We start from the raw sequence: 57671 nt of genomic DNA, 5'->3' as shown, positions 1-57671 counted from the left end.
ACAAGGTAGAGTTATAGCTACTGGACTACATTTTGCGAGGTTCTAACTTACTTGAGCTAAGCACCAAATGCAATCCAGTAATACAAGGAAGGAACAAAGATGCCCAACACCCAACTCCTGCAGGAGGAAACCCTTAATCAAGCCCAAACCGAAGCAAAAAAGCTACTCGGGGACTCAAACGAAACTGCCGTTACTCTGACCGTTTCAGGGAATGAAAGCCAGGAAATCGGTGATGCGCTTAGCCAAGTTATTCAACAGGTTTTGCATGCTTTAGCACAGGGCCAGCGCATCGAGATTCAGACCAGCCCACAGTACTTGACCACTACTATGGCAGCTCGTCGCATTGGCATCTCACGCCCGACCCTTATGAAGGCTATTCGTTCCGGCGAGCTCCCCGCGTTCAAAGTAGGAAGCCATTTCCGCATCCGCACCGGGGACGCAGAAGTTTTCCGCAAGACCCTTTTGGAGAAGACCATCGCGCAGAAGGAACAAGCTCTCAAAGATCTTTGGAAATTTGAGGAAGAGAACAATCTCAACGACATTATCGGAGGACCTGCGTGGTAAAAGAGAGCACATTATCAGATGCTGAATCTGTCCTACTGGATACGAACATTCTGATGTCTAAGACTCTTCGCGATTGGATTCTCCTTTTGACAAAGGAGAGTGACTACAGATTTTTCGCTCCATACGTATCCACCGGAATCATGGATGAGTTTGGATACCACACACGCCGAAAGGACCCAATGATTCATGATGCAAAAATTGAGAAATGGAAACAACAAATCCTGACATCCTGCAAGTCCCTAATCGCAGGTTTCCCTGTTGAACCAGTTGCTGGCTTTCCCGATATAAACGATCTTCATGTGCATGCTGCCGCCCAACACGGCGGCATGCACGCATTAGTCACCGATGACCGCAAACTGCTCGATTATGCTTCCACGGAAGAAGCTCAGAATATTCAAAATTATGAGACACTCAGCGCGGATGATTTTCTGATGCAATTCACCGAATACGCTCATCCCTCCTTATTTGCCGAGGTCTATCTTTCCCAGGAATCTTATGCTCACTCTAAGGGATTCACGGAGACTGATATTCCTCGCGCACTTGAACGAGCAGGAGCGGGTCAATTTGCCCGTTATCTTCGGACTGCAGTGATTAATAGCCCACAGTTTGACGATTATGAACGTGAGTTTAAAGCCCGGTCTTCTAGTAACTAGATAGACATTGCTACGTCCACTACCTTGTCACAGCATCGTTTAGGCTAGAAGCATGAGTAGTGTTGTGTTTTCCCAGGTGATGGATGCCCGCGAATGGCGTGCCGCCGCTGCCGCCCATGAGGCGCGTGCCGGCCGCTACGCCGACCCGTTTGCGCAGCGTCGCGCCCGCCACGAAGTGCACCCCGTGGAGGACTTCCTCTTCACCTACTACACGCTCAAGCCCGGCCAGTTTAAGCGCTGGCACCCCGGCGCCGGCATCATCCTGCTGGATGCGCCCGAGCGCGCCTCCTGGCGTTTTTACCGACCCGCCACCGAGCAGGAGCTCCTTGACGCTGGCTGCACCCTGCAGGTTGCGCGCGCCCAGGCGGATGCCGCCTCCGCCGTCACCGTGGACGTCACCGACTTCGTGGAGCGCCGCGCCACCGCCCTCGCCTTCACCCACGAGATCCTGCGTAACACGGCCGCAAAGAAGGGCCAGTTCGGTTGCTTCGGCATGCACGAGTGGGCGATGGCGTACAAGTCGGTGGAGAACAATATCCGCCACGACTACCTACAGCTGCGCCTGGGTGCGGAGGGCACGGACCGCGTGGTGGAGGAGCACCGCATCCGCTGCTCGCACTTTGATGCGTTCCGTTTCTTCATGCCGCAGGCGGCACCGTTGAACGAGCTGCAGCCGACCCGCGAGACGCAGCGCGTCCTGGAGCAGCCCGCGTGCCTGCACGCGAATATGGACGTGTACAAGTGGGCGTATAAGCTGCTGCCGCTGGTTGATTCGGCCCTGGTCATGGATTGTTTCGACCTGGCGTGGGATGCGCGCGAGCTGGATATGCGCGCGGCCCCCTACGATATTCGCAGCTGGGGGTACGAACCGATTCCGGTGGAGACGACCGAGGGTAAGGCTGAGTACGTGCGGATTCAGCGTGAACTGTCGGAACATTCCATTGAGTTGCGTGAGCGCCTGCTTGCGGTGTGCGAGCGCTATCTTCCGCCCCTCGAGGCGTAAAAGACGTGATTCGAGCCTCTTAGAGTATCCACCAACCGAACGCATACCCCCGTTACGGTCGTTAGTACGGTAAGATGAGATACGGCTCATACAGAACCCACGCACCCAAGGAGTGCCCACACATGGCCCGTATTGTTGTTGATGTTATGCTCAAGCCCGAAATTCTTGACCCGCAGGGTAAGGCTATTTCTCACGAGCTGCCCCGTATCGGCGTTGATTCCTTCGTGGATGTTCGCCAGGGTAAGCGCTTCGAGCTGACCGTCGAGGGTGAGGCTACTGAGGAGCACCTCGCAGCTGCCCGCAAGGCTGCTGAAGAGCTGCTGTCGAACCCTGTCATCGAAGACGTTGTGAACGTTTCGGTTCTGGAGGACTAATACCTATGGCAGAGTCCCTCGCACCTACTGAAGTCCCCCTGGTTGGCGACTTTTCTACTTACTCCCCGAACCCCGCTTTCGCTGATGCACGCGTTGGCGTGGTGACTTTCCCCGGCACCCTGGATGACCGTGACGCTGCGCGTGCTGTCCGTCTGGCTGGCGGTACCGTCGTTGAGCTGTGGCACGACGACGCTGATTTGAAGAACGTTGATGCCGTCATTATTCCTGGCGGTTTCTCCTACGGTGACTACCTGCGTGCTGGCGCTATTGCTGCGAAGGCTCCCGTGATGCGTTCGGTGATTGATGCCGCTAACGCTGCTGGTACCTCCGGTTCCGCTCCCCTGCCTGTTCTGGGTATTTGCAATGGTTTCCAGATTCTGACTGAGTCTCACCTGCTGCCCGGTTCGATGATTAAGAACGATCACCGCAAGTTCATTTGCCGTGACCAGATTCTGCGCATTGAGAATAACTCCACCTCCTGGACGAGCAACTATGCTGCTGACCAGGAGATTGTTGTCCCTCTGAAGAACCAGGACGGTCAGTATGTTGCTGACCAGAAGACTCTGGAGGCGCTGGAGGCTGAGGGTCGCGTGGTGTTCCGCTACGTTGGTTTCAACCCGAACGGTTCCCGTAACGACATTGCTGGTATCAGCAATGAGCACGGTAACGTGGTCGGTCTGATGCCGCACCCGGAGCACGCTGTGGAGCCTGGCTTCGGTCCTTCCTCTTCTGGTTTTGGTGAGGTTTCTCTGCGCGGTGGCGCCGATGGTCTCGGCGTGTTCACCTCCGTTCTTGCCAACCTGATTAACGCCCGCTAACGCACGACAAGGATTCTAAGAAGTTATGAGCGAAAAGCAGTTTAACCTCGACACCGTCGAGCACGCGGCGGCAACCCCGGACACCGAACTCCCCTGGGCTGAGCTGGGCCTGAAGGAGAACGAGTTCGAGGATATTAAGGAGATTCTTGGTCGCCGTCCTACCGCGGCTGAGCTGGCAATGTACTCGGTCATGTGGTCCGAGCACTGCTCCTACAAGTCTTCTAAGGTTCATCTGAAGCAGTTCGGTGCGAAGGTCACCGATGAGATGAAGAAGGACCTGATGGTCGGTATCGGTGAGAACGCCGGTGTGACCGATATTGGTGACGGCTGGGCTGTTACCTTCAAGATTGAGTCCCACAACCACCCCTCGTACGTGGAGCCCTACCAGGGTGCTGCGACCGGTGTGGGCGGTATTGTGCGTGACATTATTTCCATGGGTGCACGCCCGATTGCTGTGATGGATCCGCTGCGTTTCGGCGCGATTGATCACCCGGACACCGCCCGCGTTATTGGCGGCGTGGTTGCCGGTATTGGTGGTTACGGTAACTCCCTGGGCCTGCCGAACATCGGCGGCGAGGTTGAGTTCGACTCCTGCTACCAGGCAAACCCGCTGGTCAACGCACTGGCTGTGGGCATTATGCGCCACGAGGATATCCGCCTGGCGAACGCATCGGGCGTGGGCAACAAGGTTGTTCTGTTCGGTGCGCGCACCGGTGGCGACGGCATCGGCGGTGCGTCGGTGCTGGCGTCCGAGTCTTTCGATGACACCAAGCCTTCGAAGCGTCCTGCCGTTCAGGTGGGCGACCCCTTCGCTGAGAAGGTTCTGATTGAGTGCTGCCTGGAGCTGTTCAAGGGCTCCGTGGTGGAGGGTATTCAGGACCTGGGTGCTGCGGGTATTTCCTGCGCAACCAGCGAGCTGGCTTCTAACGGTGAGGGCGGCATGCACGTGGACCTGACCAAGGTTCTGCTGCGTGACCCCACCCTGACCCCGGGCGAGATTCTGATGTCTGAGTCTCAGGAACGCATGATGGCTGTGGTCTCCCCCGAGAACGTGGAGCGCTTCGAAGCGATCATGAACAAGTGGGGCGTGGAGTACTCCTTCCTCGGTGAGGTCACCAACTCTGGCCGCCTGGTCATCGAGTGGGACGGCGAGGTCATCGTGGATGTTGACCCCCGCACTGTTGCACACGACGGCCCGACTTACGAGCGTCCTTACGCACGCCCGGAGTGGCAGGATGACGTTCAGGCTAACCACTTCACCGGTTCGGCTGCTGACGATTCCCGCCCGCGCGGTAAGGAGCTGGGCGAGGCAATCAAGGCGTTCATGGCGTCCCCGAACATGTGCTCCAAGTCCTGGATCACTAACCAGTACGACCGCTACGTTCAGGGCAACACCGCCCTGTCCATGCCGGACGACGGCGGTGTGGTGCGCGTGGACGAGAACACCAACCTCGGTGTTGCTCTGGCGACCGACGCCTCCCCTCGTTTCACCTACCTGGATCCGTACGAGGGTGCTCGCGCGTCCTTGGCTGAGGCGTACCGTAACGTTGCGACCGTTGGTGCACGCCCCGTGGCTGTGTCTGACTGCCTGAACTTCGGTTCTCCCGAGGATCCGGACGTCATGTGGCAGTTCGCTGAGGCTGTTCGCGGCCTGGCTGATGGCTGCATGGAGCTGGGTGTTCCGGTGACCGGCGGTAACGTGTCCCTGTACAACCAGACCGGTGGCAAGGCTATTAACCCGACCCCCGTGGTAGCGATGATGGGCGTGATGGATGACGTCACCCGCCGCACCCCCTCGGGTTGGGCTCCTGAGCACGACGGTCAGGCGATTTACCTGCTGGGTACCACCCGCGATGAGCTGGACGGCTCCGAGTGGGCTCGCTTCAAGGGTCACCTGGGCGGTCAGCCGCCGAAGGTTGATCTGGCTCTGGAGCGTCAGCTGGGTGACATGCTGGTGAACATGTCTCGTGACGGCATGATTGATGCCGCTCACGACGTGTCTGCCGGTGGTCTGGCTGCTGCTCTGTCGGAGGCTTGCCTGCGTTTCAACACCGGTGCCCGCATCGGCCTGGGTGAGGTTGCTGAGCGTGACGGCGTGGACCTGTTCACCCTGCTGTTCTCGGAGTCCCTGGGCCGTGTTGTGGTTTCGGTTCCGCGTTCTGAGGAGGTGCGCTTCAAGGATATGTGCACCGCTCGCCAGTTCCCCTTCGCACGTATTGGTGTGGTGGATGCTGCATCGAACGCTCTGGACTTCCAGGATGAGGTTTCCATTGACCTGGATGAGCTGCGTGCAGCTCACGAGGGCACTCTGGCAGCTCACTTCGGTGAGGTTGCTAAGGGCTAGTTTTCGACTAGTTTGAGACTAACGCCGAAAGGGGCGGATGCTTGCGAAAGCATCCGCCCCTTTTGTTATGCCCGCTGGCTTGTGCGTTGAGCGGTGAGAGGTTGTGCGTTGAGGCGTTCTGTTTATGCGCGTTCTGGGTTTATGCCTCGGCGACCTTGCGGCCCAGCTGCGCGAACAGGGAGGCGTTAATGCGGAAGCCTTCGATGCATTCTTCGATGAGGGCTTCGCGCTGTTCGTCGGTCAGGGGTGCGTTGTCGAGCAGTTCTCGGTAGCCGTCCTTAAAGACCTTGGGCTTGGGCAGTTCGGTGAAGCGGTACATGCTCAGCGCTTCGGCGGGGATGCCGTAGTGGCGGTTGACGAGCGCTGCGACTGCCTGGCCGCCGGAGAGGTCACCGAGGTAGCGCAGGTAGTGGTGTGCGAGGTAGCGTTCGGGGGAGTTGATGGTGGCGCGGATACGCTCTACGTATTCTGCGGTTGCGGGCAGGGGCGCGTCGATGTCGCCTTCCTGGCCGAGTGCGCGGATGTCTGCACGGATGTATTCTGCGCGGTCGAGGCCGGGGTGGGTGAAGGGTTCGGTGATGGGGCTGGGTTCTGCGCGGTAGTGTTCGGAGACTGCTTCGAGTGCTTCGTAGATGTGCACGTACTGGTTGATGAGGCGCAGGTATGCCTCGGTGTTGAGGGAGCCGCCCATGAGGTCTTCCATGAAGGTGGAGTGTTCAGCGTTGTCGTGGACGTGCTTGGTGCTTTCCTTCAGGCGTGCGGAGAAGCGTTCCTGGGTGGTTTCGGGGGCGGTAATAGTCATGGTGAGTTCCTAAAGTGGCTTGTGGGTGAACAATAAATGTTTTAGTGACACGATGTCACCAAAACCTGTTAATGACATATTGTCACCAAAAACCGGTTTTGGCAATAGCTCTCGTAAAAAATTTGCTAAGGTAAACCTCATACACAAGTCACCCTAGGCATTAAGTTACACAAACATAGGCTAATAGGGCTAGACTTGATACGAACACCACAATCACAAAATTCAAGGAGACACCGAATGTCTACCCCCTCTCTCACCAAGCGCACTTGGGCGTTCTTGGCTTCAGCAACCATCGGCCTCAGCAGCGTCGCTGGCGTACCCGCAGCCTTCGCAGCTGAAACCAACTCCCACGTCAGCGCCGGTGAGGTAACCGCAGCCTCAGAGCAGAGCCTGCAGGACGTCACCGTCAACTGGGGCCTGAAGAAGTCCTTCCGTTCCTACATCAACGGTCCCTTCTCCCAGGGCTCCCAGGAACTGACCGGCGTCACCACCAACGAAGACGGCTCCTACCACTTCACCTCCGCCAAAGGCACCGTAGCCAACGGCGAATACTCGGTCACCTTCACCGGCTCCTCGATTCACTACACCGCACACCACGGTCTGCTGGAAGTCATCATCTCCGACCTCTCCGTCACCATTAAGGACGGCGTGGGCACCGTGCGCGCCAACGTTCAGTCGCGCCCCTACAACGGCAACACCACCCCGAACGACCTGGTCGAAACCAAGAACATGACCATCGGCACTTTCAACGCCTCCGGTCTGAAGGTTGAGGGTAACACCATCACCCTGCCCAGCGTTGACGAGGAAAACGGCACCCGCGTCAAGCTTTCCGAAGAGGCAACCGGCGCCTTCGCGGGCTTCTACAAGGCAGGTCAGGAGCTGGATGCGCTCGGCTTCTCCGCAACCATCGTGACCAAGGAAGCACCCGCGCCGAGCCCTGAGCCCAGCACTGAACCCAGCGCCGAGCCGAGTGCTGCGCCGACCGCAGAGCCGACTGCTGCGCCCAGCAGCGAGCCTTCCTCCGCACCGACCAGCGAGGCACCCAAGCCCACAGACCCCAAGCCCGCAGACCCCAAGCCTGCAGAGCCCACTTCTGCAGCGCCGAGCGTAGCCCCCACCTCCGCGGCACCCTCCTCCCCCGCCGCAACCACCGAGCCCAAGCGTGAAGAAAAGGTCACCGGCAACGTCGTCGAGTCCGGCACCCTCAGCTGGGATATCCGCGAGTCCTTCCTGAAGTACCTGACCAGCTTCGCGCACGGCTCCGTGAACGTTGAGGGCATGGAGAAGACCGCAGCTGGCGGCTTCAAGTACACTCAGGCATCCGGCGTGTACAACCCCGAGACCAAGACCGGTCAGATCAACTTCGCGGGCACCGCAGAGTTCACCGGCCACAACGGTCAGCTCAAGAGCACCATCAAGAACATGCGCCTGGTCGTCGTCAACGGCAAGGGCACCCTGGTCGCTGACGTGGACGCGCTGACCCGCGACGGTAAGTCCGTTTCTAAGACCGGCCTGGCTATCGCCGAGGTGGACCTCTCCGGCGCGAGCGTGAAGGACAGCATTTTCTCGGCACAGAACGCAGCAGTCGCGCTCACCGCTGAAGGTTCCGACGTGCTCTTCGCGGGCCAGTACCGCGGTGCCGACAACGCCATGGCACCGCTGAGCTTCTCCGTAAAGCTCAGCAAGCAGACCGCGGAGAACACCGTTGAGGTTCCCCGCGTCTCTGAGAACAAGTCCTCCGATAACAAGGGTTCTGAGAACGGCTCTTCCGATAACAACTCCTCGAACTCCTCCGGCAACTCCGGCGCTAACGGCTCCGGTTCTAACGGTTCGGCAGGCACCTCCGGCAGCGTCTCTAACGGCGGTTCTTCCTCGAACGGCTCTGTCAGCAACAACCCGGCACAGCCGGTCTGCGTACCCGTCACCCGCACCCGCGAGGTGCAGGAGCAGGGCGCGTCCGACGGCACCATTAAGAGCGCAAACCTTGGCTGGGGCGTGCGTGATTCCTTCCGCAACTACGTGCGCGGCGGCATCGCGAACGGTAGCTGGGAGCTGAACGGCACCTCCTACTCTTCGGATGCGTTCAACTGGTCTAACGGTACCGGCACTTTCAAGGGCGGTAAGGGTTCCATCTCCTTCAGCGGTTCGGTTCGTTTCACCGGTCACCACGGCATTCTGGACACCACCATTGCGAACCCGCGCCTTGAGATTAACGGCAATTCCGGCACTCTCTACGCAACCATGAACAGCAATGACCCCTCCGGCAAGGCAACTAACTACGGTGAGGTGGCACTGCTGAAGGTGGATCTTTCGGGTCTGCAGAGCTCCTCTGACGCTGTGAGCGTCAACGGTGCGGCAACCACCCTGACCGCTGAGGGCGCGAAGGCGTTCGCTGGCTTCTACGATGCCGGTAAGGACATGGCTCCGCTGAGTTTCTCCGCGGCGATTAACGGCGCGAAGACCACCACCAAGACCGTGTCCGAGACCGTCTACGAGGGTGAGGGTTGCGACCCGGTCACCGGCAAGCCTCTGGCTTCCACCGGCGCCTCCGGTGTTGAGGGCACCCTAGTTGCAGGCTTCATCGCTGTTGCAGCCGGCGCGGGTACCGTCGTGTACACTCGCCGCCGCAAGAAGGCATAACGGTACCTCACGAGGATGCCCACACTGTCGGCTCGCCCGTGAGACTCAACCATGAGGTTCACCGGTAAGCCGACACGGCCCGTGCGGGGGTGCAGATTTTCACTGCACCCCCGCTTCAGGTGCCAGGTTTTACCCCGGCGCCTACCCCAGTTTTTCTAGCTTCCCTTTTTCTGTGAGACGACGATGTTTTCTTCCCTTTCTTCTTCTGCCCTGAACCGCCGCGATGCAGTGAAGTATGCGGCGTTCTCCATCACTTCCGCTTTTCTGCTGAGCTCTTGCGGTGTGGGTACTCAGAACCCGGCCGCTTCTTCAAGTGCTTCGCAGGCTGTGGTGGATGAGCAGAGCACTCGCACCGTTTTGGAGAACCTTGCCGATCAGTTGCGTTCTTCTATTGCCCCTGATCAGAAGGCTCTGCGCGGCCCCAATAGCGCCGCAGATACCCCCGAAATTCAGCCGATGGTCGATACCCCCACCCCGGCTTTCCCCGTGACGTTCAAGGATTTCAACGGCACCGAGGTAACCGTTAAGTCCGCTGACCGTGTGCTGGCGCTGGACCTGTACGGCACTCTGGCTCAGCAGATGATTGCGCTGGGTCTGGGCGGTCGTCTGGTTGGCCGTGTCACCTCCTCGACGGAGCAGTCTCTGGCTCATCTGCCGCTGGTGACCCAGAACGGTCACGACCTGAACGCTGAGGCGATTCTGGCGACCTCCCCGGACCTGGTGCTGTGGGATAAGAGCAACGGCCCGATTGAGATTGTGGATCAGCTGCGCGCAGCGGGCGTGACCGTGGTGGTCTTCGATCATGAGCGTCGTATGGATAAGATCATTCCGCAGCTCAAGGCTGTTGCGCAGGCGCTGGGTGTCCCGGAGGCGGGCGAGCAGGTTGCTGCCCGCGTGCAGAAGGACCTGGATTATGCCCTGCAGGTGCTCAAGGACGTCGCCCCGAAGGGTGCACAGCAGGTGTCGTTCGCGTTCTTGTACGTGCGCGGCACCGCTGGCGTGTTCTTCGTGCTCGGCAAGGGTTCGGGCGCTGACGATTTGATTCAGGCTATTGGCGGCAAGGATGTGGCGTCTGAGCAGAACGCGACGAATATTATTCCGGCGACCAGTGAAGCGCTGGTGAAGCTGAACCCGGACGTCATTCTGACCATGAGCGGCGGCATTAAGTCCACCGGCGGTTTGGATGGTTTCTTGGCTCGCCCGGGTGTGGGTGAGACGACTGCCGGTAAGAATAAGCGCATTATTGATATGGGTGACGGCCAGATTCTGTCCTATGGCCCGAATACTCCTGCAGTGTTGCTCTCGCTCGCTAAGGCTGCGTACTCCACTCCTGCGGGGGGCCAGTAGTGGCTGCCGTGAAGAGTGCGGCGGGTGCGCGGGATTATCGTGCTTCACGTCGGCGTCGTGCCGGTCTGACGTTTACGTTTTTGGCGGTGGCACTGTGCGCTGTGATGGTGCTGTCTGCGGGTTTGGGTCAGTACAATATCCCGACTGATCAGGTGGTTGCTTCTGTGGGCCGCCGCCTGGGTCTTGCGCCGGAGAACCCGGCGATGCAGCTGGCGGATAGCACTCTGTGGAATATCCGTTTCCCGCGTGTGCTGTTGGGTGTGCTGGTGGGTGCCGCTTTGGGTACTTCCGGTGCGGTGATGCAGTCGGTGTTTGGTAACCCGTTGGCTGAGCCGGGCGTGATTGGTGTTTCCTCGGGTGCGGCGGTTGGCGCGTGTTTGTCGATTGTGTTGAACCTGCAGTTCTTCGGTATTTTCACGACTCCTGCATTCGCGTTTGTGGGTGCGTTGGCGGCTACTGCACTGGTGTATTTCCTGTCGCGTTCTTCGGGTCGTGCGAAGGTCCTGTCGATGATTTTGACGGGTATTGCGGTGACCGCGGTGGCGAATGCGATTATTGCGTTCCTCATGTTTATTGCTGATACGACGAGCCGCGATCAGATTGTGTTCTGGCAGATGGGTTCGCTGAACGGTTCCACGTGGAAGGCAGTGGCGAGCGTGTGGCCGGTTATTCTGATCGGCTTGGTGGCGTGTTTTGTGATGGCGTCTTCGCTGGATGTTCTGGCGTTGGGTGAGCGTGCGGCGCAGCATTCGGGCGTGAACGTGGAGCGTCTGCGTGCGGTGTCTATTGCGGCGACGGCTTTGTTGACGGGTGCTGCGGTGGCGTATGCGGGCATTATTGCGTTTATTGGTCTGATTATTCCTCACCTGTTGCGCATGATTTTGGGTCCGTCGAATCGTGTGTTGTTGCCGGCTTCGGCATTGGGTGGCGCGCTGTTGATTGCGCTGTCTGATTTGGGTGCGCGTACGCTGGTGCCTTTTGCTGATTTGCCGATTGGTATTTTTACGGCTTTGGTGGGCGGCCCGACGTTCTTCGTGTTGTTGCGTCGTTCCCTGGGTCAGGGCGGAGGTGCTTCGTGAGTGAGTTGTTGAGCCTGTCCGGTGTGTGTTTTAACGCTGGTGGGCGTCAGATTTTGAATGATGTGTCTCTGTCTGTTGCTGCGGGCGAGGTTGTGTCGCTGATTGGTCCTAATGGTGCCGGTAAGTCGACTCTGTTGGGTGTGATTGCTGGTGATATTGCGCCCAGTGGCGGTGAGATTCTGTTGGATGGCACCCCTCTGGGTTCGATTCCTGCCCGTCAGATGGCGCGTCAGCGTGCGATGCTGTTGCAGAAGTTGAATGTGGCGTTTTCGTACACGGTGCATGAGGTGGTTCAGATGGGCCGCACCCCGTGGAAGGGTACGGAGCGCGCTGAAGAGGATGACGCCGTGGTTGCTTCGATGATGGAGCGTACGTCGGTGACTCACTTGTCGGATCGCGATATTACGACTCTGTCCGGTGGTGAGAGTGGTCGTGCGCATTTGGCGCGTGTGTTTGCTCAGCAGACTCCGCTGATTCTTTTGGATGAGCCGACTGCGGCGTTGGATATTACGCATCAGGAGCAGACGTTGCGGGTGAGCCGTGAGTTGGCTGCTGAGGGTGCTGCGGTGTTGACGGTGCTTCATGACTTGGATGTGGCGGCTGCGTATTCTGACCGTATGGTGTTGTTGCGTGGCGGTGAGGTGGTTGCTTCGGGCGCCCCTGAGCAGGTGTGTTCGGCGGAGTTGTTGTCTGAGGTGTATCAGCATCCGATTGAGGTGTTGAGGCATCCGGTGACGAATCGTTTGTTGATTCTGCCAGAACGCTGAGTCTGCTGGCGCGTTGAGTCTGCTGGCGCGCTGATTTTACGGGGCGTTAGCGAACCATCCCGCAAACACTTTCCACCTCAAAATATGCCAGTATTCGCATATATTAAATCTCCGTTCTGGAATGGCTGTAAATATCAGTTCATTACAGGGCGGAGATTATCTTTATCCCCTTCTGCACAGATACACTGAAAGGTAGTGTCCGCAATACTGAACTCTATTCAGTTCAGCATTCCATCCATTCGAGAAAGAGACCCCCGCATGGATCCTCAGCAGAAAACGGCAGCGCCTGCCGTTGCCGGCTACATTCCCGAATATTCTGAAACACCGCATAGCGGCTCCTTTGATATCGCCCAGCACGGCCTCACCAGCGATGACGTTGCACGCCTGACGGCTGAGGGTAAGGTCAATACCCAGAACACGAAGTCTTCTCGCACGCTGTGGAGCATTATGCGTGCGCACCTGTTCACGGTCTTCAACTTTGTGTTGGGCGCCTGTGGTGCCGTGGTGATTATGTACCAGCGTTGGGCGGATCTCCTCTTCCTGGCGGCTGTTATCGCTAACGTGGTCATCGGTTTCGTGCAGGAGTACAAGGCGAAGCTTGAGCTGGACCGCATCTCCCTGCTGGACCGCTCCCCCGCAACCGCTGTGCGCGATGGCAAGACCGTCGAGGTTCCCATGGAGCAGCTGGTGGAGGGCGACGTGGTGGTCCTCAAGCGCGGCGATCAGGTGCCCGCCGATGCCGTGGTGCTCACCTCCGATTCGCTGGAGCTGGACGAATCCCTGCTGACCGGCGAGAACGACCCGATTGCTAAGCGCCCGGGCGACATGGTGCTCTCGGCCTCGAGCGTACTCGGTGGTACCGGTCGCGTGTTGCTCTCTCACGTGGGTGCGAACTCGCGAGCCAGCAAGATTTCCGACGAGGCGCGCCAGTTCTCGCGTATCCAGTCTGAGTTGCGCGATGCCCTGAACCTCGTGGTCCGCTGGATTACGATTGGTCTGGCCGTCATTATTCCGGTGGTGCTGTGGGGTCAGATTCGCGCCGCCGGTGGCCTGGAGGCCGTGGAGCAGAACCACATGTGGGAGCAGGTGTCTATCGCCGTGGTCTCTTCGGTGGCTTCGATGATTCCGCAGGGCCTGGCGCTGATGACCACCCTGGCCTTCGCCGCGGCAGCCGTGGCTCTGGGCCGCAAGCACAATATCCTGGTGCAGGAGCAGCCTGCGGTTGAGGTTCTGGCTCGTGTGGATGTGGTCTGCTTCGATAAGACCGGTACTCTCACCGAGGGTGGCGTGATTTTTGATTCGGTGCGTCCCCTGACCACCGAGGCGGTGGCTGAGGGCCCCGACGTCGACTCTGCCGAAAACACCTCCTGGCGTGCCTCCCTGCCGACCGGCTGGAACGAGGCGCTGTCGTGGTTCGGCCACGATGAGAACGCGAATCCGACCGCCGCAGCGCTGACCGGCGGCTTCCCGCAGGCTTCCTCGGCTACCGTCAGCGGCATCGTGCCGTTCTCGTCGGCGCTGCGTTTTAGCGCGATTGAGTTCAAGGATTCGGGTGCGTGGCTTCTGGGCGCCCCGGAGGCGCTGCTCGCCAAGGGCACCGCCGAGCGCGAGCGCGCCGCCGAGCTAGCGGCTCTGGGTCTGCGCACGATGGTGCTGGCCCATGCCGCGGCCGTGGTGCGTAACGAGAAGGGTGAGCCCGTCCAGAAGATTCCGGCGGACGCTACCCCGGTTCTGTTCGTGATTTTCCGCGAGAACGTGCGCGCGGACGCCCCGGAGATTGTGGAGTACTTCCACCGTCAGGGTGTGACGCTGAAGGTCTTCTCGGGTGATAACCCGTTCACGGTTGCCGCCGCCGCAAAGACTGCGGGTATGGACACCTCCGCCGGCGCGGTTGATGCCTCTACCCTGCCCGAGGACGGCCCGGAGCTTGCCGAGGCTGCCGCGACCCACAATATTTTCGGTCGTGTCTCGCCCGAGCAGAAGAAGAACATGGTCATTGCGCTGAAGGAGCGCGGCCACGTGGTGGCGATGACCGGTGACGGCATCAACGACGCGCTGGCGCTCAAGCACGCAAGCTTGGGTATCGCGATGGGTAACGCTGCCCCGGCAACGAAGGCTGTTTCTCGCCTGGTTCTTCTGGACGGTAAGTTCTCGTCCCTGCCGGCTGCGTTGGAGCAGGGCCGTCAGGTCATTACGAACATTGAGATGGTGGCAAACCTGTTCTTGACGAAGACTGGTTTCGCGATTCTTCTGGGTGTTCTGTTCAGTATTTTCGGTTTGACCTTCCCGTTCTTGCCGCGTCAGTACTCGACTGCTGACTTCTTGATTGTGGGTGCGTCGTCCTTCGCGTTGACTCTGTTGCCGAATTCGCGCCGTTACGTGCCGGGCTTCTTGCGTCGCGTGCTGAATTACACGGTTCCGAACTCGATTATTGTGGTTGCGATGCTGTTGGCGGTGACGTTCACGGCTCGTGGCATGGGTGTTGAGGATATCCGTCAGATTCAGACGGCTTCGTTCATTACCCTGGTGATGATGGGTCTGTGGAACTTGGCTGCGGTGGCTCGTCCGTTCAACCGTGCTCGTGTTCTGCTGTTTGGTGCGTTGCTGGCGGTGTTCTTCGCGGCGTTGTTCGTGCCGATTCTGGTGGAGTACCACCAGTTCGTTACTGTGCTTCCGCATCTGCTGTGGACGGCTCTGGGTGCCGGTGTTCTGGGTGCCGCGCTGATTGAGGTGAATGCGCATCGTAACCGCCGTTGGCAGAAGCGTAATTACCCTGAGCTGGAGGTTGCTCCGCTGAATTTCTTCCCGGCTAAGTAGTTAGTCGGAAAGGTAGCTGCTTCGGTAGCGTGTGGGCCCCGTATCCTGTGGATGCGGGGCCCTTCCACGTCTTCATGAGCGCCGTCTTCGAAAGCACCCGGTCCGGGGCGTATCTGGGCGTACCGGAGGGCTCTGGGACCCTGCCTAGGCTTTGCGCCTGAGCCCTGCTGGAATCCAGCCGGGAGGCGCCCTGCAATCAGTGTCGAGAGCGTGTCTCAGCTATTCTCAGCTATCACTTGGGTGAAACATTTAACAGCTTCTGATAGCTTTTGCCTCTCACCTTGCTCTTAACCTGGGAAAACCCTTAGAGTTACAGGGAACTATTTGAGAAGGGAAACCTTCTTCAGGGTTGTTACTGGTTTGGCAGGCAAGACCTGAGTTACTCAACACCGTATGGGACGGCAGCATATATCTGCCGAGAATCCCCTCTATTTGCTGTACCGAAGCTCCATAGTGGGCACGAGTGTAGTGCTTCCGGTGGTCGAGAGACTCGGGTCTTTTGTGTTTTCTGGACGTGTTTTCCGGGGCTTTTCGGCTACCGCAGCGTCAGGTAGGCACAGCCTCCGGCAACAACCGCATAGACATTGACCGCATATCTAAGGAAGTATCGTGAATAACCGCGAACTTGGCGAGAAGATTCTTGACGGCCTGGGTGGCCCCGAGAACATCGCGCACATTACTCACTGTGCAACCCGCCTTCGTGTCACTCCTGTGTCTAACGATGCAGTGCAGAACAAGAAGATTGAGGGCCTGCCCGGCGTTCTCTCTGTGATTGAGCAGTCCGGCCAGACTCAGGTTGTTCTGGGCGATCGCGTTGAGGCTGTGTACAACGAAATCAACGCTCTGCCTTCTATGTCCGGCCACGCTGAGGGTGACACCAAGGTTGAGGCTGAGGGCAAGAAGTCCGGCTGGCTTACCAACGTCTTCGACGTTCTGTCTGACTCCTTCCGTCCTCTGCTGTGGGCACTTCTGGGTACCTCGATGATTCTGACCCTGATTGTGTTCCTGCAGCAGTTGGGTTTCTTCGGCCAGTACACTGACTTGACCGGTCAGAGCGTGAACATCGACATCATTAACGGTGCTCGTGTGGCTGACCCGGAGGCTGCTAAGGCTCTGAACACCCAGTGGATGCAGCAGTTCGCTTTCTGGTACATCCTGAAGGCTGCTTCGCTGTCGGTTCTGAACTTCATGCCCATCATGCTGGGTGCTACCGCTGCTAAGCGTCTGGGCGCGAACATGTGGGTTGGTGCGGCTATCCCCGCTGCACTGATGACCGGTACCTTCACCGATCTGACTGCTCTGGCTGACAAGACCACTAAGATTCTGAACGTTCCGTTCTTTGGTCTGGATCTGCCGCTGTACGCATTCAGCTACACCGGTCAGGTCTTCCCCCCGCTGCTGGCTGTTGCTCTGCTGGCTCCGTTTGAGCGCTTCCTGAAGAAGGTTATTCCTTCGATGCTGCAGATGGTGTTTGTACCGATGATTTCGGTCATCGTTCTGGTTCCGGTGACCGCGTTCCTGGTTGGCCCCATCGGTATCGGTGTTGCTATGGGTATCTCTGACTTCCTGAAGATGGTTAACGACCAGGCTCCGGCTCTGGTTGGTGCTCTGATTGCTGGCCTGTACCTGTTCATGGTTCCGCTGGGTCTGCACTGGCCGCTGAACGCTGTCATGATTAACAACCTGCAGACCATGGGTACTGACTTCATTCAGTCCCCGATGGGTGCATACAACTTCGCTGTGTTCGGTGTTGTGACAGGTGTGGCTATTAAGGCTAAGCACGACCGCGAGCTGCGCCAGACCGCTGTTGGTGCGTCGATGTCCGGTCTGCTCGGTGGTATTTCTGAGCCGTCCCTGTACGGTGTTGTGCTCCGTTACAAGCGCGTGATTCCGATTATTCTGGTTCCCGCTGTTATTGGTGGTGCTACCATTTCCTTCCTGGGCGTTAAGTCCTACGCGTTCGCGTTCACTTCGCTGCTGTCGATTCCGGCTATGCAGCCCTCGTACCTGTACGTGATTGGTCTGGCTATTGCGTTCTTCGGCGCTATGACCGGTGTTCTGCTGTTCGGTTACGAGTCGAAGGCTGACGCTGTAAGGCACGCTGCGGAGCGTAAGGCTGAGGATGCTGAGGCCGCTCCCAAGGCTGAGGCTGTTGCTGCTAAGGCTGCTCCGGCTGCTGCCGCTACTGCGACCGCCGCTGCTGCACCCGCTGCTTCCGCCGGTGAGGTCATTGAGCTGCACGCTCCCATTGAGGGTACTGCTGTTGCTCTGTCTGATGTTCCGGACCCGATTTTCGCTGCTGGCAAGCTGGGCGAGGGTGTGGCTATTGAGCCGACCGGTACCACTGTTGTTGCTCCCGCAGCCGGTAAGGTTGCTGCAACCTACCCCTCGGGCCACGCTGTGGGTCTGAAGCTGGAGAACGGTATTGAGCTGCTGATTCACGTTGGTCTGGATACCGTGAACCTGGACGGTAAGGGCTTCAGCGTGAAGGTTGCTAAGGGCGATGTTGTTGCTGCTGGCGACGCTCTGATTGAGTTCGATCCTGAGGTTATCAAGGAGGCGGGTTACCCGCTGATTACCCCGGTTATCGTAACCAACACCCGCAAGTTTGCTGAGGTAAAGGGTCTGCCGGGCGTTGCTCACCAGAACCTGAGCACTGTCCTGAAGGTGACCACCAAGTAGTTTGCTTTCTAGGCTCTAAGGGGCCCCACCGTTACGGTGGGGCCCCTTTCCTTATGCCTGTTCTCTTATGTACTGATTCTTTAGGCAGGTTTTGCTTGGGCGTATGCACTAGCCGGGGGGGTATTTCTGCTAATGTAAGAATAAGCTCAACAAGGAAGTTCTCAAGTGATAGGGAGTACGATGATGTCTTCTGATACTAGGACATGGGATACCGGAGTGTGGGAAGAGCAGCAAAAAGAGCTACGCGCTCTTTCTCCTGTTCGGCGGCTGATGCGCCGGCTCAATCTTGAGGCGCTCGTCTATGAGTCCGCGCCGTTTCCGGTTCTGTTGCGTAAGCTCTCCGCGCTGATTCCAGCGTGCCTTCTGTGGTGGGTTATCTACGAGCCGCACCGGCTTGCTTCCTCCACCAGCCTCCCCGAGGGTACTCACGCTATTACGCTGCTCCCCGGAGCCTGGGGCGACCCCGCTACGGGGGCTTATGGAGGTCTTCCTGAGCTGCCGGGGGTCCTCGTGCGCTGGGTACTGTGCATCGCGGCAATGGTGGCTGTCGTTCATCTCTGCGGCGTCAAGGCGAAGGGTCAGAGCTTCACTATTCCTCACGATGCGCGTTCACGGTTGATTGCGCTGATGCAGGCTCTGGGCATTTTCGGTGCTTTTGCACTGGTCGTCTGGATCGAGTACATGATGACTCCGCTGACCCTCATGTTTGAAACCGTGTACGCGGGCCCGACCGCCGTCTATAGCGGCGACGGCATGATTCCCCTGCACCTGTTCCTGTCCTCGTCGTTGAGCGCTATTTTCTTGGGCTATTTTTGCGTGAACATTCTTGCCTCGCTGAATATCCCCGGGTACCTGGGCATCCCCGCAATTATTTACGTGGGTGCACTCCCTTGGGCTCAGGCGGAGCGGCACCAGTTCACGTTGGCGCTGGCGTGGGTCATTGCGGTGGCGCTGGTGAGTTGGCTCGTGCGCGGCATGTGGGGCACTCTGCTCGCCTGCGTGGGCTATTCTCTCTGGATTGTGCTGGTGGCAACCAGCGGTGATCCGTTTGATCTGTCCGCTAATATGAGCCGTGTGCTCGTGATTTTGGGTTTCCCGCTGGCTTTCATCGTTGCTGGAGGCGGCATTTACCGTATCTTCTATCTGCGGCAGAACCCGAAGATGTTGAGGTACCTGCAGGAGCGCGCCCTGTACCTGGGCGAGTGGTAGCAGCCAGTTAGAGTGGCGCTCCCCTAGTTTTTGTAATTACATATCCCGCTAATGTATCCAGCTAAAGGACGCAGAACAAGCGGGACAGAAAAATCCCGGGCACTCTCTCGTGAGAGTACCCGGGATTTCGAGTCCTACAGGACGGCTAGAGCGTTACCGTAAGCGGTACTACTCCTGCCAGCCAACGTTGACCCAGTAGTCAGCGCTGGTGTAGCTCTGCTTGAACAGGGACGGACCGTAGTTCGCGACCTTAGCCTTGACAGCGGCGTACATCGGGCCGTTTGCGTAGGGCAGGTACACTGCGACCTTCTCGTAGTAGAGCTTCTCCGCCTCGTTAGCGATCTTGATGCGCTCGTCTTCCTTCTCGGTGTTCTGCAGCTTCTCGATGAGCTTATCAACTTCGGGGTCACCGACTCCGAACACCTCGGTGGTGAAGAAGTAGGGTGCCGAGGAAGCCAGGTCGGGCAGAACGCCCCAACCGGTGAAGATTGCTTCGTAGCTCTTCTGGCCGAGCACGGAGTTGGAGTTCGACTGCGGCTGGTTGTCAGCGCTCAGGCGGATACCTGCGGACTTCAGCTGCTGCTCCAGAATCTGGTAGACCGCCTGGTAGACCGCCTCGGAACCGAAAGAGGTCAGAGCGAAGCCAGCAACCTTGCCGTTCTTAGCGTAGTAGTCGCCGGACTTGGAGTAGCCTGCGGCCTCCAGAATCTTGCCAGCTGCCTGTGCACCGGTGTCACCAGCGTAGTTGTTCTGGTAGCCCTTCTGGAACGGCATTGCGATGATGGAGCCGGGCAGCGGCTCGGTCCAGCCGAGCTGCGAGAAGTATGCCTTAGCAATCTGCTCGCGGTCCACAGAAGCGAGGATTGCGCGGCGCAGTGCCAGGTCCTCGATGCGCTTGGGGTTCAGCTGAATGATGTTGACGTTGGTGTTCTGGCTCTGGCGAATCTCGGTGCCTGCCTGGCCCTTCACAGCGTTGTAGCTGGTTGCGCCAACGAAGGTGAAGGCGTCCAGTTCGCCGTTCTTGAAGCTTGCACGGATTGCTTCGGAGTCCATCTGACGCCAGATGATGCGGTCCAGCACCGGCTTCTCGCCCCACCACTTGTCGTTCTTGACCAGGGTGAGCACCTTCTGGGAGGAGTTCCACTCGCCAACCTTGAAGGGACCTGCCCAGTACTGGTCGAGGGGCTTGTCAACGAAGCCTTCGTTGAAGAGGTTGACGTCTTCCAGGGCGGGGTGGATTGCGAAGGCGCACAGACCCTCGGAGGGGTAGTACGGAGCCTTCATGGTGACCTTGACGTGGAAGTTGTCGCCGTCCACAGCCTCGATGCTCTCAACCTGCTGCCACATGGTGTTGTCGGTGATGTGGTAGGGGTTGTCGGTGGTTGCGCGGTAGACCTTCCACACGGCGCGAACAGCGTTCACGTCCATGGGGGTGCCGTCGTTGAAGGCAGCCTTGGGGTTGATCTTGAAGGTCGCGGTCTGCACGCCGTCGACGGTCTCGGTCTTGTGCTCGGTGCAGAACTCGGGGTTGAGGGTACCTTCGCCTTCGGGGCTCATGGTGTAGAAGCCCATCACGGCGGGAATGTTGCAGGGTGCCAGAGCGTCCAGGTTGCTGGAGGTGTAGCCGCTCTGGGTCTGCAGGTTGAAGTTGGGGCCCAGGGCGGTAGCCGCGAGGGTCAGGGTGCCACCCTGCTTGAGGGAGGAACGGTCCTGCTTGTTGACCTGAAGGTTCTTCAGAATATCTTCAGCGTTGTTAGCGGCGCTACCGCCAACCTTTTCCTTCGAGCTGCCGCAGGCAGCCAGTAGACCAACGGTGCCGAGGGCAACGGTGCCGGTCAGGAGGGTACGGCGAGAGACAGACATGCTCTTCATGGAATTTCTCCTAGAGTATTCGCAGTGTTGTGGAGGCGGTACGCGAACGGTGCGTAACCCACACTCCAACCCGGCGGGAGGACAGTCTCTGCCGGGGTTGCGGGCAGAATGCCCACATTTGTTTTAAGTATATCCGTGCGACTCTCTTAGGAACGGGAAAGCGGCGTGCTACAGAAGGTTTTAATCCTTTTGTAACACGCCGCTGTAGCGCTTTTACCCCTTATGGAGTGTGTGAGCGGTGCTCAACGCTTAGTTTTGCTTCTCCCAACCGACGTTGATCCATACGTTCGGGTTGTAGTAGGGCAGGCCGAAGAGCATGGGGCCGTAGTTCGCCAGGCCCTTACGGCACGCCTTGAAGTTCGGGCCGTTGTGGGTGGGCACGTAGATGGCGACCTCGTCCAGGTGGCGCTTCTCCAGCTCGTTCATGATCTTGAGCTGTTCCTTCGGGTCCTCGGTGGACATCATGGTTGCTGCCAGCGAGTCCAGATCCTTACCGTGACCGTTGTTGGTCTCGGAGATGTAGAAGTAGTTCGCCGCATCCACCGGGGAGGTGGTGATGCCGTAGCCACCGGTCTTAATCGCGAAGTTCTTCGAGGAGATGATGCTCGACATTTCAGAGGCACCGTGGTTCTCGATGGTCAGTTCAACGCCGATTTCCTTCATCTGCTGGACGAGGAACTGCGCGGTGGAGCTGACAACCGGGTCGCTACCGAAGGTGATGACCGGGTAGGAGACCTTAGCGCCGTCCTTGGTGTAGTAGTCACCGGACTTGGTGTAGCCTGCGTCCTCAAGGATCTTGGTAGCGACGTCCTTGCCGAGCTTGGTCGGGTAGTTGTCCTGGTAGCCTTCCTGCATGGGCAGCATGCACATGGAGCCGGGCAGGGTTTCCTTCCAGCCGAGCTTCTCGTAGCGCAGCTTCTGCAGCTGCTCACGGTTGAGGGCTGCAACGAATGCGCGGCGGACGGGCAGGGGCACCTTTTCGGGGTTGATTTCGTAGTTGCCCACGCTGAGAGCGCTACCCTTGCGAATGTCGGTGTTTGCCACGCCGGAGAGCTCGTTGTAGGAGCTGAGGGTGCTGGCGTCCACGTAGTCGATTTCGCCGTTCTTGTAAGCTGCCTGCTCTGCCTGGGAGCTCATTTCACGCCAGGTGATGCGCTCAAGAGCGGGCTTCTGGCCCCACCACTTCTCGTTGCGGACGACGGTGAGCACCTTGGAGGAGGAGTTCCACTCGCCGACCTTGAAGGGACCTGCCCAGTACTGGTCGAGGGGCTTGTCGTTCAGGCCGTCGTTGAAGAACTTGGGGTCGGCGAATGCCGGGTGCAGGAACGAGGTGAAGCTGCCTTCGATGGGGTACCAGGGCTTGGACATGGTGACCTTCACGTGGCGGGTATCGCCGTCCACAGCCTCGACGCTTGCGACCTGTTCCCAGATGGGCGAGGGGGTGATCTGGTAGTCCGAACCGGATGCCGCGGCGGTGTAGATGGTCTGGTAGCTCTTGACGGCGTTCACGTCGATGGGGGTACCGTCGTTGAAGGCTGCCTTGGGGTTGATCTTGAAGGTCACGGTCTGCACGCCGTCAACGGTTTGCGCCTTGTATTCGGTGACGTAGTCCTTGTTCATGTGCGACTCGCCGCGGAAGTCAGCGTAGAAGCCGCCGGTGAAGGCAGAGTTGATAGCCGCCTGAATATTCAGGTTACCGGCGGTGTAGCCGTTGGTGTTGAGGATGTTGAAGTTCGGGCCGATGCCATCAGCGCTCAGTCGCAGCTCGCCGCCGTCCTTGAGGGCGGAGCGATCCTTCTCGTTGTAGGAGACTGCCTTGGACAGGTCGTCACCGGCAGAGAGAGCGCTGGTTTCGTTCTTGGAGGAGTTGCCGCCGCAGGCTGCGAGCAGGCCGACGGTACCCAGGGCAACGGTGCCGGTGAGCAGGGTACGACGGTTGAGAGTGAAAGTGGTCATTAGTTTTCCTCGGTTAGGTGAGATGCTGAATTTTTGTACGCGGGGGAACACAACCCGCACATCTTTGTGACAGCACGCACATTTTGCATTGAGATTAGTATACACACATTTCCCACGCACTATGACCTAGTTCACCGTTTTAGGGAAAATATTTCAGCCAATCCCCGAAACCACCCCACCACAAACCCCCCATCAAAAACACAGAAAAGCCCCGCAGTACCCCGCCGCTGAGGCGGAATACCGCGGGACTTTGCCCTCCGGAGTCTTATGCCGGCGCCTCCGAAAATTCAGAAACTACCGAATAGGAATCCAGAAAATTAACATGTGGCTTTAGTTCTGCCAACCCACATTGACCCAGCGCTTGGGGTCGGTGTAGCTGGTTGCGAAGAGGGAAGGACCGTAGTTAGCCAGCTTCTCCTTCACAGCTGCGTAGCTGGGGCCGTTAGCGTAGGGGAAGTAAATAGCGACCTTCTCCATGTGCTGCTTCTCAGCCTCAGCAGCCATCTTCAACTGCTCCTCGTGGGATTCCTTCTCGTAAATGGACGCGATGAACTTATCCAGCTCGGGATCGCCCACACCTTCGTTGATTTCGCTGGTGTAGAAGTACTGAACACTGTCTGCGGGGTCAGCACCAATACCCCAGCCGGAGAAGGCGCAGTCGTACTGCTTAGAGCCCATCACGGAGTTGAACTGGGACTGCGGCTGGTTGTCCTGCTCGAGCTTAATACCTGCTGCCTTGAGCTGCTGCTCGAGGTTCTGGAACTGAGCCAGGGAGGTTGCATCCGAACCGAAGTAGGTGATGGAGAAGCCTGCAGTCTTACCGTCCTTGGCGTAGTAGTCGCCATTCTTGGAGTAGCCTGCTGCTTCCAGGATCTTTGCCGCAGCCTCGGCGCCGGGGTTGGTGGGCATAGCGTCCTGGTAGCCCTTCTGGAAGGGCATAGCAATCATGGAGCCGGTCAGAGGCTCTTCCCAGTTGATCTGGCCAAACTTGACCTTAGCCAGCTGGGAGCGGTCAACCGCGGCGAAGACTGCACGGCGCAGGGCGGTGTCGGTCACGCGGGTCGGGTTAAACTGCAGGTTGATCACGCCGACGCTCTGGCCGGAGCGAATCTGGACACCGGGCTGACCCTTGACAGCATTGTAGGTTGCCAGGCCAGCGAAGCCAATGCTGTCCAGCTCGCCATTCTTGAACGCTGCGCGCTCTGCTTCGTCGCCCATTTCACGCCAGATAATGCGGTCCAGCAGAGGCTTCTCGCCCCACCACTTGTCGTTGGGCACGAGGGTGAGGGTCTTAGCCGAAGAGTTCCACTCGCCAATCTTGAAGGGGCCGGACCAGTACTGATCCATGGGCTTGTTCACGAAGCCGTTGTTGAAGAGCTCCTTGTCGGTCAGTGCGGGGTGCAGACCGAGCAGGCCGAGGGTCTCGGCAGGGTACAGGGGCTTGGACATGACGATCTTGACGCGGGTCTTGTCGCCATCCACGGGGTCGATGGACGCTACCTGCTGCCAGAAGGGAGCGGCGATGACGTTGTAGCCGTCATCGGGGTTGCGATAGACGGTCCACGCGGCGCGGATTGCCTCAATGTCAACGGGGGTGCCGTCGTTGAAGACAGCCTTAGAGTTGAGCTTGAAGGTGATGGTCTGCACGCCGTCAACAGTCTCAGCCTTGTAGTCGCTGACGTAGTCGTCGTTGAGGCTGTAGTCGCCGGCAGGGCTTAGGGAGGTGAAGCCGATAGCGGAGGGGATGTTGCAGGCGCCACCGAATGCGGTGAGGTTCTCGGTGGTGTAGCCGCTCTGAGTCAGAATGTTGAAGTTCGGGCCGACTGCGGAGACGCTACCGCGGAACTCGCCACCCTGCTTGAGGGAGGAGCGGTCCTGCTTGTTGATTTCGAGGTTCTTGACGATTTCCTCGGTGCTTGATGCAGCCTTACCGCTGATCTTCTTGTCAGAGCCGCCGCCGCATGCAGCGAGCAGGCCAACGGTACCCAGGGCAACGGTGCCGGTCAGCAGGGTACGGCGATTAATACGTAGATGAGTCATGTATTCTCCTCATGCCGGAGGGCTCAGGTGCTATTCGATAAGCGCACCGTGTTGTGCGCCGATTTTGCGGGAGCGCCGAAGCTCCCGCCCATCACCTTTGTGAGAGCCCCCACATTGTTTGTGGTTGAAACACAGTATACCCCCAAAAGAAGCGACGCAGACCACAGTCCAATCCGTGGAAGAACTATACACCGTCTAAAAATCACGGGTTCAGCGCCTAAACCCGCATCATCACGCGGAAGCCGCGTGCGAAAACTAAAAAATGAAATATTATGTCGCATTGGCGCGCGAGCGCGTCACATCCGATGCTTTGAGAATCATTACACGTTAAAACCACATCGACGGGCAGCTAAAGCGCGCTGAACCCTCCACAAGAAAAAGCTCCCCACCCCTATACGACACTGCGAAAACGTATAGGGGCGGGGAGCTTAAAACTGCGGCTTATGCCATCCAGCCAACCGAAGACCAGTCGAGGCTCTTGAAGAGGAACGCACCGTAGTTAGCGAGCTTCGGGCGGCATGCCTTGAAGTCCGGACCATTGAGGAACGGGATGAAGAGGCAAACCTCGCTCATGTGCTTCTTCTCAATTTCGTTGCACTTCTCGGCGCGCTTAGCGTCATCGAGGATGGTGACCATCTCGTCGACCATAGCGTCGATTTCGGGGGTGCCGACGCCGTTCCAGTTCTTGGAGTGGTAGAAGTACTCGGCTGCACTGGTCGGCTCGGAGGTCACGCCGAAGCCCGAAATGCTTACGTCGTACTCGCGGTTACCAACAACCTTCGAGAATTCAGACTGTGCACGCGAATCGAGCTCGAAGTTAATGCCGATTTCCTTCATGCTCTGGATGAAGGTCTGTGCCTGGCCCTTGGTGGTGGCGTCATCACCGAAGGTGGTCAGCTTCAAGGTGATGGTCTTGCCGTCCTTCGCGTAGAAGTCGCCGGACTTGGTGTAGCCTGCCTTCTCCAGGACCTTGCGTGCTTCCTCCGGGTTACGTGCCGGGTAGTTGTCGCGGTAGTACTGGGAGGAACCCAACAGAAGCATCGAGCCGGGAACTTCTTCTTCGTAGGGCAGACCCTGGAAGCGAATCTTTGCCAGAGCACCACGGTCGATACCCAGGAAGATTGCCTTACGGACAGCAACATCAGTGATGTGCTCTGCGTTCAGGTTCATGCCGCCGGCGAAGAGGCGGCGACCGCGGCGGATTTCAGAGTTTGCAACGTCCTTCATCTCGTTGTAGGCGCTGAGGGTACGTGATTCCACGACGTCCAGCTCGCCGTTCTTGTAGGCGGCGCGAGCTGCAGCGTCTGCCATTTCACGCACGACGATGCGGTCCAGCTTGGGCTTCTCACCCCACCACTTGTCGTTGGGCACAGCAGTGAAGGTCTTCTCGGAGGAGTTCCAGCCGTTGGGTGCCAGGGTGAAGGGGCCGCAACCGAGCTCGGGGTGGGGGTTGTCCACGAAGCCTTCATTGAAGAGGTTTACGTCGAGCATCGCCGGGTGCAGGATTCCGCCGAAGAGCAGACCCTTGACGGGGTTGTGCGCAGTCTTGAAAACAACGCGTGCGTGGTAGCGGTCGCCATCGATAGCTTCAACGCTTTCGATGTACTCGTAGATACCTGCTGCGGCAATCTTGTATTCACCGTCGGGGTCACGCTGGATCTGCCAGGTTGCCTTGAGTGCATCGATGTCGATGGGGGTGCCGTCGTTGAAGACTGCCTTGGGGTTCAGACGAACCTCTGCGGTGATCTTGCCGTCTACTTCCTTAGCTTCGAAGCCGAGGCAGTAGTTGGGGTCGAGCTCATCTTCGCCCTTGAAGGTGCTGCGCCAGATGCCGGCACCGGCGATAACGCCCATGGTTTCGGAGACGGAGGTGCTCGAGCCGTTCTGGGAGAAGCGGTTGAAGTCCGGACCAAGGGAGTAAGTGCTCAGGTTCAGGGTACCGCCCTGCTTGAGCTTCGAGGCATCCTGCTCGTTGATTTCATAGAACGGGGTTTCGCTTGCCTTGTGCTCGGTCTTGGAGGACGAGGAGCCACAAGCGCTCAGTACGCCGGCAGCAGCGACGGCGGTTGCGCCGCCGAACAGTACGCGGCGGCTCATGATCGGGTTGAATCCGGAGAGGGAGGGGATGGGGTGGGGGCTCATGATGGGCTCCTTGTGGGTGTGGACTGCGCTGATGCAGTGTTTGCAGTGTAGAGTGGGTGGCTTGCGTGCTCTGGAGGCGGGGTTTCCGTCTGCAGGAGCGCCTGCTATCTGCGGTGATGGGCGGGCAGGTCAAGCCATGCAAAATAATGTGACCTAAAGCTATGTTCTAAGCCACATTTAATATTTTTAGTAGTGTACACCACATAAATCACTACAGGTGCGCAACACGATAAATATTTCTCAATTATTACGCCCGACCCTAATGCAGCGGGCCTAAATCCATATCGACACAACCCCACTATCCTTCGCGCAACACCCCTCCCCCACCTCCAGAAATAGCCAACGGGCACAGCAAAGCGGGCCGAACGCGCATATACGCATTCGACCCGCTCGCAAGACAGGCACCTTTTAGGAGTTCATCCAGCCCACAGCAGCCCAGTCCATCGACTTGTACAGGCGCGGACCGTAGTTAGCCAGAGTCTTCTTGACCATCACAAAGTCAGGACCGTTCGTAATGGTGCCCAGGAAGGCGAACTCCGCCATGTGCTTCTTCTCAATCTCGTTGCAGGCGAGGTTACGTTCCTTGTCATCCTCAATGAGGGTCATGGCGTCGATGAGGGCATCGATTTCCTTGCTGCCGATACCTTCGTTGTTCTCGGAGTAGTAGAACTGCTTGGTACTCTCGGTCGCGTCAGCAGAGACCGAGTAGCCGCTGAAGGAAATATCGTAGTCCCAGTTGCCCAGAATGGTGGCGAACTCGCTATCGGCGTGCTGATCAATCCGGATCTCGATACCGACATCCTTCATCTGCTGAGTGAAGGTCTGAGCCTTACCCTTGTTGGTCGGATCGTCACCGAAGACCACCACTGCGCAGCCAGCCTTCGTGCCGTCCTTCTCGTAGTAGTCGCCGTTCTTGGTGTAGCCGGCGGCCTCCAGAATCTTCTGCGCCTCCGAAACACTATTATTCGGGGTCGGGTAAGAATCCTGGTAGTAGGGCGAGAAGGGCATATGAATCATCGAACCGGGGATAGCTTCCTCGTAGGGCAGACCCTGGAACTGAATCTTTGCGAGTGCTTCACGGTTGGTGCCGACGAAGATTGCCTTACGCAGGGCAGCATCCTTGACGCGGCGGGGATTGATATCCAGGCCACCGGCGTAGAGGCGGGTGCCCTTACGCAGTTCGGTACCCGCAATGTTCTTCACCTCGGCATAGGTGGAGGAGGTGCTCGCACCGATAGCGTCAATTTCATCGTTCTTGAACGCGGCACGTGCAGCGCTGGACTCCATCTGGGTAAAGACAATCTTGTCCAGCAGGGGCTTGGTGCCCCACCACTTGTCATTGGGCACAACACTGAAGGTCTTTGCGGTGGAGTCCCAGCCCTTATCCGCCAGGGTGAAGGGGCCAGCCCAGTACTCGGGGTGGGGCGCATCCACGAAGCCGTTGTTGAAGAGCTCGACGTTTTCCAGTGCGGGGTGCAGAATCTCAGAGAAGAGGCTCTGCAGCGGGTAGAAGGGCTTGGAGAAGGTGACGGCGCTGTAGTCGTCTTCGCCCTTTTCTACGGATTCAACGAATTCGTAGATGCCGCTGGTGACAATGTTGTAGCCGTTATCCAGGCTCTTGAAGATGTTCCAGGTGGACTGGAGCGCCTTGTAGGTGATGGGGGTGCCATCATTGAAGACAGCCTTGGGGTTGAGCTTGACGGCAACCTGAATCTTGTCGCCCTTCTTGCTGTGCTCGAAGGAGACAGCGAAGTCAGTGTTCAGCTTGTAGGTGCCATCAAAGTCGAGGTTCCACATGCCAGCCTGACTGATGGTGCTCATAACGTTGACGTTATCGCTGGTGTTACCGCTCTGGGTGTAGAAGTTGAAGTTCGGACCGATGGATCCGGCGGGCAGGCGCAGGATGCCACCCTTCTTCAGGCTGTTCACGTCCTGGGCGTTGATGTCGTAGAGGTCTTCGATCTTGGCACCGGCGCCGGCAGCCTTGGTCTTTTCAGAGCTTGCGCTGCCGTTGCCGCAGGCGCTGAGCAGACCTACAGCTCCCAGAGCCGCGGTGCCGCCAATGAGGACGCGGCGGCTGAAGCTGTTCTTGGTCGCTTCGTGGCTACTCGCGGTGTATGCGGTGTTGGCGGTCATGGGAGTGGTTTCCTTCTATCTTGTGCGGGCGGGTGTACCCCGTATTCCCGAAGTAATGATTATTTATGCAGAGCACTGCATAACTTTGTATGACTTCACTGTAGCGCACCTCGAGAGCGAAAACCAAGCATTTTCACAATATTTCTTAATATTTATCGTGTTTTTTGAATATTCATACTATGAATACCCTGTTTTTGCGCGAATTCTTCAGATTTTTCCGGATAGCTATACCCCCGCTCCCCTGCATCGGTACATAAAAGCACCCAAAGCACCCCCTCCAGAAATGCAAAAAGTGTCCACCCGGATAATCCGGGTGGACACTTTCAATAGCTCTAGGCTATTCACCTAGGAGGTGAAGGGATGAGGACTTACTTAGCCCAACCAACCTTCTCCCAGTGAATGCCGGTGCCCTGGAAGAGGGACACGCCGTAGTTGCGCAGACCCTTCTTCACGAACTTGTACTCGGGGCCGTTCATGAGCGGAATCAGCACTGCGAACTCAGCCAGGTGCTTCTTCTCGATCTCATTGCAAGCCTGGTTGCGTTCCTTGTCGTCAGCAATGAGCTTCATCTTTGCGATCATCTCATTGATCTCATCGGAACCAGCTTCCTCAGGCTTACGGCGCATGTAGAACTGCTCGGTAGCCTCGGTAGCATCCGGGGAGCTCGGAGCGAAACCGGAGGAGGTTGCGTCGTAGTCCTTGGAGGCCATGGTCTTGTTAAACTCGCTAACAGCACGGGAGTCGAGCTCAGCATTAATACCTACGGACTTCAGCTGCTGAACCAGGGTCTGACCGACAGCCTTGGAGGTGGGATCCTCACCGAAGATGGAGAACTTGAAGGCAGCCTGCTTGCCGTCCTTCTCGTAGAACTCACCGTTCTTGGTGTAGCCTGCATCTTCCAGAATCTTGGATGCAGCAGCAGCATCGTTGTTCGGGGTCGGGTAGGTGTCCTGGTAGTACTCGTTGAAGGGCATGTGAATCATCGAGTTGGGAAGCTTCTCTTCGTAATCCAGGCCCTGGAAACGAACCTTGGCGAGAGCCTCACGGTTCAGACCAGTAACCACAGCGCGGCGCAGAGCAACATCCTGCATGCGGGCGGGGTTCATGGTCACGCCACCGGAGAACAGGCGAGAGCCTCGGCGGATCTCGATGTTAGCAACGTCCTTGAGCTCCTTGTATGCGGAAGCGGTGGTAGCACCAATCGCATCAAGCTCATCGTTCTTGAATGCCGCGCGCTCAGCAGCGGGATCCATCTGACGGAAGACAATGCGCTCCAGAACGGGCTTCTCGCCCCACCACTTGTCGTTGCGGGTCAGGGTCAGGGTCTTCTCGGTCGAGTTCCAACCACCTTCAGCAATGGTGAAGGGGCCAACCCAGTACTCGGGGTGCGGCTTGTCAACGAAACCAGTGTTGAAGAGTTCCTTGTCCAGCAGAGCCGGGTGCACAATGCCAGCGAAGAGGGTATTCAGCGGGTAGTAAGGTGCGGAGAAAGTTACCTTCACCTTGAAGTCATCACCGTCGCGATCCACGGAAGCAATGCTGCTGTAGATGCCGCTGCTTCCGACCTTGTAGTCACCATCGGTGCTCTTGAGGATGTTCCAGGTAGCCTGCAGAGCCTTGTAGTCGATGGGGGTACCATCGTTGAACTTAGCCTGGGGGTTCAGCTCAATGGAGACGACGGGCAGACCGTTTTCTTCGGCGACATCGAAGCTCTTCGCAAACTCGGGAGCCAGAGTGCGCTTACCCAGGGGGTCACCCTGCCACAGGCCTGCGTAAGCCACGGGGCTCATAGCGGTCTGAGTGTACAGGGAGTTGCCGTCCGCGCTGAAAAGGTTGAAGTCCGGACCAATACCCGGAACAGCCAGGCGCAGAGTGCCGCCATCCTTCAGCTCAGAAACAGCGGCCTCAGCAAGGTCATAAAGCTCCTTGGCATCGGTGCCCACGGTTGCACCCTTGGTGGTTGCCTTGGAGTCCTTGGACGAGCCGCACGCAGCCAGTACGCCCACGGTACCCAGTGCTGCAGCGCCACCGAGAACGGTACGACGGTTCAGGATGAAATTCTTCTCCATGAGAGTGTCCTCTTATACGTTTGACCCTCAATAATCCTGCAGGAAAGCGTCAAGGATTCCCTGCTCATGCGCCGCAATAGGGTGCGGTGAGCGATGAATTAGTGCCGGTCTATGAATGTGTTCCTTGAGGTACGCCCCTAGCGGCGCACCCACAGGCTTAATTATGGCTTACTGCCAGCAGGAAAGCTCTTCCATAAATATTCATATCTTGAATGGTGAGAAAGGTTATACCTAGTCAGGGCGGTTTTACCCGTTTTCCGGACCGTTTCAGTGCCTAGCGCCACATTCTGCGGTTCCCCCCGTCTCACTAGGTGACAATCTCGAACAACGTACAGCCCACCAATACCGGGCATAAAAAACCCGAGGGGCGAATATTCAACGAATATTCGCCCCTCGGCACACATGCGACTTATTCAGCCGACTCTAGAGCTACACCGTAGCGGCCTCAGCCTCAGGGTAGTAGCAAGCATAACCGTGATCCTGGCCCTCAACGGGGGTCAGTTCCGGCATCTCCTCCAGGCAACGACGCTTCTTGTCCTCAGGCAGCAGCTTGAAGACCGGGCAACGGCTCGAGAAGCCACAGCCCTTAGGCGCGTTCACCGGAGTGGGCAGGTCGCCCTCAAGCATAATGCGGTGGCGCTTTGCCTCAACCTCGGGATCCGGAACCGGAATCGCCGAGAGCAGTGCACGGGTGTACGGGTGGATCGGGTTGTCGAACACCTGGTCGACGTCACCAATCTCAACAATACGACCCAGGTACATCACTGCAACGCGGTCGGATGCGTGGCGAATCACCGCAAGGTCGTGAGCAACCATCAGGTAGCTCAGGCCCAGGTTTGCACGCAGCTCCTCCAACAGGTTAATCACACCAGCCTGGACGGACACGTCCAGCGCGGACACCGGCTCATCCAGAACCACGAGCTTGGGGTTCACAGCAAGCGCACGAGCAATACCGATACGCTGACGCTGACCACCAGAGAACTGGTTCGGGAAGCGGTTCACGTGATCAGGCTGCAGACCCACAATGTGCATCAGCTCGATGACGCGCTTCTTGATGTCTGCCTTGTTCATGCCCTGGTTTTCCAGGGGCTCAGCAAGCACCTCGTAAACGGTGAAGCGCGGATCCAAAGCACCGGTGGGGTCCTGGAACACCATCTGCTGGTTCTTACGCAGCTCAAGAATCTCACCTGCGGACTTGCCGTCCTTGGTGGAGGTTCCGTTAATCAGAATCTCACCGTCGGTGTTCTTGTTGAACTCCATGATTTCCAGCAGGGTGGTGGTCTTACCACAACCGGACTCACCCACGATGGAGAAGCACTCGCCCTCGCGAATGTCGAAGGACAGGCCGTTCACAGCCTTCACAGTGCCCACGCGGCGCTTAATCAGCGCACCCTTCATGAGCGGGAAGTGCTTCTTGACGTTGCGGACCTCCAGGACGGGGGCACGCTCCTCACGCGGAATACCGTCGTACTTCGATACCGGGGGCTCCGGAACCGGGTACAGCTCGTCTGCGGTCTTACCGACCAGCTCCTGAGAGATGGTGCAGGAGGAGTAGTGGCCCTCGCCAACGCCTTCCAGCAGCTGCAGATCGGGCTCGCCGTTGGAGTCCTGGCAGCACTGGCCACCGCTTTTAGCGATGGGGCAACGCGGGCGGAAGGAGCACGCGGTCACCGGGTTAATCAGGTTCGGAGGGGTACCCTCGATGGGTACCAGGGAGACCTTCTCGGAACGGTCCACACGCGGGACCGCACCCAGCAGACCGATGGTGTACGGGTGGGAGGGATGCTTGTACAGGTCTTCTGCCTTAGCAATCTCCACCGGCTTACCGGCGTACATCACCAGAATGTCGTCAGCCATACCAGCCACAACACCGAGGTCGTGGGTAATCATGATGGTCGCTGCGCCGGTCTCTTCCTGAGCCTTCTGCATAACCTCCAGCACCTGCGCCTGAATGGTCACATCCAGTGCGGTGGTGGGCTCATCGGCGATGAGCACGCGGGGGTCATTCGCAATCGCCATAGCGATCATGATGCGCTGACGCATACCACCGGAGAACTCGTGCGGGAAGGAACGCAGGCGGTCAGCCGGCGAAGGAATACCCACCATACGCATCAGTTCGATGGAACGGTCCTTGATAGCCTGCTTGCTCATGCCCTTGTTGTGGACCTTGAGCACCTCAGCAATCTGATCACCAATGGTGTACACGGGGGTCAGCGAGGACAGCGGATCCTGGAAGATCATAGAGATCTCCTTGCCGCGGTATGCGCACATTTCCTTATCGCTCAAGCCCAGCAGCTCGGTGCCGTTGTACTTGACCGAACCGGTGATGTCAGCGGTAGTCGGGTGCAGGCCCATGATTGCCATGGAGGCAACGGACTTACCGGAACCGGACTCACCCACAATACCCAGGGTCTTACCGGGGTACAGGTCAAAGTTCACACCGCGAACAGCGTGCACGATGCCATTCTCAGTGTTGAAGCGGACGTTGAGGTCCTTAACGCTCAGAACGGGAGAGGTACTCATTAGTTCTTCGCCTCCTTTGCAGCGGCAGCGGGTGCCTCTGCCTTCTCGTTCTTCTTGGACTTCTTGATCTTACCGACCGACATCGAAGTCGGGTCGAATGCGTCACGCAGACCGTCGTTCATGAGGGCCAGCGGACCAACCAGCAGGAAGAAGAACAGAACCGGGAACCAGAACATGTGCGGCAGGGTGTTAATCTGCTGCGAAGCATCCGAAATCAGCGAGCCCAGCGAGTAGTTGGGGTACTTAATACCGATGCCGATGAAGGAGTAAGCGACCTCAGAGAGCACAGCGCCCATGATGCCGCTGGTGAAGTTCAGAACCAGCAGGGAGCCAATGTTCGGAACCAGGTGGCGCATCACAATCTTGAAGGGGTGCACACCCATGTAGCGTGCAGCCTTCACGAAGTCGCGGTTGATGAGGGACTGCGCCATTGCACGAATAACACGGGCGCTACCCATCCAGCCGAAGGCAATCAGCACTGCAGAGAGCAGAACCCAGGTGGGGACGCTCTTCTGAATCTGCTTACCAACCTGACCGTTGATCAGAATTGCCAGAATCAGCAGCGAGGGAACCATGATCAGGGTCTCGAGGATGAACAGCATAATCTTGTCAATCCAGCCACCGAAGTACGCCATCACACAACCGTAAACTGCGGAGATGAACACAGTGGCCAAACCGACGACCACACCAATCTGGAGAGAGGTCCAGACGGCCTCAGACATCATGGCGAACACGTCATTACCCGCGATGGTGGTACCGAACCAGTGCTCGGCCGAGGGGCCTTCACCCAGCGCCATGTAGTCAATGTCGTTGGGCTTGTACTTGGTCAGGTACTTACCGAACAGACCGAACAGACCCATGCCGATGAACACGCACAGACCGAAGACTGCAGCCTTGTTACGCAGGAAGCGGCGCAGAATAATAACGCTCTTGTTGATGACCTTGAAGTCACCGTTCTCCTGTACCACCGGTACGGAGGAAGTTGCAGTTACCTGACTCATGAGATCCTCACTCGGGGGTCGACGATGGTGGTAGCGATATCAGCGATGATCGCACCGACAGCGAACAGTGCAGAACCGTACGCGAGGGTCACGGTCGCAGCGTTCACGTCCTGCGCGGAAATGGAGTCAATCGACCACTTACCGATACCGGGCCATGCAAAGACGGTCTCGGCGAAGAATGCACCCGCAAAAATCATCGGAATCTGGTACGCGATGGACTGTGCCACGGGGATGAAGGAGACGCGCAGTGCGTGGCGAGTAATCGCCTGGTTACGGGTCAAGCCCTTAGCACGAGCGGTACGCACGAAGTCAGCGTTCACGTTATCGAGCAGGTACTGACGCTGTGCAATCTGGTAACCAGCCCAACCGAAGATGGTCATACAGAAGGTCGGCACGACGTAGTGCGCCGCCATATCCATGGTGATTTCCCAGAATCCGGTCAGACCCGGAGTCGAAATACCGGTCACATAGAAAATCTTCTCTCCACCATTAGCAACGGCGATGTTGTTGATAGTGGTCGCGCCCTGCTGCACCACGAAGTAAGCAACGGGAGCGGGGATGATGTAGACCAGGTAGGAGTAACCGGTGATAACACGGTCAGAGAACTTGTACTGGCGAGCTGCCGAGTACACACCCAGGGCAATACCAATCACAATCGAGAGAATGGTAGCCACCAGCAGCAGGCGGGTAGAAACCCACACGCGCTGGCCAAATTCCTGGTTAATGTACGCGCCGTTGGGGCTACGGCCCCAATCGAACTTGGTGACCACATTGGTCAGCCACTGAACGTAGCGGTCCCAGGGGTTCATTTCGGGATCGAGACCCAGGGATGCGAAGTTACGGTTCACCTGCTCGGGGCTAGGCTTCGGAACCTTTTCCTGCTCCAAGAGGGCAGGCTTCAGGGCAGTAACCGCTGCAAAGTAACCCATCGTGGTCGTAATAAAGACCATGACGAGGTACGTCAGCGATCGCTGGAGGATGTACCTAAACATGGGACGGTTCCCCTCCTTGTGTAGATGTCGGTGTTAAGGCATGTGTGTCATGCTGTCCTAGCGCACTGCTTCGTGATGACTGTCACTAGGAGCATATGTACTTTATCTTATATAGCCTGTAACACTTCCACCAAACCCACATTGGGCACTTTCACTCCTTAGAACAGCCTGTATGCAAGCTAAAAGGGAGCTGGGTAAAAAAATGCCCCGGAATACCGGGGAAAAGGGGCGGATTAACAATTTTTACGAAAATTTTACATCGGAAACAATTCTCTCGACATAGGGACGTAATAACCTTTTCGATAAGCGCTTTAATGGGGCAAAACACCACGTAAACCCACTATTTAAGGGACTAAACCAACACTTCCAACCCCTAAACCAAGCACTAAGGCACACCTCTTAAGCGCGCTATTTAAGGCAACTCAGCCAAAAACGGCGCCCCGGCACGAGCACACGACTCGCACCGGGGCGCCGCTTATATAGGAAGGCAACGCCTCCGGCGCGCACCTTTTCGTTATCCCTCATTCTAAGAACGCGAGGAGCCGCCATCCTCCGAAGAACCCGCCTCAGGCGAAGCCTCCGAGCTCAACGACTCATCAATACGAGCACGAGCAGAGGCGTGCATGCTCTTCAGAGCCTCAGCATCCTTAGCCGCCATCTCCGGAGTAATCACCGGAATCGCACCGGTCGCCGCACGGGCAATATCAACAGCCGGCTCAGTCTCCAGGGTCGTCGCCAGCGCATCCTCACGAATGAAGAACAGAAGCAGCGTAGACACCAGGCCCAGCGGCACCAGGTACAGGAACAGCGGAATCAACGCATCGTTATAGGCATTCACAATGATGCCGTGCACCGGCTCCGGCAAAGACGCCACAAGCTCAGGAGTCAGAGACGAAGACGCATGGCTACCTGAAGACTGCAGCGCCTGCTGCGGCATACGCTCAGAAATCAGCGAGGTCAGACGCGAGGTAAACAGACCACCCACCAGCGAGGCACCCACAGTAGCACCCACCTGACGGAAGAAGTTATTCGACGCCGTCGCGGTACCAACCACGCTCACCGGGAACGCATTCTGAACAATCAGAGTCAAGAACTGCATGGACATACCCAGACCGGCACCCATCACCGCAAGGTACACACAGAACAGCCAGGTCGGAGTCTCAATAGTCACGGTCGACAGCAGGAACAGGCCCAGCGCCACAATCGCGGTACCGCTCGTCACGTAACGCTTGTAGCGACCGCTCTTCGACACCACGCGGCCCGTCACAATGGATACCACCAGCATGACACCCATCATCGGGATCATCAGCAGACCGGCAACCGTAGCGCTCACACCCAGCGCCATCTGCAGATAAGTCGGGATATACTCCACCGCACCAAACATTGCCACACCCAGCGCCAGCGAAGCGCCCAGAGTCAGCAAGAAGTTACGGTTCTTGAACAGGTACATGGGCATGACCGGCTCAGCCGCACGGTTCTCCACCGGGATGAACACCAGCGCAGCAACCACCGAGAAAATCAGCAGACCAATAATCTGCGGCGAAGCCCACTCGTACTGGTTACCGCCCCAAATCGTGGCAAGCACCAGCGCACTCGTACCCGCCATCAGAATCAGCGAGCCAAGGTAGTCGATGCTGTGCTTCTCACGCTCACGGAACGGGCGGTGCGGCAGCAAGAAAATCACCGCAAGAATCGACAGAATAGCCAGCGGCAGGTTCAGCCAGAACGCCCAACGCCAACCCGGCCCCTCAGTAATCCAGCCACCAATCAGCGGACCAGCCACCGACGAGAACGCAAAAACGCCACCGATAATACCCATGTAGCGGCCACGGTCGCGGGGAGGAATCACATCAGCAATCACAGCCTGAGAAAGAATCATCAGACCGCCGCCGCCCAGACCCTGCAGGGCACGAGCAAAAATCAGCCAGTTCATGTCCTGAGCGAGCGCACCAACAATCGAACCCGCCATGAAAGCGACAATCGCAAAAATCAGGAAGGGCTTGCGTCCGAACTGGTCAGAAAGCTTGCCGTAGACCGGCATCGTAATCGTCGAAAGCAGGATGAAAATAGTAATCACCCAGCTCATGTGCTCCACGCCGTGAAGCTCACCCACAATCGTGGGCAGCGACGGCGCCAGAATCGTTTGGTTCAGCGAGGACATGAGCATCACAATGACCAGGCCCAGGAACATGGCGCGGATGCGGTTTTTACTTTCCTGCTTAGCCTCGCCGGCTGGCGGCTGAGGTAGCTTCTTTTCCTCTGTACTCATCGATAATCCTTAGTTACGTTCTATATGTTTCTGTTATGTGTCCGCCAGGTTCTTGATTCGGTTGCCTCGATTCGGGGCCTCGGATTCGGTTTCCGGCGGGCTTTTGTAGTTTGTAGCAGTGAACCGCCGCTAGATTGCCGGTCGGTTCTGCTCAAAAAGCAGGAACTGGAAGGTCTTCACCGTCTGGCGGATATGGCGGGCAATATCCTCTTTATCTTCCAGGTCGCGGGCGAACTCCAGCTGACGAAGCACCGCGGAGGCAAGCTGGACCTTTGCGCGTGATCGCTCCCGGAAGTGATCGGTCAGCGGGTCAGCGGGGGTTCGGCGCGGGAAGGGGCCGCGGCGACCAGCAGCATCAAAAGCCACCCAGTCGATGGTGTTCAGGTACTCGGTGAGCACCTGTTCGCACTTCATGTAGTGCATCTTCATTCGTTTCGCGGACTCGGGGAACTCCTGATAGGGAGCTCGAGGGTCCTTGCCCTTGGCGTAGTGGAAGCTCTGGAAAATGACCTCCCAGAGAAGGTGGGTTACACGAATGATCGTGTTGTCATCCTCGTGGGCACGGTCTGTTTCGAGGATTTCCTCGCTGACCACCGGTTCGCGCAGACCCAGGACGGCATCCTCTTTAGAGGGGAAGTAGTTGAAGAAGGTACGCGGGGAGACGCCCGCCTCCTGGGCGATTTCTTCAACGGTGGTTCCGCGCATCCCGTGTTCGCGGACGCGTTTGAGGGCTGCTTCGTGGATTGCCGTCCAGGTTTGTTCGCGGCGGCGTTCGCGAAGGCTCTGTTCCTTTTTCTGCATAACTGCAATTATTTCATCACTGCACACAATGCTCAAGTGCATTTTTGGCGTTAAGGCCCACAGCATAGCCAGCTAAGCTCCAGCCCCACACAAAACATCGGCATAATAGAGGGATGAACTTGTTTGCCCCCGCCTATCTCGATTTCCTGCCAGACTGGCTACGCCTCGCACTCGGCATCGCCGATATCCTCATCCGACTCGCAGCCCTCTGTTGGCTCCCCTACAACCGCAAACCCGTGGTTGCCCTGGGCTGGCTCATGGCCATCTTCTTCATCCCCTTCGTAGGGTTCATCGCATTCCTCGTCTTCGGCTCCTCGCGCCTGCCCGCCTACCGCCGCGCACGCCAACACGCCATGAACGACTTGATCCGCGAAGTCAGCGAGAACAAGCCCTTCCTCACCCGCACCGACGACCTCTCCGACCCCGCAAAGGCAGCCAGCCAGCTCAACTACACCCTGGGCTCACTCCCCCTGGTCGGCGGCAACCAATTCACCCTCCACACCGACAACCACGAGGCAATGGTCGCCATGGCGGAAGAAGTCGACCGCGCCACCAAATACGTGCACTTCGAGTTCTACATCACCGCCTACGACGAGGCGAGCGCAGTCCTCTGGGACGCCCTCTTCGCAGCCCACGAACGCGGTGTACAGGTGCGCGTACTCCTCGACCACATCGGCTCCTGCAAATACCCGTCCTATAAGAAACTCGTGAAAATGCTCAACGACTCGGGTATGCAGTGGCGCCTCATGCTGCCGCTCAAACCGTGGAAACTCAAGTGGCAGCGACCCGACCTGCGTAACCACCGCAAGGTCCTCGTCGTGGACGGACGCGTCGCGTTCTCCGGTTCGCAGAACGCTATTCACCGCTCCTACGACATGCCCGAAAACATTAAGAAGGGCTTGGAGTGGAAGGACCTGACCTTCTCCTGCACCGGCCCCATCGTTGAAGAGCTCAACGCCGTTTTCGTCTCCGACTGGTACTCCGAAACGAACCAGCTGATCCTGGCAGAAATTAACACCAATATCCCCTACTACAAGGATGGGATGCGCGCCCAGGTTGTGCCCTCCGGCCCCGGTTTTGAAACCGAAAACAACCTGCGCCTCATTAACTACCTGATCTACAACGCCGAGCGGCGTATCACCATCTGCTCACCCTACTTCGTACCCGAAGAGACCCTACTGCAGGCACTCACGAACGCCGCATACTCCGGTATTGAAACCACCGTGATTGTGTGCGAGAAGGGCGACCAGTTCCTGCCGAACATGGCGCAGCGTTCCTACTACGAGCAGCTGCTGCAGGCGGGTGTGCGTATTCTGCAGTACCCCAGCCCGACCGTGCTGCACTCCAAGTTCATGATGGTCGACGACGAAATCGCGTTCATTGGCTCGTCCAATATGGACCCGCGTTCCTTCTCACTGAACATGGAAGTGTCAACGTTCGTCATTGACCGCGGCATGGTCGCGATGCTGGATGAAGTATGCGCCGAATACGAGCAGGTCTGCACCGAGCTGCTGTACACCCAGTGGGCGGAGCGCCCGCGCCGCATCAAGATGGTGGAGAACCTCTGCCGACTGTGGTCATCGCTCCTCTAAGCTATTTGTCACACACTCGGGGGTCTGAGTTTTCATCCCCGCACCCGCCAAAGGACTATCGAATGCCCCTTCTATTCCGTAAAGCACGCCGTAAATTCGCTGAACTCGATGCGCACGACGTTGCTCACCGTATCTCTGCGTACACCTACGGTAATTTCTTGGTGCTGGCGGCTCTGCTGAGCATTCACGACGCGAACGCTATCTTTGACGGCACCGCAATCCTCTACATTACGGGTACCGGTCTGACCACCTACATTGCCCACGTCATCGCAGAAATGCAGGAGTACCGGGTACTGCACGGCGGCACCCCGCCGCGAGATTTCGTCAAGCACGCGCTGGGCAACGCGAGCCCTATTCTGGGTACGACCGTGTACCCCGTGGCGCTCCTGATTCTGGCGACATTCCTACCGCCCGGCGGCACCTACGACATCATTTTTGACTGCACTATTATTCTCTGTCTTGTGACCGTGGTGTGGCGTATTTTTACCCTCAACTTCGCGATTGCTCGCTACCGCGGCGAGCCAATCTGCTGGCGTACTGTCCGAAGCGCCGTGTGGCTCACCCTCGCCGTTATTGTTCTTGCGATTGTGAAGATTATGTTCACCCACGTGGTAAATAACCTAAAAGCTCCCCCCCCCCTGAGTTCGATTGATTCGACGCTCAGGGGGAGCTTTCGTTTCCCCCGCATTCTTTTCCCACGCACCATTGCAGGATGCGCGGGGCTACAAGCTAGAGCAGCGCTACAGGTGAGCCTCGTAAAAGCGCATGCGGAGAAGGCAAAAGGGCAAAAAGAAACACGCGACACCTCCGACATTGCATACTTTCGTATGCGGCGAATGTATCGCGCGTTCATTTCTACCCTGGACTAGTTTAGCGCCATAAACGGTTTCCCGTGTGGATTGAAGAAGGTTTAATCTGCAACCACTCCGGCGCAAGCAGGCGAACAGCCTTCGCACAACCCGACAAAGCAGTAATAATCGACTCGCAACGCTGATTAAACTCGCTCTGATGACGCTTATCCACAATCTGCCCCGGAAAATGGCGATGCATCTTCGACACAGAGTCGCTACTCTCCTGCAAACCGTGGCCCGTATGGCCCGGAACATGCTTCACCAGCACACGCTTCTCGCGGATAGCCTCCGTCAAAGCACGCATCTGAGCCACCACGCGCTCATCCTGAATACCCTCAGAAACCCACGCCTCAAAAGCCCAACGGCTATACGCCAAACGCAACACAAACGTCAACGCACCCAAAGAATCCGTATGAATAATCAGGCGGCGCGAACCGCTATGGAACACCGTATAAGCCGCCAACATCGCAGACAGCTCACCGGTCATAATGTTCACGCCATCATAGTGGGCATGAAAATAGAAGCCGTCCTCACTCACGCCGGCGATACCCATACGGCCGCCACGCTGATACTTCTTATTGTGAGTCGAACGGAACGAACAATCCGTGAAAACGCTATAGTCCTGCAGCTGATCCAGCGGTCGAGGGGTCAGTGCCTCCTCCACCATCTCATCCACGGCGGTACGTGCCGCACACACCTCAGCCTGCATCCGCTCATACGCGGGCGTGCCAGCAAGCTTCACATGCACTTCACCCAAAGAATGGTTATCGTACGGGTCCAGCACCTTCTCAAAGGCGCGGTACTCCATAATCCCCTTCAACTGGTCGCAATCACGGAAAAGATGCTTCAGATTCTTACGGTCAGCAGCAATCGTCACCAGGTTCTGACGGTACTGCTCAGGAACCACATCCCACGCAGAAAGCACGGCACGACCCAGCAGACGCGGATGCACCTCATCACAACACTCCATGAGGGAATGAACGTGAGTGAAAAGCATCGGCTCCTCATTCACCACAGTGCGGGTGCCGTCCTGCTTAGAAATAAAAACCACCGTCGACAACGCCGAATAACAAAAACCTTGCGCCTTACGATGCTCCTGAGCCACCGCAATCACAGCAACGCCCTGATCCGTGTACCCGGCAGGGTACGAGGCGCTATAGTCGGGCGCCTCCCAGGTCAGGGTGCATCGTTTGATATGCGCCGGTGAAAATCCCATGAGTGTCACCCCCCATGTGTGCCATACCGCGTCTCCTTCCATTCATGCGGTGTATCGTCCTCATTCTTTTATAGGTCGAAAAGAAAGGGGCACGCAAATATAAAACACCTTTTTTACAGTTAGCGAATGGATCACCGCAATTCCTCTCTCACGCCGGCACAGCACAAAACCCAGTACAGAACACAGCGCACAACACAGCGCGAGAAACCCCCGCGCATACCTCACCGAGGCGCGGGGAAAGGTGTACGGTAAAAGAGTCATATACGACGCGGCAACCGCCGCACCACCCCACAAGGAGAGCCCCATGATTGGTGTCTACGCCGGAGTATCCGTCAAGCCCGAGCACGTCGAAGAATTCCTCAAGACCATCGAACCGCTCGTGACCGCAAGCCGCCAGGACGAAGGCAACGTCAGCTACGACTTCGGTGCCGTCTCCGACACCGACTTCGCATTCATCGAGCGTTGGGAATCCCAGGAACTGCTCGAAAAGCACATGGGCACCGAACACTTCCAGAAGGCTGTCGCCGCATGGGAGCCGCTGCTCTCCTCCGAGCTGGACGTTCGCATCGTCAACTTCCGCTAAACGACGTTAAAGACCGAGGTGCCCGGCACCCCCTAAGTGAGGGGTGCCGGGCACCTTCGCATGTCAGTTATGGAGGCGAGAGCAGCTACTCGCAGCGCGCCTTCATTCTCGGTTTAGCGGCGCTCTCGGCTTATCGGCGCTCTACGCCAACCTCCACCGAATCAAGGGTGAAACCATTCGTCGCGCTCACGCAATGCACCTTACCGGTATTCACCGACTTGCAGGTGTAACCGTACGCAGTCACCACCTGACCGGTAGATAGGGCAACAATACCCTCAGTATTCACCGGCTCCGGGGTGGCGGTCTGACCGACCAGGCTCACCTCGGGCGCCTGGCCCTGCACCATGTGCACGCGCTGCTGCGCCTTACCGGATGCGGCATCCCAGCCCTCCAGGGTCACGCCCACCAGCGCCTGGCAGTCCACACCTGACGGGGTCACCGAACACGCGACCTTAGAGTCCGGGCTGGTGAAACGCAGCGCCTCAACAGTCTTCGCAGAATCACCCTGACCGAAAGTGCCGCCACCGTACGCTTCAGCGAAAGTCAGCGTACCCGACAGCATGCGGGTCTGTGCCGGAATCAGCGCCAGGCGCGGCTTCTCAACGCTACCACCCTGCGTGAAGCAGGCACCCGTAATGTAGTCGCGGCCCTGCACCTTCGTAGCGCACTGGTACCACTCAACACTCGCCGCGCCGTCCTGGTTCTTGCGGCTGTTGAAGAGGCGCACCGCCTCCTGAGCCTTGGCACAATCCGAACCGTCATACACGTAAATACCGGCGGAACCACCCAGCAGGCTTGTCACACCGCAGCGGGTGCCCGCATCAATAGTGTTCGCAGAGCCACTCGCCGAGGCGTATGCCGCCTCGTACTCGGCGTCCGTGCTCGGCTCATCCGTGGGGGTCGCTACCGAGTCGTACGTTACCGGGGAATCCAGGCCGGCAGAGATCTGCACAGTATTCGGCTTCCAGGAGCCATCCGCCGCGGTGAACAGGGTCTTTGCATCAACGGGCGCAGAAGAAGTCGCCACCATCATCGGGGCGGTTTCAGAATCATCAGCCTGCGGCTGAGCAGAGCAAGAGCTCAAAGCGAGCGCACCGATACAGGCAAGAGCCGTCAGGGCACGACGAGTAAAAGCACGCTGTGCGCGTGCGGGCAGGGTAACCATGAATACGTCCTTGTGAGGGTTGCGAATTGCGTTGTGTTTGAGTGGTTGTGCTGAGTCGGTGAATCGGGTACCTAAATACCTTCTTACACCCTACTGCACCGCAACTGACAAGGCAATACGCCGCACCGGGTATCCCACGACGGTAGACAAATACGCGGACAAAGAGCAGCGCCCCGCCCGCAGAAAAACCGCGGAACGGGGCGCCAGCCCATCAGGGCAAGATATTAAATTCTCACACGATACGTGAGGGGCTTATGCGTCCTCGGGCAGGATGCGCACGCCGCCCTTATCAGCCGAAGCAGCCAGCATGCCGTACACCTTCAGGGCGTTCGATACCTGACGCTCACGCGGCTTGGTCGGACGCCACGGTGCAGCGCCCTTCGCCTCGCGGCGAGCAGCAAGCTCCTCATCCGAAACGTTCACACGCAGGATGCGGTTGTTCACGTCAATCTCAATCTCGTCACCGGTCTGCACCAGGCCGATCGTGCCGCCAGCAGCCGCCTCCGGGGAGACGTGACCGATAGAAATACCCGAGGTACCACCGGAGAAACGACCGTCAGTAATCAGCGCACACTTCTTGCCAAGGCCCAGACCCTTCAGGTAGGAGGTCGGGTACAGCATTTCCTGCATGCCGGGGCCACCCTTCGGACCCTCGTACTGGATGACAACAATGTCGCCTTCCTTCACGTTCTTCGACAGAATCTCGTGCACAGCCTCGTCCTGCGACTCGACCACGAAGGCGCGGCCCTTGAAGTGGAACAGCTCCTCATCAATACCAGCAGACTTGATGATCGCGCCGTTCTGGGCAATGTTGCCGTACAGGACCGCCAGACCGCCGTCCTTGGTGTACGCGTGCTCCACGGCGCGGATGCAACCGTTCTCGGCGTCGGTCTCGTGGGATTCGTACTTGTTCGCGGTGGAGAACGCCTGAGTGGTGCGCACGCCGCCGGGAGCAGCGAGGAACAGTTCCTTCGCCTTCTCGCTCGCCTTGCCGCTGCGGATATCCCACTCGTCCAGCCACTCGTCCAGCGAGTCAGCGTGAACAGAATGAACGTTCTTGTGCAGCAGGCCGGCACGGTTCAACTCACCCAGCAGGGCAGGAATACCGCCGGCACGGTGCACGTGCTCAATGTGGTACTTAGTGGAGTTCGGGGCAACCTTCGCCAGGCAGGGAACCTGACGCGAAATACGGTCAATATCCTTCAGGGTGAAGTCAGCACCCGCCTCATGAGCAATCGCCAGGGTGTGCAGCACAGTGTTGGTCGAACCGCCCATCGCCACATCCAGCGCCATAGCGTTCTCGAACGCCTCCTTGGTCGCAATGGAGCGCGGCAGAACCGACTCGTCATCCTGCTCGTAGTAGCGCTTGGACAGTTCAACGATGCGGCGGCCAGCATCCAGGAACAGCTCCTTACGAGCAACCTGAGTAGCCAGGGTGGTGCCGTTACCGGGCAGCGCCAGGCCAATCGCCTCATTCAGGCAGTTCATGGAGTTCGCGGTGAACATACCCGCGCACGAGCCACAGGTCGGGCACGCATTCTTCTCAATCTGGGCGAGCGCAGCGTCGCTGACGCTGTCATCAACAGCCATCACCATGGCGTCCACCAGGTCAAGGCGGTGCTCAACAATACCCTCAATGCCCTCGCCGGACTCCATGGGGCCGCCAGAGACAAAGATGGTGGGGATGTTCAGGCGCATAGCCGCCAGAAGCATACCGGGGGTGATCTTGTCACAGTTAGAGATGCAGACCAGCGCGTCGGCACGGTGCGCGTTGACCATGTACTCGACCGAGTCAGCAATCAGATCGCGGGAAGGCAGCGAGTAGAGCATACCGTCGTGACCCATCGCGATACCGTCATCAACAGCGATGGTGTTAAATTCCTTGGCGACGCCGCCAGCCTCACGAATCGCGCCGGCGACCAGCTCACCCATGTCCTTCAGGTGCACGTGGCCGGGCACGAACTGGGTGAAGGAGTTCGCGATAGCAATAATGGGCTTGCCGAAGTCGTCATCGCCCATGCCGGTGGCACGCCACAGGGCGCGGGCACCAGCCATGTTACGGCCGTGAGTTGAAGTACGTGAACGCAGTTCTGGCATTGTTTTACCTTCCGTAGTGATGCAAGTACTGATTTTACGCGCGGCGTCCAACGCTCTTCAGCTCAGGGTCACTTTGGTTTCATGCATCGAAACGCGCACGAGCCTGCAACCGCCTATCGGTGGGAGGGTTGAGGCCACGGGGGTTGTGCCGGATCTGCGGCAGAATTGCCCCCTTTGGGGTAGATGGGGACATCACCCCATTATGCCCCCTAATCTGGAATGAGCCCAGGTTGCGGGCGTCGATATTCAGTCGGCGAACGCACCGGGAGGCGGCGGGCTGCCGTGCCTGCCGCGTACGGGCCTCGCTGTGCATACGTAGCAACATCCGTAGAACCGGCGCGGTTCGTTTCTAACGCACTGATGTATACACGCTTTTATACACGCTGAACCCTGCATACGTTTCAGAAGGTTTCCATGACACAGGCACCCACCGCATCGCTCACCCTCACGCCGGCAACCAGCCCGGCAGGTAGCAAGGATTTCGCGTCCTCCGTGATCTACCAGGTGTACCCCAAGTCCTTCTACTCCTCGGCGGGTGGCGCCTACGGCGACCTACGTGGCGTCATCGAGAAGGTTCCCTACATTGCTTCCTTGGGCGTGGACATGGTGTGGTTCAACCCGTTCTTCGCCTCCCCGCAGAACGACAATGGCTACGACATCTCCGACTACCACTCCATCAACCCCGACCTGGGCACCATGGAGGACGTCGAAGAGATGATTGCTGCCCTCACCAAGCACGGTGTGGGCGTTATGTTTGACATGGTGCTCAACCATGTTTCGACCGAGCACGAGTGGTTCCAGCGTGCGTTCGCCGGTGAGCGCGAGTACTGGGATTACTTCTACATTCGCCCCGGCAAATACACCGAGGATGGTCAGCTGCGCGAACCGACCAACTGGGAGTCGAAGTTCGGCGGCTCCTGCTGGTCCCGCTTTGGCGAGTACACGGATGAACACGGCACTCCCCTGTTCTACATGCACCTGTACGACCGCACCCAGGCTGACGTGAATTGGTACAACCCTGTTGTGCGCGACGAACTGTTTAAGGTCGTGAACTTCTGGTACGAGAAAGGTGTGCGCGGTTTCCGCTTCGACGTCATTAACGTCATTGGTAAGGGTGAAGAGCTGCTCGACGCCCCCGAAGGCACCGTGGACAAGGCACAATACACCGACACCCCGATTGTGCACACCCGCATTCAGCAGCTGAACCGCGCCTCCTTCGGTCAGCATGACGACACCGTGACCGTGGGCGAAATGTCCTCGACCAGCATCGAGAACTGCGTGGGCTACTCCAACCCGGCGAACCACGAGCTGGATATGGTGTTCAGCTTCCACCACCTGAAGGTGGACTACGAGAACGGCGAGAAGTGGTCGAAGGTTCCGTTCCGTTTTGCCGAGTTGAAGCAGATTCTGAACGATTGGGCACTGGGTATGCAGGCCGGCGGCGGCTGGAACGCGCTGTTCTGGAATAACCACGACCAGCCGCGCGCGCTGAACCGTTTTGGTGACGTTGAGCGTTACCGTGCCGAGTCGGCAACCATGCTGGCGACCGTGATTCACCTGCTACGCGGCACCCCGTACGTGTACCAGGGTGAGGAAATCGGCATGATTGACCCGGTCTACTCCTCGATCGAGCAGTACGTGGATGTGGAGGCACACAACGCCTACGCGATGCTGCGTGAGCGCGGTCTGAGCGAGCAGCAGGCCCTGGAGATTGTGGCGTCGAAGGCTCGCGATAATTCGCGTGTGCCGATGCAGTGGACCGCGGATCCGGTGACTGCCGGTTTTGGTTCCACGTCGCCGTGGCTGGCTCCCGCCCCGGTGCGTGATGCGGCGACCGGTGCCGGTATTTCGGTGGAGGATGAGGAACGCAACGGCGTGATTCTGCCCTACTACCGCAACCTGATTGCCCTGCGTAAGCAGTACCCGGTCATCTCTGTGGGTTCGTACGCGCCCTACGCGTTGGATCACGAGCGGGTGTTTGTGTACCTGCGTGAACTGCCCACTGAGGCTAGTGCTGAGAACGGTAGCCCGGCGCAGCGCCTGCTGGTGCTGACGAACTTCTACGGTGAGCCGACCGAGGTTGAGGTTCCGGCTGAGTTTGTTCGTTCCGGTCGCGTGCTGGTGTGTAATTACAAGAATTCTGCGGTCGATTCCGCTGTGGCGGATTCTGCTGTATCTGATTCGGCTGAGACGGTGGCGCTGAGCCTGCGCCCCTACGAGGCTCTGGCGCTACTGATTGAGGGCTAAAAGCTACTTGCATACCCCTCCACTAACCTGTGGGAGACGTATGGGAGATAGGCGATATAAACCGACCTGGCAATATTCTATTTCTAGAATATTCCCAGGTCGGTTTTGTTTATAGACATTCCTATAGAGGAATTTATGTGGAATATCAGGCAGACTTTTAGAAGCCGTGCTCGTTCAGCCAGGCAGCCGCCGCCTGCGCGGGCTCCTGCTTAGAGGTACCCGAAACACGGTCATTCAAAGTACGCAAATCAGCGGTAGTGAGCTTCGCCGAAACGCGATTCAGAACCTCCGCCGCAGAGTCGGGAACTCGCGACGTATTGATAATGGGCAGCACCTGCTGAGCCAGAATCATGTTCTTCGGATCCTCCAGCACCACCAGCTGATTCTGCTCAATTGCGGGGGTGGTCGAGTAGAGGTCCACCACCTGCACGGTGTCATCCAGCAGGGCCTTGACGGTCAGCGCGCCGCCGCCATCCGAGAGGGGCACAAACTCGGCGGGGACGCATCCGTACTTCTCTTTCAGACCCGGGATGCCGTAGGCGCGCTCGGCAAACTCTGGGGCGGCGCCGAGCTTCAGATTCGTACAGCGGGAGGCGAGGTCTTCGATGCTTCGCAGACCGTATTTCTGGGCGGTCTGTGCGGTGACCACGAGCGAGTCCTTATCCTCCGCCTCGGAGGCGTTGAGGGCGCGGATTTCAGCCCCGGAGCCACCCGGGGTGAGGGTGCCGAGGGCGGCGGGTAGCGCCTGCAGAATCTCCTGCGCAGTGTTAGCTGTAGCCTTCGGGTCGAGGTAAAGCAGCAGGTTGCCGGAGTAGTCCGGGATAACGTCCACCGCACCGGAGGCGAGTGCCCCCAGGTACGCCTCGCGGGCGCCGATGCTCAGCTGGGTGCGGGCGTTGAATCCCGCTCGGGCGAGGGCTCCGGCGTAGATTTCAGCGAGAATCTGGGATTCGGCGAAGGCGGCTGAGCCGACGATGATTCCTTCGTGTTCGCCGCTGAAGACTTTGTCGCCGCTGAGCCCGCAGGCGCTGAGGATACCCGCCATGCCGAGTGCACCGGCGGCGGTTAGGGCAGTGCGACGTGAGAAGGTTTGAGGCGTCTGATTCATCGGGTTCATGCCTTCTTCCGGTTGATGGTGAGCCCCGCGGGGGTGAGCGCACGCTGCACAAGGCCCATGAGCGCGTCCACGGCGAAGGCGAGAAGCGCTACGAGCAGGGTTGCGACGAGCATGCGCGGGTAATCGCGCACGGCGAGCCCGTCGAAAAGGTACCTGCCGAGGGTTCCGCCGCTCAGGTAGGCGACGATGGTCGCGGTCGCGATGACCTGCACGAGTGCGGAGCGGAGCCCGCCGAGCATCATGTTGGCGGCGAGCGGGATTTCGAGGCGGGTCAGAATCTGCCATTCGGTCAGGCCTTGGGCGCGGGCTGCGTCCACGAGGTCTTCCGGCACGGCGGCGAGGCCTTCAAGAACTCCGGCGAGCAGGGGTGCCGCCGCAATAATAATGAGCACGATGAGGGCGGGCAGGGTTGAGACGCCCAGCCAGAGCGCCAGGATGGTGAGCAGACCGAGCGCGGGTAGCGCGCGGGTGGCGGCTACGGCGCTCATGAGCAGGTTGCTGCGGCGGCGGTTAGTGCCGTCGGAGGGTCGGTGGTGTCCAGCCCAGAGGCCGAGGGGCACGACGATGAGTGCCGCGCAGGCGGTGGCGAGGGCGGTGACGCTCAGGTGTTCGAGCAGGCGCACGAGGATTCCGCCGCTTCCCTGCCAGTTGGCGCCGTCCATGAGGTAGGCGAAGGTTCGTTCTATGACGTTCACGGGTTATGCCTTCCTTTCGGGGCTGCGGCGGTTCGCAACCGTAGCCGCCTGCCAGGGCGTAAGTGCCCTTGTCAGAAGGATAAGGAGCAGGTCGAGGACCAGCGCCAGCAGCAGGCTAAGGATTACGCCAGCCAGGATTTCCGAAGGGATATTGCGCGCGAGTCCGTCGGTGAAGAGCGTACCGAGCGAGGGTACACCGATGAGGGCACCCACGGAAACCATCGCAATATTTGCCACGGTTGCCACGCGGATTCCCGCCATAATGACGGGCGTAGCGAGGGGCAGGTAGAGCTCCATCAGCGCTTGTCGGGGCGTGTATCCGAGGGCGCGTGCAGATTCGTGCACGCTATCGGGTACGGAGTCGAAGGCATCCACGCCGGAGCGCACCATGAGCGAGAAGGAGTAGACGCTCAGGGCGACGAGCACGTTCAGCGGGGAAATAATGGAGGTTCCCAGAATGAGCGGCATCAGCACGAACAGCGCGATCGAGGGGATGGTGTACAGCAGCGAGGAGAGGTGCATGAGGGTTCGCGCACCGATGCGGCGTTCGGAACCGCGGTCACGGCGACGGCTCGCGTAGTAGGCGACCGGCAGCGCGACGAGAGCGCCAATCGCGACGGGCACAACGCCCTGGTAGAGGTGGCTGAGGGTCAGCTCTAGGATGCGCTGACTATTGGTGGCTACCCATTCCCAGTGCATGTCGCTTGCGGCGAGGGGTGATGCCACTAGGGGATGCGCGGCGAGAGGTGGTTCCGCGAGCACAATATTTTCCAGAAGACTCATTCGCTTTTCTCGCCTTCTGCCGCACTATTCTGCGCTTCTCGGGAGACGGCAAGTCGGCGTGCGCGCGCTTGGCGTACCGTCTGCTCATCCAGCAGACCGGCAACGGAGCGGCTCACGAAGGAGCGCACAAAATCATCGGCGGGGCTGTAGAGAATCTCTTCGGGAGTACCGAACTGTGCGAGGCGACCGCCCTCCGCGAAGACGGCGATTGTATCGCCGAGCAGAAGCGCCTCATCAATGTCGTGGGTGACGAACACGATCGTCTTGGCGAGTTGCCCCTGTAGGCGCAGCAGCTCTTTCTGTAGGTCGGTACGCACCACCGGATCCACCGCGGAGAACGGCTCGTCCATCAGCAGGACGGGCGCATCGGCGGCGAGAGCACGCGCCACACCAACGCGCTGGACCTGACCGCCCGAAAGCTGGGAGGGGTAGCGCTTGGCGTACGAAGAATCCAGACCGACCACGTCGAGCAGTTCGAGGGCGCGTGCCTGCGCCTCCTTGCGGGAGGCACCGAGCAGGCGCGGTACGGTGGCAATATTCTGCGCGACAGTGCGGTGCGGCATGAGCCCGCCCTGCTGCATCACGTAGCCAATGCCGCGGCGCAACTCGTAGGGGTTCTTCTCGTGCACGTTCACGCCGTCAATGGTGATGGTTCCGCTATTGGGCTCCACCATGCGGTTAATCATGCGTAGACTAGTGGTTTTACCGCAGCCGGAGGGGCCGACGAACACGGTAATCTGCCCGGCGGGAATATGCAGGTTCAGGTTCTGCAGCACCGTGGTGGGTTCACCGGTACGGCTCGGGTAGCTCTTGGTGATGTTCTCGAAGCGAATTCCGCCCGCCTGCACGCTACCAGTGGCAGGATTTTTTGCCCAGGGAATCTGAGGCGAGTCCTCTTGGTGCGGGTGAGTTGAATTTTGGGCGGCTGAATTTTGGGCGGTCATGGGTCGGTGGTGCTTTCTGCAGTGACTATAGGGCAGGTGCCTCTGTATACAATCTGTATACAAAAAGGCGGCACCTCGGGGTTTTATTCCCAAGATACCGCCTTTTCGACGGGCTTGCAGTATCTGCAACCGCAAAGTTTTTTTAAAAACAAAACCCGCCCCACTGTAGAAGCCTGGAGGCGGATTTCGTGGCTCCGACCGGCGTCGATCCGGTGACCTTACGATTTTCAGTCGTACGCTCTACCAACTGAGCTACAGAGCCTTGCGTATTTACTTTTAGATACGCAATGACCGCGTCTTCGGATGAATAATCATCTGAACTTACGCGGCCAGAGCGACCCCGACGGGACTTGAACCCGCGACCTCCGCCGTGACAGGGCGGCGCGCTAACCAACTGCGCTACGGGGCCTTGTTGGAATCAACAGAAGTAAATTCTATATCATCTAACTTGGCTTTGCAAATCGTAAGATTTGCAAGTACCCCCAACGGGATTTGAACCCGTGCTACCGCCGTGAAAGGGCGGCGTCCTAGGCCGCTAGACGATGGGGGCCTAGTCGATCGAACAGGTTCCGTTTTCTTCATCCCGTCGTTCGAACCTCCACTAGTCTATGACAGGTTTGCGGAGGCGCGCAAACCGTTTTGTTCGATTTTGCCCGATTTTGACCCCCATTTTCGACGATTTATAGCCTGGCACATATGTATTTAAGCTTGTCAATGAGGATTCAGAAAAACTTCAAAAAATTTTAAAATTTCTTCACAACACCCCATATCAGGGGCTTTTGGAGGGGTTTTAGCGACTTTTGGGCGCCTACAGAGGCCTCGAGGAAGCCCTATTTTTTGCTCTGATTTCTACAAATTTCCTTCAGAATCTTTCAAAATTTTGTGCCGGAGACGCTCCAAAGAGAGTCAAAACCTTTGAACAGCCCTTCACCCGAGTTCCAAAAATCTACCCCCCCTCGCCCACCTCACGGCAGCCTAAAAAGCCCCACAATATCTCTAAAAAAATTTCAGTACTTTCTGCGGCGCCTATATAAGGTGCACACGGAGGCGCTACCCAGAGTGCAAAACGCAAGAGAGTGCACGGCGAATTCTGCGGTGAATCCTGTAGTGGATCCTGCGATGGACTCCGTGGTGCATCTTCGGCGAATCTGGCGGCGCATCCCTTCAGCAAGACTCGCCTCAACCTTCAAGCAACCCACAAAAATCTGCCGCACAAAGCAACTACAGACCAGAATGCACGTAGATGCAAATATTCATTCTTGGGAATACAATAAACCGGCTTGTCAGACGCTTATTTTTCTCTCAGTGCAGATATCTACGCAATTATGACGACGTAGAAATATAAAGATTTGATAAACCTCTAGCGATTGACAAGGAGAGATGAAAGCCAGCTGAAAATACCCCCTGAAATAGCTTGAAGCCCCCTCTTTGAGCACCGTACTATAGAGGGCGTGAGGTCACTTCCGGACCTTGCACGGGGCCACTTCCGGAGCCCCAGACGTAAAGTCACCGCACATTACAGCACCGATAAACCGCATAGAGATCCAAAGGGGGATCCAGTGTCCGCAACGATGAATCGCCGCACGGCATTCCGTGCACTCGGCGTAGGCACCGCAACCATCGCTCTCGGCTGTGCAGCTGCACCCGCAGCGCAGGCACAGCAGATGGCGCACCCGCAGAAGGCAATGACTGCCGACCAGCAGCTCAAGCTGATTCTGCGCCGCCTAGAGCAGGTACCTGCCCGTTTGAAGTATGCGAAGCCTGGATCCTCCAACCGCGTTAATAGCGGCATTGAGAGCGCACTGGGCAACCTGACCACCGTCCAGGGCACTGACGCAGGCCGTCAGATTGCAAGCGCTAAGGCCGCTGTTCGTAAGTCTGATGGACGCGCCCACGCAGCTCTCTCCCCCGTTGGTGTTATTGCCTGCGTTGTCAGTATTGCAAAGTTTGTCATTCAGCTGGGCATCGCCATTTACAAGCTTATTAAGGCACTCGTTAACGCCTTCAAGCAGTGGAAGACCTTCAAGAACATCGTGAAGGCCGTCATTTCTGGTGAAGCTCGCAAGAAGCTGGGTACTGAAACTGAAACCGTACTCAAGGCCATTTTGGGCATTGAAGACGTCCTCAAAAAGTGTGCATAGTCTACACACCGTACGGCTATGCGCTTGTTTAGAGAGCTAATCTTGGTGTTTCTTTAGCTTTCTAGACCCCGTTAAGGGATGCGCCGCACGTGGAGTCACTGCATGGGCTCGTTGCGCGTCCGGGTAGCCGGAGGGTATGTCCTCGAGTGTCTTCGGCACCTACCCAACCCACCCCGCATGACCTCATGGTGCGGGGTGGGTTTCTTTAACCGCTCTTTCGATAACTCTTCCAGGCGAGCACTTTCCGAGAGCCCCCTACTCCCCCGCTTCCTTATATATAGACAAAAATCGACCCCGCACCGGTTCACGGTACGGGGTCGATTTCTATGCTCTACGTACTCAACGTAAGGATTACTCGCCGCGGGAGATGTTGACCATCTCGTCGCGGTCCACAACCTTCACGCGGGCGCGAGGCTCACCGGCTGCATCCTTGGATGCGGCACCCAGTGCCTTCTCGTGGTCGTCCAGGCGGTGCCAGCCTTCCCAGGTGGTGTACTTGATGCCCTTGGAGTCCAGGTAGGCGCTGAATGCCTCTGCCTCCGGCTCGGGTGCGGTGTAGAGGTTCTCGCGGTCCTCGAGCAGGTGGGTGATGGTCTCGAGCGCGTCAGACTTGGTGGAGCCGATCAGGCCGACGGGGCCGCGCTTAATCCAACCGGATGCGTACAGGCCGGGAACGACCTCGCCGTTCTCGTCCACGACGCGACCCTCAACGTTGGTGATGACGCCGCGCTTGTCGTCGTAACCGATTTCGGGCAGTTCGGAACCAAAGTAGCCGATCGCGCGGTAGACAGCCTGTACGGGGTAGTCCACGTACTCGCCGGTGCCGATGATGCCGCCGTTGCCGTCGAGCTTGTTGCGTTCCATGCGCAGGCCCACGACCTTGCCGTCTTCGCCGAGGATCTCGTGCGGGGACTGCAGGAAGTGCAGGTGCAGGCGGCGGGATGCGGTCTGCTCGTTGGTCTTCTGGTCTTCCAGCCAGCCGCGCAGGGTCTTCATCATGACCTTGGTCTGTGCGTTCTTCTCCATTGCTTCTTCGGAAGCTTCATCGAACTGGAAGTCCTCTTCGTACAGGACGATGTCCACGTCGCGGGAGTGTGCGAGTTCGCGCAGCTCAAGCGGGGTGAACTTCATCTGTGCGGGGCCGCGGCGACCGAAGACGTGCACGTCGGTCACGGGGGAAGCCTTCAGACCCTGGTAGACGTTGTCGGGGATTTCGGTGACGAGCAGGTCGTCAGCGTGCTTGGAGAGGATGCGGGAGACGTCCAGGGCGACGTTGCCGTTACCGAGCACTGCAACCTGCTCAGCTTCGAGCGGCCAGGTGCGGGGGTAGTCGGGGTGGCCGTCGTACCAGGAGACGAAGTCTGCTGCGCCGTAGGAGCCGTCCAGGTCGATGCCCTTAATGTTCAGGGGTGCATCAAAAATCGCGCCGGTTGCGAAGATGATGGCGTCGTAGTGTTCGCGCAGGTCGGCGAGGGTCAGGTCCTTGCCGTATTCGACGTTGCCGAAGAAACGGATGTCGCCGCGGTCCAGGACCTTGTGCAGTGCGGTAATAATGCCCTTGATGCGGGGGTGATCCGGTGCCACACCGTAGCGGATCAGGCCGAAGGGGGCAGGGTAGCGGTCGAAGATGTCGATGGCGACCTCGACGGCGCCGGTGCGGACCTCTTCAGACTTGGTGAGGATGTCGGCGGTGTAAATACCGGCGGGACCTGCACCAATAACGGCGACGCGCAGGGGGCGTGCTGCTTCAGACACGAAAATCTTCCTTTCGAAGTTCACCGGCCGGCGCCCGGTGCGGCGCGAACAGGCGGTGAGCTTAGTGTTCACTTCCTGCCTATTTTACCGGGGATTGACGGGTGTTCGGTGGCTTATATGTCTTCGCCCACTAAATAGGACAATTTTCTGTCACCTAATCCGGGCGGGGTGGTACATCCAGCCCCGGGGGCTATGTATATAGGGCCTAAACATACAACCCGCACAGGGCTGCACAGACTAGGAGGCGGGTACCGCCTCAAAGGTCACGACCAGTTCTTCACGTTCACCGAAGCGGACCAGGTGGCGGCCCAGCACATCCGCCAGACCAGCGGCCAACTCGTCATTAGCGGCGCGCACCTCCATAATGAGGGCGCCCTCGGCTTCGCGCAGGTCACCGTAGCCGCGGAAAATACCGTCGCGGTTGAAGGTGAGGCGCAGACCGTCGGGCAGTTCTGCGGTGCCGAGCTTGCGACCCATGTGCGAGCCGAGCTGCTTAATGTATCGGGCGGGGCGGTCGGTTGCTACGACGGCGCGCTGGCGTACCGGCAGGGATTCTGCGGCGGGATAGTTCTCAGCGGTGTTTTCTTGGGAAGTTTCAGTCACGGTGGACTCCTTCTTATCTATGCCGAATTCTCATCTATGCCGAAAAAGGCTCACCACACAGAACCCTGCATCCGGCGACGCTTTGTTTCACCTCGAATATAGCAGAAACTTAGGGTCTACTAACCTAACAAACTATCATTGTTCGCGTAGAGGCGAGAGATAGTTACCGCTATTACGCCTCCAAAAAATCTCTGAACGAAAGCTGGGAGTTTCCTGGATTAACGCTTAGAGAAACTTTAACCGTAGAATATTTCGGTAACAACAGTGTCACCTCCCCAACACACCGGGAAGTGGCACTTTTTTATGCGGGATCGGAACCCCGAACCCCGCCCCGACTATGAGTATCTACGGATTTTCACGAATGTCTTCTGAGAACACCGCGGCTCCCCAGAGCCCCAAGGCAGAAGCCAAGGGCGCACTGGACCGTTACTTCAAGATCACTGAGCGAGGCTCCACCATCGCCGCCGAATTCCGCGGCGGCCTCGCCACCTTCTTCGCGATGAGCTACATCGTCGTGCTGAACCCCCTCATCATCGGCCTCGGCAAGGACGCATCCGGCAACGACCTCGGCGTACCGCAGGTCGCAGCAATGACCGCACTGGTCGCAGGCGTCATGACCATCCTCATGGGCGTCATCGCCAAGCAGCCCTTCGCCATGGCGGCGGGCCTCGGCGTGAACGCACTGCTGGCAACCACCATCGCCTCCACCCCCGGACTGACCTGGCCCGCCATCATGGGTCTGGTCGTATGGGCTGGTGTGCTGATGACCATCCTCGTGCTGACCGGCTTCCGCACCGCAGTGTTCAACGCGGTCCCCGAATCGCTCAAGGTCGCAATCGTCGTCGGTATCGGCTTCTTCATTGCCTTCATCGGCCTCGTCAACGCAGGTATCATCCGCCGTATGCCCGACGCAGCAGGCACCACCGTGCCCGTCTCCTTCGGCGTGAGCGGCCACCTGCTCGGCTGGCCCACCCTCGTCTTC

At 58.3% G+C, this 57671-nt stretch carries 40 protein-coding genes and 3 tRNA genes; 19 read left to right on the top strand and 24 right to left on the bottom strand.

What is annotated here, in order from left to right; all coding sequences use genetic code 11:
• Positions 1 to 99 precede the first annotated feature (99 nt).
• The 6 genes from HMPREF2842_RS00385 to purL all read left to right on the top strand — a co-directional run bounded on the left by HMPREF2842_RS00385 (position 100) and on the right by purL (position 5756).
• Positions 100 to 564: an excisionase family DNA-binding protein gene (locus HMPREF2842_RS00385; protein ID WP_005507190.1), complete on the top strand. Its 465-nt coding sequence runs from the start codon at positions 100 to 102 to the stop codon at positions 562 to 564.
• Entirely contained in the window at positions 558 to 1217 is a 660-nt protein-coding gene (locus tag HMPREF2842_RS00380; protein ID WP_005507191.1) for a PIN domain-containing protein, read from the top strand. Before HMPREF2842_RS00385 ends, HMPREF2842_RS00380 begins: the two co-directional genes overlap by 7 nt.
• Before the next feature lie 52 nt (positions 1218 to 1269).
• Entirely contained in the window at positions 1270 to 2220 is a 951-nt protein-coding gene (locus HMPREF2842_RS00375) for a 3-methyladenine DNA glycosylase (protein ID WP_070641811.1), read from the top strand.
• Between the two features lie 122 nt (positions 2221 to 2342).
• Positions 2343 to 2594, top strand: a complete 252-nt coding sequence (gene purS, locus HMPREF2842_RS00370) for a phosphoribosylformylglycinamidine synthase subunit PurS (protein WP_005507194.1) — start codon at positions 2343 to 2345, stop codon at positions 2592 to 2594.
• Positions 2595 to 2599: 5 nt separating this feature from the next.
• Entirely contained in the window at positions 2600 to 3412 is an 813-nt protein-coding gene (gene purQ, locus HMPREF2842_RS00365) for a phosphoribosylformylglycinamidine synthase subunit PurQ (RefSeq protein WP_070641808.1), read from the top strand.
• A gap of 25 nt (positions 3413 to 3437) precedes the next feature.
• Positions 3438 to 5756, top strand: coding sequence for a phosphoribosylformylglycinamidine synthase subunit PurL (purL, locus tag HMPREF2842_RS00360; RefSeq protein WP_070641807.1), 2319 nt, complete (start codon positions 3438 to 3440; stop codon positions 5754 to 5756).
• 139 nt (positions 5757 to 5895) lie between these two features.
• Here purL and HMPREF2842_RS00355 read toward each other — a convergent pair whose 3' ends face one another.
• Positions 5896 to 6558, bottom strand: coding sequence for a biliverdin-producing heme oxygenase (locus HMPREF2842_RS00355; RefSeq protein ID WP_070599145.1), 663 nt, complete (start codon positions 6556 to 6558; stop codon positions 5896 to 5898).
• Positions 6559 to 6795: 237 nt separating this feature from the next.
• On the opposite strand from HMPREF2842_RS00355, the gene HMPREF2842_RS00350 reads away from it, so the two are divergent.
• From HMPREF2842_RS00350 to HMPREF2842_RS00320, 7 genes are all read left to right on the top strand, one after another.
• Positions 6796 to 9198: an HtaA domain-containing protein gene (locus tag HMPREF2842_RS00350; protein WP_070641806.1), complete on the top strand. Its 2403-nt coding sequence runs from the start codon at positions 6796 to 6798 to the stop codon at positions 9196 to 9198.
• Positions 9199 to 9381: 183 nt separating this feature from the next.
• On the top strand, positions 9382 to 10545 hold the full coding sequence (locus HMPREF2842_RS00345; RefSeq protein ID WP_049338235.1) for a heme/hemin ABC transporter substrate-binding protein: 1164 nt from the start codon (positions 9382 to 9384) through the stop codon (positions 10543 to 10545).
• A complete protein-coding gene (locus tag HMPREF2842_RS00340) occupies positions 10545 to 11624 on the top strand; it encodes a FecCD family ABC transporter permease (RefSeq protein ID WP_070634299.1) in 1080 nt (359 codons plus the stop codon). The genes HMPREF2842_RS00345 and HMPREF2842_RS00340 overlap by 1 nt, the downstream gene beginning before the upstream one ends.
• Complete coding sequence (locus tag HMPREF2842_RS00335) at positions 11621 to 12391, top strand: heme ABC transporter ATP-binding protein (protein WP_012904204.1); 771 nt, start codon at positions 11621 to 11623, stop codon at positions 12389 to 12391. The genes HMPREF2842_RS00340 and HMPREF2842_RS00335 overlap by 4 nt, the downstream gene beginning before the upstream one ends.
• 258 nt (positions 12392 to 12649) lie before the next feature.
• Positions 12650 to 15208 (top strand): HAD-IC family P-type ATPase, encoded by a 2559-nt coding sequence (locus HMPREF2842_RS00330; protein ID WP_070641804.1) that lies wholly within the window; start codon positions 12650 to 12652, stop codon positions 15206 to 15208.
• Between the two features lie 609 nt (positions 15209 to 15817).
• Positions 15818 to 17890 carry a glucose PTS transporter subunit IIA gene (locus HMPREF2842_RS00325; protein WP_070629216.1) on the top strand — a complete coding sequence of 691 codons (2073 nt, stop codon included), beginning with the start codon at positions 15818 to 15820 and terminating at the stop codon, positions 17888 to 17890.
• Positions 17891 to 18070: 180 nt separating this feature from the next.
• On the top strand, positions 18071 to 19099 hold the full coding sequence (locus tag HMPREF2842_RS00320; RefSeq protein WP_246823121.1) for a dihydrodipicolinate synthase: 1029 nt from the start codon (positions 18071 to 18073) through the stop codon (positions 19097 to 19099).
• Between the two features lie 168 nt (positions 19100 to 19267).
• On the opposite strand, the gene HMPREF2842_RS00315 is transcribed toward HMPREF2842_RS00320, so the two are convergent.
• From HMPREF2842_RS00315 to HMPREF2842_RS00265, 11 genes are all read right to left on the bottom strand, one after another.
• Positions 19268 to 20971: an ABC transporter family substrate-binding protein gene (locus tag HMPREF2842_RS00315; RefSeq protein WP_005507209.1), complete on the bottom strand. Its 1704-nt coding sequence runs from the start codon at positions 20969 to 20971 to the stop codon at positions 19268 to 19270.
• A gap of 249 nt (positions 20972 to 21220) precedes the next feature.
• A complete protein-coding gene (locus HMPREF2842_RS00310; RefSeq protein ID WP_049346618.1) occupies positions 21221 to 22927 on the bottom strand; it encodes an ABC transporter family substrate-binding protein in 1707 nt (568 codons plus the stop codon).
• 330 nt (positions 22928 to 23257) lie between these two features.
• Positions 23258 to 24967: an ABC transporter family substrate-binding protein gene (locus HMPREF2842_RS00305; protein ID WP_049354462.1), complete on the bottom strand. Its 1710-nt coding sequence runs from the start codon at positions 24965 to 24967 to the stop codon at positions 23258 to 23260.
• A 441-nt stretch (positions 24968 to 25408) separates the two neighbouring features.
• Positions 25409 to 27109, bottom strand: coding sequence for an ABC transporter family substrate-binding protein (locus HMPREF2842_RS00300; RefSeq protein ID WP_070641803.1), 1701 nt, complete (start codon positions 27107 to 27109; stop codon positions 25409 to 25411).
• A 408-nt stretch (positions 27110 to 27517) separates the two neighbouring features.
• Positions 27518 to 29245 carry an ABC transporter family substrate-binding protein gene (locus HMPREF2842_RS00295; protein WP_070641802.1) on the bottom strand — a complete coding sequence of 576 codons (1728 nt, stop codon included), beginning with the start codon at positions 29243 to 29245 and terminating at the stop codon, positions 27518 to 27520.
• Positions 29246 to 29613: 368 nt separating this feature from the next.
• Positions 29614 to 31314 (bottom strand): ABC transporter family substrate-binding protein, encoded by a 1701-nt coding sequence (locus HMPREF2842_RS00290; protein WP_070505844.1) that lies wholly within the window; start codon positions 31312 to 31314, stop codon positions 29614 to 29616.
• Positions 31315 to 31743: 429 nt separating this feature from the next.
• On the bottom strand, positions 31744 to 33837 hold the full coding sequence (locus HMPREF2842_RS00285) for an ABC transporter ATP-binding protein (protein WP_070593565.1): 2094 nt from the start codon (positions 33835 to 33837) through the stop codon (positions 31744 to 31746).
• A complete protein-coding gene (locus tag HMPREF2842_RS00280; protein ID WP_005507216.1) occupies positions 33837 to 34838 on the bottom strand; it encodes an ABC transporter permease in 1002 nt (333 codons plus the stop codon). The genes HMPREF2842_RS00285 and HMPREF2842_RS00280 overlap by 1 nt, the downstream gene beginning before the upstream one ends.
• Positions 34835 to 35830 carry an ABC transporter permease gene (locus HMPREF2842_RS00275; protein WP_005507218.1) on the bottom strand — a complete coding sequence of 332 codons (996 nt, stop codon included), beginning with the start codon at positions 35828 to 35830 and terminating at the stop codon, positions 34835 to 34837. Before HMPREF2842_RS00275 ends, HMPREF2842_RS00280 begins: the two co-directional genes overlap by 4 nt.
• A gap of 526 nt (positions 35831 to 36356) precedes the next feature.
• Positions 36357 to 38099: an MDR family MFS transporter gene (locus HMPREF2842_RS00270; protein WP_070641801.1), complete on the bottom strand. Its 1743-nt coding sequence runs from the start codon at positions 38097 to 38099 to the stop codon at positions 36357 to 36359.
• 129 nt (positions 38100 to 38228) lie between these two features.
• Positions 38229 to 38900, bottom strand: coding sequence for a TetR/AcrR family transcriptional regulator (locus tag HMPREF2842_RS00265; RefSeq protein ID WP_246823120.1), 672 nt, complete (start codon positions 38898 to 38900; stop codon positions 38229 to 38231).
• Between the two features lie 113 nt (positions 38901 to 39013).
• Between HMPREF2842_RS00265 and cls the strand changes: the two genes are divergently transcribed.
• A complete protein-coding gene (gene cls / locus HMPREF2842_RS00260; RefSeq protein WP_070641799.1) occupies positions 39014 to 40492 on the top strand; it encodes a cardiolipin synthase in 1479 nt (492 codons plus the stop codon).
• 62 nt (positions 40493 to 40554) lie between these two features.
• Positions 40555 to 41361 carry a hypothetical protein gene (locus HMPREF2842_RS00255; RefSeq protein ID WP_246823119.1) on the top strand — a complete coding sequence of 269 codons (807 nt, stop codon included), beginning with the start codon at positions 40555 to 40557 and terminating at the stop codon, positions 41359 to 41361.
• Between the two features lies 1 nt (position 41362).
• Here HMPREF2842_RS00255 and HMPREF2842_RS00250 read toward each other — a convergent pair whose 3' ends face one another.
• On the bottom strand, positions 41363 to 42559 hold the full coding sequence (locus HMPREF2842_RS00250) for an RNase H family protein (RefSeq protein WP_070641797.1): 1197 nt from the start codon (positions 42557 to 42559) through the stop codon (positions 41363 to 41365).
• A gap of 304 nt (positions 42560 to 42863) precedes the next feature.
• Between HMPREF2842_RS00250 and HMPREF2842_RS00245 the strand changes: the two genes are divergently transcribed.
• Positions 42864 to 43142, top strand: a complete 279-nt coding sequence (locus tag HMPREF2842_RS00245) for a putative quinol monooxygenase (protein WP_044150828.1) — start codon at positions 42864 to 42866, stop codon at positions 43140 to 43142.
• Positions 43143 to 43272: 130 nt separating this feature from the next.
• Here the strand turns inward: HMPREF2842_RS00245 and HMPREF2842_RS00240 are convergent, their stop codons facing one another.
• Both HMPREF2842_RS00240 and ilvD read right to left on the bottom strand, forming a co-directional pair.
• Positions 43273 to 44307: a 2-oxoglutarate dehydrogenase gene (locus tag HMPREF2842_RS00240; RefSeq protein ID WP_070641796.1), complete on the bottom strand. Its 1035-nt coding sequence runs from the start codon at positions 44305 to 44307 to the stop codon at positions 43273 to 43275.
• Positions 44308 to 44559: 252 nt separating this feature from the next.
• Positions 44560 to 46404: a dihydroxy-acid dehydratase gene (gene ilvD / locus HMPREF2842_RS00235; protein ID WP_070641794.1), complete on the bottom strand. Its 1845-nt coding sequence runs from the start codon at positions 46402 to 46404 to the stop codon at positions 44560 to 44562.
• 414 nt (positions 46405 to 46818) lie between these two features.
• On the opposite strand from ilvD, the gene HMPREF2842_RS00230 reads away from it, so the two are divergent.
• Positions 46819 to 48651 carry an alpha,alpha-phosphotrehalase gene (locus HMPREF2842_RS00230; protein WP_070641793.1) on the top strand — a complete coding sequence of 611 codons (1833 nt, stop codon included), beginning with the start codon at positions 46819 to 46821 and terminating at the stop codon, positions 48649 to 48651.
• Positions 48652 to 48808: 157 nt separating this feature from the next.
• On the opposite strand, the gene HMPREF2842_RS00225 is transcribed toward HMPREF2842_RS00230, so the two are convergent.
• The 7 genes from HMPREF2842_RS00225 to HMPREF2842_RS00195 form a co-directional block, all read right to left on the bottom strand.
• The gene (locus HMPREF2842_RS00225) at positions 48809 to 49759 is read right to left on the bottom strand and encodes an ABC transporter substrate-binding protein (protein WP_049346714.1); all 951 of its coding nucleotides are present in this window, start codon (positions 49757 to 49759) and stop codon (positions 48809 to 48811) included.
• A gap of 5 nt (positions 49760 to 49764) precedes the next feature.
• A complete protein-coding gene (locus tag HMPREF2842_RS00220; RefSeq protein ID WP_044150830.1) occupies positions 49765 to 50463 on the bottom strand; it encodes an ABC transporter permease in 699 nt (232 codons plus the stop codon).
• 3 nt (positions 50464 to 50466) lie between these two features.
• Complete coding sequence (locus tag HMPREF2842_RS00215) at positions 50467 to 51246, bottom strand: ABC transporter permease (RefSeq protein ID WP_070641791.1); 780 nt, start codon at positions 51244 to 51246, stop codon at positions 50467 to 50469.
• Complete coding sequence (locus HMPREF2842_RS00210) at positions 51243 to 52190, bottom strand: ABC transporter ATP-binding protein (RefSeq protein ID WP_070641789.1); 948 nt, start codon at positions 52188 to 52190, stop codon at positions 51243 to 51245. The genes HMPREF2842_RS00215 and HMPREF2842_RS00210 overlap by 4 nt, the downstream gene beginning before the upstream one ends.
• Positions 52191 to 52379: 189 nt before the next feature.
• A tRNA-Phe gene (locus HMPREF2842_RS00205) sits at positions 52380 to 52452 on the bottom strand.
• 73 nt (positions 52453 to 52525) lie between these two features.
• Positions 52526 to 52599: transfer RNA gene (locus HMPREF2842_RS00200), tRNA-Asp, on the bottom strand.
• Between the two features lie 68 nt (positions 52600 to 52667).
• A tRNA-Glu gene (locus HMPREF2842_RS00195) sits at positions 52668 to 52740 on the bottom strand.
• A 1009-nt stretch (positions 52741 to 53749) separates the two neighbouring features.
• Here HMPREF2842_RS00195 and HMPREF2842_RS00190 point away from each other — a divergent pair.
• A complete protein-coding gene (locus HMPREF2842_RS00190) occupies positions 53750 to 54331 on the top strand; it encodes a hypothetical protein (protein WP_005507238.1) in 582 nt (193 codons plus the stop codon).
• Positions 54332 to 54682: 351 nt separating this feature from the next.
• Here HMPREF2842_RS00190 and HMPREF2842_RS00185 read toward each other — a convergent pair whose 3' ends face one another.
• Entirely contained in the window at positions 54683 to 56086 is a 1404-nt protein-coding gene (locus tag HMPREF2842_RS00185) for an FAD-dependent oxidoreductase (RefSeq protein ID WP_070641788.1), read from the bottom strand.
• Positions 56087 to 56323: 237 nt separating this feature from the next.
• Positions 56324 to 56689 carry a DUF2218 domain-containing protein gene (locus HMPREF2842_RS00180; protein ID WP_070641787.1) on the bottom strand — a complete coding sequence of 122 codons (366 nt, stop codon included), beginning with the start codon at positions 56687 to 56689 and terminating at the stop codon, positions 56324 to 56326.
• Between the two features lie 361 nt (positions 56690 to 57050).
• Here HMPREF2842_RS00180 and HMPREF2842_RS00175 point away from each other — a divergent pair.
• Positions 57051 to 57671: solute carrier family 23 protein (locus tag HMPREF2842_RS00175; RefSeq protein ID WP_141752161.1), on the top strand; the 621-nt coding region annotated here is incomplete at its 3' end.

Origin of the sequence: Rothia sp. HMSC069C10, from assembly GCF_001812205.1 — a bacterium.
Classification (GTDB): Bacteria; Actinomycetota; Actinomycetes; order Actinomycetales; family Micrococcaceae; genus Rothia; species Rothia mucilaginosa.
This window is presented reverse-complemented; position numbering and strand designations above follow the sequence as displayed.

Bases quoted from the DNA above. Each gene is read 5' to 3' on its own strand.
- HMPREF2842_RS00345 (WP_049338235.1), top strand. From the start codon at position 9,382: ATGTTTTCTTCCCTTTCTTCTTCTGCCCTGAACCGCCGCGATGCAGTG.
- HMPREF2842_RS00355 (WP_070599145.1), bottom strand. From the start codon at position 6,558: ATGACTATTACCGCCCCCGAAACCACCCAGGAACGCTTCTCCGCACGC.
- HMPREF2842_RS00270 (WP_070641801.1), bottom strand. From the start codon at position 38,099: ATGAGTACAGAGGAAAAGAAGCTACCTCAGCCGCCAGCCGGCGAGGCT.
- HMPREF2842_RS00280 (WP_005507216.1), bottom strand. From the start codon at position 34,838: ATGAGTCAGGTAACTGCAACTTCCTCCGTACCGGTGGTACAGGAGAAC.
- HMPREF2842_RS00375 (WP_070641811.1), top strand. From the start codon at position 1,270: ATGAGTAGTGTTGTGTTTTCCCAGGTGATGGATGCCCGCGAATGGCGT.
- HMPREF2842_RS00385 (WP_005507190.1), top strand. From the start codon at position 100: ATGCCCAACACCCAACTCCTGCAGGAGGAAACCCTTAATCAAGCCCAA.
- ilvD (WP_070641794.1), bottom strand. From the start codon at position 46,404: ATGCCAGAACTGCGTTCACGTACTTCAACTCACGGCCGTAACATGGCT.
- HMPREF2842_RS00275 (WP_005507218.1), bottom strand. From the start codon at position 35,830: ATGTTTAGGTACATCCTCCAGCGATCGCTGACGTACCTCGTCATGGTC.
- HMPREF2842_RS00225 (WP_049346714.1), bottom strand. From the start codon at position 49,759: ATGAATCAGACGCCTCAAACCTTCTCACGTCGCACTGCCCTAACCGCC.
- HMPREF2842_RS00215 (WP_070641791.1), bottom strand. From the start codon at position 51,246: ATGAGTCTTCTGGAAAATATTGTGCTCGCGGAACCACCTCTCGCCGCG.
- HMPREF2842_RS00290 (WP_070505844.1), bottom strand. From the start codon at position 31,314: ATGGAGAAGAATTTCATCCTGAACCGTCGTACCGTTCTCGGTGGCGCT.
- HMPREF2842_RS00310 (WP_049346618.1), bottom strand. From the start codon at position 22,927: ATGACCACTTTCACTCTCAACCGTCGTACCCTGCTCACCGGCACCGTT.
- HMPREF2842_RS00320 (WP_246823121.1), top strand. From the start codon at position 18,071: ATGATGTCTTCTGATACTAGGACATGGGATACCGGAGTGTGGGAAGAG.
- HMPREF2842_RS00300 (WP_070641803.1), bottom strand. From the start codon at position 27,109: ATGAGCCCCCACCCCATCCCCTCCCTCTCCGGATTCAACCCGATCATG.
- cls (WP_070641799.1), top strand. From the start codon at position 39,014: ATGAACTTGTTTGCCCCCGCCTATCTCGATTTCCTGCCAGACTGGCTA.
- HMPREF2842_RS00255 (WP_246823119.1), top strand. From the start codon at position 40,555: ATGCCCCTTCTATTCCGTAAAGCACGCCGTAAATTCGCTGAACTCGAT.
- HMPREF2842_RS00210 (WP_070641789.1), bottom strand. From the start codon at position 52,190: ATGACCGCCCAAAATTCAGCCGCCCAAAATTCAACTCACCCGCACCAA.
- HMPREF2842_RS00295 (WP_070641802.1), bottom strand. From the start codon at position 29,245: ATGACCGCCAACACCGCATACACCGCGAGTAGCCACGAAGCGACCAAG.
- HMPREF2842_RS00315 (WP_005507209.1), bottom strand. From the start codon at position 20,971: ATGAAGAGCATGTCTGTCTCTCGCCGTACCCTCCTGACCGGCACCGTT.
- HMPREF2842_RS00230 (WP_070641793.1), top strand. From the start codon at position 46,819: ATGACACAGGCACCCACCGCATCGCTCACCCTCACGCCGGCAACCAGC.
- HMPREF2842_RS00265 (WP_246823120.1), bottom strand. From the start codon at position 38,900: ATGCAGAAAAAGGAACAGAGCCTTCGCGAACGCCGCCGCGAACAAACC.
- HMPREF2842_RS00305 (WP_049354462.1), bottom strand. From the start codon at position 24,967: ATGACTCATCTACGTATTAATCGCCGTACCCTGCTGACCGGCACCGTT.
- HMPREF2842_RS00350 (WP_070641806.1), top strand. From the start codon at position 6,796: ATGTCTACCCCCTCTCTCACCAAGCGCACTTGGGCGTTCTTGGCTTCA.
- HMPREF2842_RS00245 (WP_044150828.1), top strand. From the start codon at position 42,864: ATGATTGGTGTCTACGCCGGAGTATCCGTCAAGCCCGAGCACGTCGAA.
- HMPREF2842_RS00330 (WP_070641804.1), top strand. From the start codon at position 12,650: ATGGATCCTCAGCAGAAAACGGCAGCGCCTGCCGTTGCCGGCTACATT.
- purQ (WP_070641808.1), top strand. From the start codon at position 2,600: ATGGCAGAGTCCCTCGCACCTACTGAAGTCCCCCTGGTTGGCGACTTT.
- purL (WP_070641807.1), top strand. From the start codon at position 3,438: ATGAGCGAAAAGCAGTTTAACCTCGACACCGTCGAGCACGCGGCGGCA.
- purS (WP_005507194.1), top strand. From the start codon at position 2,343: ATGGCCCGTATTGTTGTTGATGTTATGCTCAAGCCCGAAATTCTTGAC.
- HMPREF2842_RS00250 (WP_070641797.1), bottom strand. From the start codon at position 42,559: ATGGGATTTTCACCGGCGCATATCAAACGATGCACCCTGACCTGGGAG.
- HMPREF2842_RS00285 (WP_070593565.1), bottom strand. From the start codon at position 33,837: ATGAGTACCTCTCCCGTTCTGAGCGTTAAGGACCTCAACGTCCGCTTC.
- HMPREF2842_RS00240 (WP_070641796.1), bottom strand. From the start codon at position 44,307: ATGGTTACCCTGCCCGCACGCGCACAGCGTGCTTTTACTCGTCGTGCC.